Genomic DNA, 52448 nt, shown 5'->3' with positions numbered 1-52448 from the left:
GCCGGCTTTTCTGTTTTAGGGCCTATGAAACCGGAGTGCCCATCGCGTCCCGACATGGGTCGGGAAGGTCGCAAGTTCGAATCTTGCCACCCAAAGACGATACGGTTTTTGATTTTTATCGGTTGCTGTGGCTTCTTTTAAGACATCAATTGATGATACGCCGTTACATCCTTTGCGATGGTGGCGAGGATTTGCTTTGCATCCATCGTAGGATCTTTACGCCCGTGTTCAGCACCTCCCAAATCGTATTCGGCGTGGATAATTTTTGGCATAGTGGGGTGGTTGTAACGGGGATGTTCCAAAAGTAGGCGGAAATTCACATTGCCCTCACCGAAAAGTACATTTATAGGGACTTCGCCTGTTCCTCTTGGGTTTTTGCCCCAGACAAAATCTTTTAGGTCGAAGCTCCTGATTTGATCCGAAACCAAGTGAAACACGTTTTCATACGACTGGTATCCTTCAACAGTCGCATGGCGTAGGTCAAACTGAATACCTACGTGGTCTGGGTTTATGCCGTCTAACAAATGGTAGATTTCCCAGACCGACCCTCCGATACGGTTTCCCGCATGGTTTTGGTACTGACCGCACACGCCGTATCGTGCATGTAGATCAGCTATTGGTTTCATTTGTCCGTTAAGAGATTTGAGCTCCCCCATGATGTGTTTAGAGGTAAACGGCAAATAGCCCATTCGATAATTCAAGATGCCTTCACCTGCCAAGGTTTTTAGGAATTCCTCCCAGTTTCCATGCTTTGCGAGGGTCATGTCGGTAGTAAGCACGGGGATTTCCATACCTAAGTTGGCGCAATCCCTTACAACCGAGGGCAGTTTGGTTTTTATTTCGTCGATATCAAAGAATCCATTTGACCGAACAGGAAGATCTACCCCTGTAAATCCAAGATCTTGAGTAACCTTCGCTACATCCGACAGGGGTAACCATTGAAGTGCTTTTGTAAAAAAATAGAGGGGTGTGGGTCTGTTTTTTTCGAGTAACCGGTTTTGCCGCTCCAACTGACCGGCGGAAAGGAGGTCGGAACCAACCATGCCGAGTGCTGTCAGGGCTGTTATTTTCTTTAGGGTGGATCTACGGTCCATAATGGGTCGGGATTGGTTGCTACTAAAACTACAAAAGATCGTTGGAATTATGAAAAGCTGCTCTTTACTTTTTATCTCAATTTTGGATACTACCGGCCAGCGGTTAAATTAAAATGAAAAAAAGCAGGGATACGGCCAACACCAAGGTCATTTGCTTGGCTTTTTGCTGGATTTCCTCAGCTACTCTGCGTTGCCGAATGACCAAGACGGCTAAACTCATGCCTAGAAGCTGAAGGGCAATACCAATACCCGATAGCCATCCGTAAAATCTCCCCACCTCTATGCCCAAAACCCCAAAAGCCAAAGGCATCAACGCAAGTAGAATGCCGGTAATCCCGAACAAGAAAGAGCGGTTTAAGAGTTTTTTTTCACCTATTGCAGTCCATTTCATGTGTTTATAATTGTATTTTAGAGGTCACATGGAATCTCGCATGTATTACAATCGTTCCTCCGTGTGTCGCTTGCGTCGTGCTCGATTTCATGTGTTTATAATTTATTTTTGAGCCGTCACTATCGTGCACGGATGATGTCTGCCGGAAGGACAGCTCGGTATGGGAGTTAATACTTGTAGAATACTAACAAGCCTCAAACTCGTTTTTGTTTCTTCCTATTTTGGAAAAAAGAATCCAGCTCATTCACCCTCAGCGTGTTCAGTGTCATATCTGGGGTCAGGCCACCCTTTCTTCCCATCATGACCCCATATTTCATATCGGCAAATCCAGCGGTTTCGTGGGCGTCGGGGTTGATGGATAGCTTTACCCCTTGGCTGATGGCATAGTTTACCCATCGCCAATCCAAGTCAAGACGCCAAGGGTTTGCGTTTATTTCGATAACGACACCGTGGATTGCGCAGGCATCGATAATTGCCTTATGGTCAATGGGATAACCCTGTCTTCTAAGAAGTAGCCTCCCAGTGGGATGTCCGAGTATGGTGGTAAAGGGGTTTTGGATGGCTTTTAATAACCTGGCCGTTGCTTTGTTTCTGTCCATGCCCAGACTGGAATGAACCGATGCCACCACGTAGTCAAAGGATTCAAGTACCTTGTTGGAATAATCAAGGCTACCGTCGATCAGGATATCACTTTCTATACCTTTAAATAGTTTGAATGGAGCTAGGCTGGCATTTAGGGAGTCGATTTCTTTTTGCTGCTGCGCAACCCGGTCTTCATCAAGCCCGTTGGCATAAAAGGCAGATTTACTGTGATCTGCCATCCCCAAGTATTCATAACCTTGAGAAATGCAAAAATCAGCCATTTCACGCAAGCTGTGCTTTCCATCGCTATAGGTGGAGTGGTTGTGGAGTGGCCCCTTTAGGTCCCCCAATTCCAGTAGCTTGGGAATTTTGCCTTCTTTTGCCCATTCGAGCTCATACAATCCCTCCCGTAATTCCTCCGGAACCCAGCACATACCGGCTTCACGATAGGCATCCTCTTCGGTTTGAAAGGACCGGCTTAAAAACAGCTCACCTAGTATGTTGCCATCCGTCAAAGGTGCCGATAGGTGGGCTCGTGAAGCCTTCCTCAGGAGCATTTCATTTACGAATTTTTCGGGGCGAACGAGTAGAATATCACAGCGAAGACCGAATTTTTCCAGAATGCCTCCCCACCTGTAGGGGCTGCTCAACGAGATCTGCTGGTTTAGCCCTTCTAGTTTACCCAATTGGTTTAGCGCTTTCCGATTATCTTTGGATTCAATCAGGATCTCAAGCAGGGAGATAATTTCAAGCTTGCGACTGTATTGGCCAACCACAACGGCCTTTCCTTTACCAAAAAGATTGGTTAAACTTACCATCAACCCATCTACCGCTTCCTCTATGTCGGCGTAAAGCCATTTGCCTTTATTGCTGTCAATGTATTCGAGGGATGCGATGATGCTCTCTTGGGTTTTTTCGCCAAAGCCCTTCAGCTTCGCCACCTGACCGGATCGACAAGCCTCCATGAGCTCATGGGTGGAGGTAATTTGGAGTTCCTGCCAGAGTGTTTTGATTTTCTTTGGGCCCAATCCTTTGATCGTTAATACCTCCAGAATGCCTTCTGGCGTTTTTTCGAGCAGTTCGTCCAGAAGTTTATGTGATCCCCGGGCTATGATTTCAAGGATTACCTCAGCGATACTCTTTCCGATCCCGTTGATTGACTGAAGTTCATTGGAGCTTTTGTGAAAAAGATCTGGAGCTTCACGATCCAAGGTATTGACCGCAGACTGATAGCTTCTTATTTTAAATGAATTTTCCTCATGGAGCTCCATGAGTTGAATCGTCAGTTTCAGCGTTTTGGTGATCTGCTTGTTATCCAAGGTATTTTCTTTTCGTAAGGTTTATACACAAATGTCCATAATATTTGTTTTAAAATAAAATCATTCCCCTTATCTTAACCATGTAAAGGCCCAAGCGTTTGGTCTTTCGGGAGTGGTTGGGAGACTGAAAAAAAACACAAGATGAATTATTGGTTAATCAAGACGGAACCTGAAAGTTACTCCCTCGAGGATTTGAAAAGCAAAGGAGAAGATGTGTGGGATGGTGTCAGAAATCATCAGGCAAGGAACTTTATAGAGAAAATGAAGCCGGGCGACCTGGTTTTTGTGTACCACAGTGGGAAGCAGAAGGCCTTGGTCGGCACCGCTAAGGTGGTTAGTGCTCCCTACCCAGATCCAAAAGCTGCCGATGGCGAGAAGTGGCTGGCTGTTGATATCAGGTATAATGGACATCTTCCCAATCCGGTAACCCTGTCCCAAATCAAAACATCTGACCAATTACAGGATTTATTGCTCGTAAGACAATCTCGACTATCGGTAATGTCGTTAAGTAAACAGGAGGCCGATATCCTCGTAACTATGGCGGACGCATGAGGGTGATTTCCAAGATATTTCTATACGCCGTTACGGTAATGAGTTTAGGCTCGGTTATCGGGCAGGTTCAGTTCACTCATCGGATGGAAGTCCCAACCAGCTGGCAGGATGATGATTTCATCGTGATGCCCAAGGCTAATGGCGTAGTGGCTTTCCGGGTTATTTCCGACAGGCCCATGGGGCGGAAAAATATTTTTCAGTATGTTGTATCAGACTATCAGCTGAACTCCTCGGATCCATTTACCTTCGCTATCAAGGATTTTTCAGAACTTATAGGTTTTGACTTGGACGGTGAGTTGCTATATGTACTATTTCAAAAGGGCCCGGCCTACAATAACGAGCGGTACATCTATGAGGTCAATTTGGAATCCCGTCAGGTTGCTGAGGTATCTTTGACTTCAATTCTGAACCTGGATTTGCAGGATTTCCTTGTGTTTAATCGGAAGGCAGTTTTCATGGGAACATTTGAGTACCGTCCGGTAATCCAGATTTTTGATTTGGCCACCACGGACGTGATTACCGTCCCCGGAGTATTTGAAAAAGACGCCAACATCATTCAACTTAGAAAGGATCCGGAGTTGGATATTTTTGATGTGTTGATGAGCCGAAGAGACTACTACAAGAAGAAGATCGTCACAATACTGACTTATGACACAAGTGGAGAGAAATTGAGGGAGGTAAAAATTGATGAACTACAGGATCCTTCGATGGAGATCGTGGAGGGGCTACTCACTTCTTCCTACGACTACAAACAGGCATTGATTGGGCCCTATGGACTTCGTAGAAAGGAGGCCTATCAAGGTCTATATTTCACCAAGATCAATGAATTTGGAGAATATGAAAACCGGTTCTATACCGTGGCGGATTTTCAGAATTTTTACAATTACCTTCCCGAGAAAATGAGAGAAAGGCGGATGAATGCGCTGGAGCGGAACTTGGAACGTGGAAGAAATACGCCGATACGAAACGTCTTGGTGACAAGGGAGGTGACCGATCTTGGTGGTTCTTTTTTGGTTTACAATGACTTGTTTGTTTCATCTTCAACCCGGTATATGCCCAGGGACGGTATGTATGCGAGTAGTTTTTATCGGATGAACCCAATGATGGGCGGGCTGAATACCTTTGGCAACCCCCTATGGATGGATCCGAGATGGAGGTCTTCGCAAGTAATACAGCAGTACAAATTTTTGGCCTCCCAGTTTGTTATTTTGGATAATGATGGGAAGATCATCTGGGATAATATGCTTCCGCTCAATAACGTAAGCCGTTCGCACCCAGTCAAGTTTGGAGAGGTTAGTTTTGACGGCAACAATTTATTTTACATGTACTTGGACGGGCAGCAGTTGATGCTCAGTCAATTCAGAAACGGAGAGTTGGTTCGGGAACATGAGGCATTTGAGATTGAGCTTGTCAACGAAAATGAGCGGATTAGGGACACCCGGGAAAATAGCCTACAGTTGGTATGGTGGTACGAAAACTACTACTTGCTGAGTGGTAAGCAGCGGGTTCGATATCAAAACAGAGAAGGTAAGGAAGAGCTCAAAGAGGTGAGTTTTTTTACCAAGGTCAAAGTCGAGGATTTAATCTGACGCTTCCCGAGTAAGGAAATTATTTTTATATATTTGTAGGCAAATTTTGGTTATGCAGAAAAGACTTGTCCTTGATCAGACCCAAATCAACATCACCATCAGCAGGTTTTGTTATCAATTGATCGAAAATCACGATAATTTTGAAAACACCGTGTTGTTGGGTTTGCAACCTAGAGGCTCGCTGGTTTTGGATAGAATCATAGAACGGATCAAGGAGATCTCTTCTGTTGCCGTTCCGTTCGGGTATTTGGATGCCACTTTTCACAGGGATGATTTCCGACGCCGGGAGTTGCCGCTGCGTGCCAATGAGACTCGCATTGACTTTTTGATAGAAAATAAAAATGTAGTATTGGTAGATGATGTCTTGTATAAGGGTAGATCGGTGAGGGCGGCAATGGATGCCATGATAGCCTTTGGACGTCCAAAGAAGGTTGAGTTGATGGTGTTGATCGACCGTAAATACACCCGTGACTTCCCTATCAAGCCGGACTATTTTGGCAGGCAGGTCAATACGTTGGAAAGCCAGTACGTCAGCGTAGAATGGAAAAGCCAAGGTTTTGAGGAAGATGCCATTTGGATTACCGAAAAAGCTCCGAAGAAATAGCCATGCAAACACTCAGCACCAAGCATTTACTGGGAATCAAAAATATCACCGAATCAGATATACAGCTTATTTTTGAGACAGCGGATAACTTTAAGGACGTATTGAATAGGCCCATTAAAAAGGTGCCTTCCCTTCGGGATATTACCATAGCCAATGTCTTTTTTGAAAACTCCACCCGAACAAAGCTTTCGTTTGAGTTGGCAGAAAAGCGGCTATCGGCAGATGTAGTTAATTTTGCTTCGAGCAGTTCTTCGGTAAAAAAAGGGGAAACCCTCATCGATACCGTCAACAATATTTTGGCCATGAAGGTAGACATGGTGGTCATGCGGCACAGCAGTCCGGGAGCCCCCCATTTTTTGTCCAGAAATATCAAGGCCAACATTATCAATGCCGGTGACGGCACCCATGAACATCCTACCCAAGCATTGTTGGATGCGTTTTCCATTCGTGAAAAGTTGGGGGACGTTGCAGGGAAGAAGGTTGCGATCATTGGCGACATCCTGCACTCCCGAGTGGCACTTTCTAATATTTTCTGTCTGCAAAAACTTGGTGCCGAGGTAAAGGTTTGTGGACCAATTACTTTGCTGCCAAAGTACATCGAAAGCCTTGGCGTACAGGTGGAATTGGATGTCAAAAAGGCTTTGGAGTGGTGTGACGTAGCCAACGTCCTTCGGATTCAACTTGAGCGCCAGCAGATTAAATATTTCCCGTCTCTTAGGGAATACTCCCTTTACTATGGAATCAACAAGAAGCTGCTGAGCCAAATCGATAAAGAAATAGTAATTATGCATCCGGGGCCGATCAACCGAGGCGTGGAGTTGAATTCCGACGTGGCGGATTCCGAGCATTCTATCATCCTCCAGCAGGTTGAAAACGGGGTGGCCATCCGTATGGCTGTCCTCTATTTATTGGCCGGCGTTAAGTAAGTGGTGCTGGTTGCATTGTGGTGCAGTGGATAATGTATCACTAGTGAACTGCGATGCCTTCAATTCCGTTCAATATTTTTACGATATGTCTCCTAAAGCTACTTCTATGATCTATGATTCCATAATTGACACGATAGGCAACACACCGCTGGTGCGATTAAACAAACTGAATGCTGGAATCGAAGGCGAGGTCGTGGTGAAGGTGGAGTATTTCAATCCGGGAAATTCCATGAAGGACCGTATGGCGGTCAAGATGGTAGAGGATGCGGAAAAAGCAGGCATTCTTAAGCCGGGCGGAACCATCATAGAGGGTACCAGTGGCAATACTGGAATGGGGTTGGCCCTCGCTGCCATTGCCAAGGGTTATAAGTGTATTTTTACGATGGCGGATAAGCAATCCAAGGAAAAGATTGACATCCTGAGAGCTGTAGGAGCCGAGGTTGTGGTCTGCCCCACCAATGTCGCTCCGGAGGATCCGAGATCGTATTATTCAGTGGCAAAAAAGCTAAATGCTGATATCCCGAATTCCTTTTACCCCAATCAGTACGATAATCTTTCCAATTGGAAGGCCCATTACGAGACAACGGGTCCAGAAATTTGGAAGGATACAATAGGAAAGATCACTCATTTTGCCGCGGGCGTGGGTACTGGCGGTTCTATGTCCGGTACCGCCAAATTCTTGAAAGAGCAAAACCCTGCGGTAGTTTCTGTAGGGATCGATACCTATGGATCGGTTTTCAAAAAATACAAAGAGACGGGGATTTTTGATGAAGATGAAATTTATCCCTATTTAACGGAGGGGATTGGGGAAGATATCTTGCCCCAAAACGTAGATTTTGCAATGATCGACCTGTTTATCAAAGTCACCGACAAAGACGCTGCCGTTATGACCCGTCGCCTCGCCCGGGAAGAAGGATTGTTTGTCGGATGGTCATGTGGTTCAGCCGTTCACGGGGCCTTGGAGTTTGCCCGAGAACATCTGAAAAAGGGGGATTTGATGGTTGTCCTATTGCCAGACCATGGGACGCGGTACTTGGGAAAGGTGTACAACGATGATTGGATGCGAAATCATGGTTTTTTGGAAGATAAAACCTTCACCACTGCGAGGGATATTTTGAAGGGACGACCTCAAGAATACGAACTGGTGGTTGTTGGTAGAGACGCTACGGTAAAGGAGGCTATTTTCAAAATGAACCAAACAAGTGTGTCTCAGATTCCCGTTCTTGAGGATGGGCAGGTAATAGGGTCGGTTACCGATACCAAGCTTCTAAGCAAAATCATCGAAAGCCCGGAATTGAAAGACGCTTCTGTGCAGGAAGTCATGGAAGGGCCGATGAAGTTTGTCGCCTTGGATAGCACCTTGGATGTGTTGTCCAGTATGGTTGACAAAGAAAAGGCTGTTTTGGTACGAGACGAAAAACATCAGATACATATCATTACCAAGCACGACCTCTTGGCGGCAATTACAGGATAATCAGTTGACCTACGATTTGTTTTTTGAACCATGAACCACCGAAAATTAGATCAATTAATCGAAACGGGGTACGATTTCGATATACGGGAAGCCTTTGAAAACGGATGGAATATGTTTAGGACGTACCCTGCCTATTCCGCTGGTTTTACTTTCTTTGTGATTTTTCTCCAACTGTTTTTTCTAGTTTATCTTTCCGATTATGCTTTGTTGTTTGGGGTTTTCCTGGCTGCACCGCTTACAGCGGGCTATTTTTTGGCGGCGAATAAGATTACGCAGGGAAACCTTCTTATCTACCCGGATTTTTTCAAAGGGTTCCAGTATTATGTGCCCTTGATCGTAGTGAATCTGCTGGGTCAAATACTTGTAGCAGTAGGATTGATTGCATTGGTCATTCCAGGGATTTATCTTTTGGTCTGCTATCTTTTTTCCTCCCTTATGGTGCTGTTTGGAGGATTTGAGTTCTGGCAAGCGCTGGAAAACAGCCGTAAATTGATTCAGGTTAAATGGTTTAAGTTCTTTGTTTTTGGCCTATTTGCCGTGTTGCTAAATATTTTGGGAGCTCTGTTTTTTCTCGTCGGTTTGGCAATAACGATGCCGGTAACGTATTTTGCGATATACTACATCTTCGAGCAGGTAACCCGTGAGGTATTTGTCGAAGGAGTAGAAGAAAGTCAGGTTGGATAACCTTTGGTTCGAACTGACACCTTAATACGCGGCGGATTTAAATAATAGAGGAGTGTATGAGATAGTTACCGTTGTCGGACTCATTCAGGCCGTTTTTGGGGTGCTGATTTTTCTGACCAAGAGGCCAAAACACATTAGCTTTTCTTTTTTGGCAGGTTGGTTTGCGGTTATTGCCGTGTTTTTGGGTTCTTTTCTTTTGCCCTTCCAGGTAGTGGATTATTTTAAACCTGGTATATTTCCGATTCTCTTTCTTTTGGGGCCTTGTTTGTATTTTTACGTTTGTTCTCTGACTGTAGAAGATTTTACGCTGCACTACAGGGACCTAACCCATCTCTTGCCTTTCCTAATGGTCTCCATACATCGATCAACCATCCCTGTACTTCCGATTTTGGAACGGGCGGAAGATCCTGCTTACTTTTATAATAAGCTGTACTATTTTTTGTTTATCCTGTCGTTGTTGATTTATTGGCTTTATAGCGTGTTTCTGATTGTTCGATACCGAACGCGAATTCCGCTACACTTTTCCAATTATACCAGAAACAATTCATTGACGTGGATTGTCTTTGTGCTTTTGTTTTTCCTTTTTTTCTTTATGGCCGATTTTGTGTCTCAATTCGTTCGAATTGCCTGGGATATTGAGATCAAGCGTTTTTCATTGCTGCCGCTAAACCTAACTGTTTTTGTGTTTATCATGATCCTTTTTGGGATCAACCAAACGGTGGTTTACCAACCCAAAAAGAAGATAGGCTATCCCTCCGCTGAAGTGCGGCAGCCTGATGATTCTTTGTTAGGTAGTCAGCGCGAAAAGGATTTGGATGAGGAATTGGCTAGGCTAAATAATGTAATTGTCGACTATTTGGTAATCAAAAAGCCCTACCTAAATCCGGAGTTTAACCTGGATCAGATGGCTTCGGATCTTGACGTATCCCGCCATCGCCTATCACAGGTAATCAATACGGGGCAGAACAAGAATTTTCATCGATTGATCAATGATTACCGGATCAAAGAAGTAAAGGAAAGGCTGATAGACCCGGCCTACTCCCATTTTTCTGTATTGGGGATTGCGTTTGAGTGCGGGTTCAATTCTAAGTCGGCCTTTAATCGGATTTTTAAAGAGGAGACCGGATTAACGCCAAGTGAGTTCAAGCGGGTTACCTAAAGAAATGGAAAAGAGGTGCCAACTTATCCATTGGGACGATTCCCGTTCGTTTTGAGTCCATTTTTGCTCCACGTTTAGGTTCCATTGGATGCTTTTGCTCCGGCGGTAGCCACTATACATCAATAAACAATAACCTTTAATCGTATAATGTATGAGCTTTGTATTATCTCACCGAGATAAATCGGTGTATTGTTTTTTCCCCCATTACGTCTATTCGTGGTTTGCCGTTTTCGTGGGGGTAATCCTTTCTACAGCTTGTAGTGAGAAGGAAAGCTTTGAGCAACCCTCACTGGGCTACCGTACGGTGGCCATTTTGGAGGTCGATGGCTTCCAATTTAAAGACCTCAACCAAAATGGGCAGTTGGATGTTTACGAGGATTGGCGCTTGGATTCAGAGCAGCGAAGCAAGGACTTGCTTTCCAAAATGTCTCTGGAGCAGAAAGCTGGATTCATGATGATCAATTCCTTGAGCATGTTGGGTAGTAGAAAAGCAGCAGCCTCCGACGGTAAATATATGGCCAGTGACTTAGAAGAGGGGCAGGTCACCGAAGATCCATCCGCTCAAGGTAACAGGCAAAATTTTATAGGAGGTATGAATGCGGTTACCAGTACATCCCAGATGGTTCGTCAGTTTAACAACCGACATTTTATACTTCGCGCCAATGAGGGCGCAAGGATTATCGCAGAATGGAACAACAAACTCCAAGAGCTCTGCGAAAACGAGCCGCTGGGCATTCCAGCCATTATCACATCAAATCCACGAAACCACATTACGTCCAATGCCTCTGTTGGGACTGCTTTGGATGCGACGGTATTTACCGCCTGGCCGGGGGAATTGGGCCTTTCCGCTACCAGAGACCTAGGATTGATTAGGGAATTTGCGGACTATTCCAGACAGGAATGGCACGCAGCAGGCATTCGAAAAGGGTATATGTACATGGCTGATTTGGCCACCGAACCTCGCTGGTCGCGGGTAAACGGCACATTTGGAGAAGATCCTGAATGGGTGGCTCAGATTATCACAGAAATAGTGCTGGGCTTCCAAGGAAAGAAACTCAATGATGAATCCATCGCTCTTACCATGAAGCATTTCCCGGGAGGAGGGTCCGGGAGGAATGGGCAAGACTCCCATTTTGAATGGGGTAAGGAGCAGGTTTTTCCCGGCGGACGTTTTTACGACAACATGCTGCCGTTTCGGGCAGCTATTGACGCGGGTACCTCCGCAATAATGCCCTACTATTCGATGCCGGTGGGTACCGAGTTCGAAGAAGTAGGATATGCCTTTAATAAAGGAGTACTAACCGGATTGTTGCGTGGTGAATTGGGGTTCAAAGGCATCGTCAATACCGATACTGGACCCATTACCCGCATGGCATGGGGAGTAGAGGAATTGTCAATCGCAGAGAGGTATAAAAAGGCGATCGAAGCCGGTTCAAATATCATCTCGGGAGTTTCGGATCCTTCTGATTTGATCGCGGTGGTGAAAGACGGACAGTTGGACATGGAATACATTGATCAGTCGGTATTTTTGTTGCTACGGGAGAAATTTGATTTAGGGTTGTTCGAAAACCCCTACGCGGATCCTGACTACGCGGATCAGCTGGTGGGTAGCGAACGTTTTAAGGAGAAATCTACCCTCGCTCTTCGAAAGTCTATCGTGTTACTCCGAAATGAAGAACAGGCATTGCCCTTAAAGGCAAATACAAAGGTTTATTTTGAGACCTTCAAGGCTCCGGGTCGGGGGGAACGGTCAGCTCAGCAAACGGTTTTGATTGAAAACGAAGCGGGTTATGAGTTGGAATTCGTAGCCACTCCGGAGGAGGCGGAGGTAGCGATACTTTGGATGGTACCTTCAAGTTCGCTGTTTAACTCCACAGGGGATCCCATTTCCCTCTCTCTGTCGAAGGCGTCAATCAATGTGGAGCGGGTCAATCAAATTTCCCAGGCTTTACCGACCCTGTTGGTGGTTGATTATACTAATCCCTGGGTCATAAACGAAGTATACGACGATGCGAACAAAGGAAATGTACGTGGAGTCTTGGCCACATTTGGTACCACACCCAAAGCGCTTTTGGATGTATTGACTGGAAAGTTTAATCCGCAGGGTAAATTGCCCTTTTCCACCCCCATTTCTGATGAGGCGGTTGAAAACAACTTAGAGGATGTGCCCGGGTATTTGGAAGGTGCCGGATACGCCTTGTTTCACTATAAGGAAGGACTGAGCTATTAATTTTTGGTTTATGTTGGATATTCCTGAGCCGGCGCAGCAATGTTGCCGGCTTTTTTCGTTTCTAAAATTTTACCATTTCTTATCGATTCTTAGGATTTTTTGAATTCGCTGATAGGATGCTGTATCTTGCGACCCAAAATGTACTATTACTAACTAATTCTTTATTCATGCTTAGAAGCAAGTTATTTGAAAGCAGATGGTTTTTACGCCTGAAGCTAGTTGCATTGGCATCTTTCGTAGGATACGGAGCCCAGGCCCAGTCCGAAGTTGTTCCCTTAGATCGGCTGGATTTTTTCAAGTCGCCGGGCAAAAGCTGGGCCATCGTGGGCAATGTCCATGCTGATTTGGAGGAGGCAGGCATCCTGACCGCTTCAAAAGGATCGGGTGTTTTGGCAAATATTCCAACGAAGCGCCAAAAAGGTGAAGATCTGTTTACAAATGAAACGTTTGGCGATCTGGATTTGGAAGTGGAGTACCTGATGGCAAAGGGTTCAAATTCAGGAATCTACCTGCAAGGGATGTATGAGGTTCAGCTTTTGGATAGCTGGGGACGAGCCGTGGCCCGTTCGGGAGACAATGGAGGGATTTATGAGCGCTGGGATGACTCCAAACCGGACGGACTTAAGGGGTATCAGGGCTATGCACCACGCCAAAATGCGAGCAAGGCACCTGGACTTTGGCAACACCTGAAGATATCCTTTCAAGCCCCTCGATTTGATGGTGAGGGAAATAAAGTGGCCAATGCACGTATGCTACGCGTTGAACTGAATGGGGTACTCATTCACGAAAATGTGGAGCTATTAGGCCCTACTCGTGGTGCCATGTTTGCTGAGGAAGTTGCCAAAGGCCCGCTACGTATTCAGGGAGATCATGGGGCAGTGGCTTTTAGAAACCTAAAAATAACCACCTTTGACAATCCTGTACCCACGCTTTTTGATCTTTCCTATGAGCTGTATGAGGGAACCTTTCGTGAACCTGCCGATTTAAGTTCATTGCAGCCGACCATTTCTGGCATTGCAGCCGTGCTCACTGGAAATGTTCGTAGTAAATCCAAGCAGTTTTTGTTGAGGTATACTGGAAAGGTACGTATAACTACTCCCGGTACCTATCAAGTTGGCCTGCAAACGCCGGGAGGCGGAGGACTCCTGAAAATCAATGGTGATGAGGTAGTCGGTTTAGTACAGAACGGAGGTAGAGGCCAGGTAGAATTGCCCGCGGGTGAACATGCGTTGGAGTTGATTTACGCTAAGTTTCAGGACTGGGTTGAACCTGGCTTGGGATTGACACTTTCAGGGCCTGGACTTCGTGAAGTGCAATATAGCCAGAGTGCCACGGCAGCTCGAGGAGGTGCAGATCCTATTCCAGTGGATCCCCGAGAGCGTCCCGTATTGAGAAGCTTTATGGATATTCCAGGACGGGTTAGGGTTACCCACGCGGTTTCTGTTGGATCTGAGGAGGCTGTACATTATACATATGATATGGCCCACGGTAACTTGGTACAGGTTTGGAGAGGGAATTTTCTGGACGCCACTCCTATGTGGAACAGTCGCGGAGATGGGTCATCCAGGCCAACCGGAGCTTTGGTGCATTTGGGATCCCCATCTTTCTCGGTGGCCAGATTGGCTTCGGAATCAGCTGAGTGGGTTTCCGATTCTACCGGAACAGGGTTTAAACCTAAGGGATATAGGGTTTTGGGTAAGCCAAACCACTTGGCTTTTCAGTATCATGTCCATGGTGCACAGGTGGAAGATGAAGTGGAGATTCTTTCCAATGGGCAAGGTGTGAGTCGAAGGATATCGGTAAAAAATGGATCTCCGGATTTGTTTATACGCGTTGCCTCCGGCGATTCCATTCAAGAGCGGAGAGAGGGGCTTTTTATAGTAGATGATAAAGTTTACTATGTAAAAGTCGCTAGCGGAAAAACCCAGCTGAGGACCATTTCCGGTAAGTCTGAATTACTGATTCCGGCAACAGATGAGGTTTCCTATTCCATATTGTTTTAGTATGTTTAATAAAGTAGTAGAAAAATGAATTACATAAAAAGGTTTATATTGGGACTTTGTCTGATTTGGTGCGGGTCTACCTTCGTCCTAGCTCAGGAATCCCCCATGGAGGAGGATTACTTTAAAATACTTCGGGTGAGCAGCCCTGAGGGAACTCTTCTTGAAGTAGGGGGGCTGGCCATGTTGCCAAACGGAAACTTGGGAGTGTCTACCCGACGAGGAGATGTTTACATAGTCGAAAATCCAACCAGTCCCAGACCCTATTTCCGAAAGTTTGCAAGTGGTCTCCATGAAATACTTGGATTGGTGTACAAGGATGGGGCCCTTTATTGTGCGCAGCGGGGTGAGCTTACCAAGTTGATTGATTCAAACCATGACGGCGTTGCCGACATTTACGAAACAATTCATGCCTGGCCTGTCTCAGGGCATTACCATGAGTACAGCTTTGGTCCGGTCATCGGAAAAGATGGAGATTTTTTTGTTTCCGGGAATGTGGCCTTTGGTAATGAAGAATGGTGGCGGGGCGAAAGCCGGGTTCCCTATCGGGGATGGATTATGAAGATAAAGGAAGACGGTTCTTTGCTTCCTTGGGCTACAGGCATGCGTTCGCCGGCGGGTTTAGGCATCATCGACGGGGAGTTGTTTTATACAGAAAATCAAGGAGATTACATGGCTTCGGGAGGGATTTGGCATATTAGGAGAGGGACGTTCGCCGGACATCCCGCAGGTTTACGATGGACGGATCTTCCTAATTCGCCCCTAAGGCTTACCACCACTGAGTTTAACCAAGTGGTGGATCCGCGTCAGGTTCGAAACGAGCAAGGTAGGATGATAAAGCCAGAGAACGTGGTAGACGAAACATACCTTACGATGTTTGAAGCAAAGAAAAAACTTCCTGACCTAAAGCTTCCCGCAGTGTGGTTTCCTTATGGAATTCACGGTATCTCTACTTCGGAGCCCATCAAGATTCCCGATGGGAACATGGGACCATTTGGCGGGCAGATTCTTGTCGGTGACCAGGGACAAAGTAAGATTATGAGGGTCTTTATGGAAGAGGTAAACGGAGAGCTTCAGGGAATGGCAATCGATTTCCGCAGTGGTTTTCGGTCTGGGGTGCTTCGTATGGCTTGGGCACCAGATGGATCCTTGTTTGTTGGAGAGACCAATCGAGGTTGGGGGTCAGCCGGGGATGCAAACGAAGGGTTGGAACGATTGGTTTGGACCGGAGAGGTTCCCTTTGAAATACGCACTGTAAAAGCTATGCCGGATGGTTTTGAGGTCGAGTTTACGAAGCCCGCAGACCGAAAGTCATTGGAGGACTTGGCTTCCTATTCCGTCTCTAGCTTTATATATAAGTACCATCCCGTATACGGTAGTCCTCCCGTAGATAACCAACAGGCCACTGTAAAGGGGGTAAAGGTTTCTCCCGACAACACCAAAGTTCGAATCGTAGTGGAGGGTTTAAAGCAGTACTATATACATCACCTATACTTGGATGGGGTGAGGGAAGAAAACACCTCCTATTCCCTGGTTCATCCATCTGCTTATTATACCTTAAACAATATACCTTCAGGTGCAGCTTTGGCTAATGGCGAGTTGACAACCTTTGATTCACGGGTGAAAATAGAAGCTTCAAAGCCTGTTGATGCAGCAAAAGCAACTACCCCGGTAAAAGCTTCGGCTGCCGCCCCGGCCAAGGTTTCACAGGAAGAGGAACTTACCTTTGAGGTGATACAGCCCTTATTGGCTAAAAATACCTGCATAGCCTGTCACAATAAGGATACCAAGCAGGTAGGTCCAGCCTATGTCGACGTCGCAAAAAGAAATTACACACCGGAGCAGATTGTGGAGCTGATCCATACCCCACGTCCAGAAAACTGGCCTGAGTATGCGACACCCATGCCTCCAATGCCTCATGTGCCACGTGAGGAAGCGTTAAAAATCGCCAAGTGGATCACTTCATTGAACAAATAAAAATCAAAAGAGCAGGCATTTTTTGGCCTGCTCTTTTGATTTCTGCCATGTGGAAAGTGTGTTTTTTCCTCAATACACGACCAAACAAGAAAGCCGGGACAAATTTGAGCCCGGCTTATATCTTATTTTGAAAGGAATTTTTCCACTATGGTAGGCGTAATTCCCGAGAAGGAGTACCCGCCATCGTGAAAGAGGTTTTGCATAGTTACCATTCTCGTATAATCCGAAAACAGTGTGATGATATACTCGGCGCAGGCTTCGGCCGAGGCATTGCCCAATGGCGACATCATATCCGCAAAATCGAAGAAATCATCAAAGCCATTGATGCCAGATCCTGCCGTGGTTTTGGTAGGTGATTGTGAAATGGTATTTACACGAACTTTCTTTAATTGTCCGTACCGCTGTCCATAGTTTCGCGCGATGCTTTCCAATATAGCTTTTGCTTCCGACATGTCACTGTAGAATGGGTAGGCCCGCTGTGCAGCGATGTAGCTTAGTCCAACCACTGAGCCCCATTCGTTGATGAAGTCTTTCTTTTCGGCTACCTGAAGCATTTTATGGAATGAGATAGCGGATACATCATAGGACTTCTGCACCCATTCGTAATTTAGGTCTCCGTAGGGGCGTCCTTTTCGGACATTGGGCGACATACCAATGGAATGAAGGATGAAATCGACATTTCCACCCAAAAACTCCTTCGCTTCATCGTATAGTTTTTCGATATCTGTCACAGAAGTGGCATCTGCGGGTACGACTATGGTGTCGCATGCTTGGGCGAGCTCGTTGATGGCGCCCATTCTCATAGCTATAGGGGCGTTGGTGAGAACGAAGGTTGCTCCTTGTTCCTTGGCTTTAAGGGCTGTCTGCCAGGCAATGGAATTTTCGTCCAGCGCACCGGTAATGATGCCTTTTTTCCCTCTTAATAAATTTTCAGGCATAATATGTAGTTACTGTTTGGATGAGCGTTGGTAGTAGGAGTGACAAAAATAAGGAAATTTGTCTAGATTCCGCTTATTCTTCTGACTCCTAGGCGAAATTACCCGAGAGATCAGCCTCTAAGTAGCTCCTTGGCACTTTCGAAGGCACTGGGAGAAGGATTAGCACCTGCTATCATTTGGGCAATCTCTACAAGTCGTTCGGCTGGTTCCAGCACCTTTATTTTTGAAATGGTTTTTTCTTGGCTATTGTCTTTGAATACGTGGTAGTGTTTCTCGCCTTTTGCTGCCACTTGGGGGAGATGGCTGATGCAGATCACCTGATGCTTGGTAGCGATCCGCTGCATCATTTTGACCAGCTGTAGCGCAATTTCGCCTGAAATCCCTGTGTCAATCTCGTCAAAAATAAGCGTCGGGAGAGCTACTTTTTCGGCCATAATGTATTTGACCGCAAACATGAATCGTGCAAACTCACCTCCCGACGCCACCTGTGCCAGTGGCTGGGGCTTAACTCCCTTGTTGGCAGAAAAGAATATTTCGATAAGGTCTATGCCGCTTGGATCCGGGGTAGTCTCAGTTCGTTGTATAGCTACCTGCGCATTTTCCATCCCCAACTGTTGCAGCAGTAGTCGAAGATTCTCTGCAAACCCATCCAAACAACCGATTCGCTTTTTGGATAGTTTGGATGCCAATTGGATCATTTCTTTCCGGGAAGCATCCATCTCCTTCTTCAATCGACTCAGTTCATCCTCTAAATTATCAACCTGAAAGACTTTCTCGGCGAGTTCGCCAGCAAGCTGTATCAGCTCCTTTTCGCTACCCAACCCGTGCTTTTTTTGCAATTGGTATATGGCCGTAAGTCTCTCACGGGTTTCTTCGAGCTTGTCAAAGTCAATTTCCAGCGAATCATCTTCTTTGGCAAGGGAATACTGTATGTCCTGGATTTCGACGTAGGCCGATTGAAACCGCTCCTTTAACTCCGCAAACTGCTTTCCAAACCCTGATAGGTCATTCAAGGCTTGTGATACCACGCTAAGGCCCTTTAGGGCTCCCAGCTCTTCATGATCCAAATGGAGGATAGCCTCGTTGATTTTTGCCTTGATTTCTTCAGCATGTTCCAGCAGGGATTGCTGCTCCTCTAGCTCGACAACTTCCCCCTCCCGGAGATTCAAGGCATCCAGTTCATCTAACTGAAACCTGTTGTAATCTGCTTCTTTCCGTAAATCGGCTGCTTCTTTCACCCTTTTTTCGTAGGCGTTTTTGCGGGAAACGTAAGCTTTGTAAACTTTTAAATACGATGAGCGCTCATCGGCTGTTTGTGCATAACTGTCGATGAGTCCAAGTTGGTAGGGAGCAGCCCCGAGCAATAAGGTTTCATGTTGGGAATGGATATCAAGCAATGTTTTTCCCAGCTGCTTGAGGGTTTCTACCCGGACTGGTGTATCGTTGACAAAAGCGCGGCTCTTTCCGTTGGGCGATATCTCTCGGCGGATGATGCAGGTTTCATCGTAGTCCAGCTCTTCGGCATCAAAGAACTCTTTCAAGCCGTAGGAGCCAACAAGAAAAGTACCCTCAATGACACATTTCATTCCCTCGTCGTACAGTACTTTGGTATCCGCGCGGTTGCCCACCAATAGGCCGATGGCTCCCAGCATGATGGATTTTCCCGCTCCTGTTTCACCGGTGATCATATTGAGGCCTCTGGCTGGCGTCATTTCCAGTTGGCGTATCAATGCGTAATTTGAAATGGCAAGGTGCGTAAGCATAGCGCATTTTCGGTTTATTTGGAAAAAGTTACCCTTTCAGTATATCATTATACCTTCTGGCATTGTTCGGATCCACCCTCAACAGTACCTCTACGGCCTCTTGGCGAATTTCCAACGGTGCACTCTTCAGTACTTTACTGATCTCATCGGATTTGGCATCCATAAAACTAATGGTAAGAATACTGTTTGGCTGCACTTGGTTAGCCTCTGCCACTTTCTTTATGGCTTCCAGAATGTTTTTAAATGCTTCTTTTGGATTGGATACAAGCATATCCATGCCCCTGCGGTGATATAGGTAGTAGGCATCCCGAACGGGAACCATCACCTGAGAGGTAAAAAGATCGTTGGACAGCCAGTAGCGGTTTCGCCGGTCGGATTGGCTTTGGTTCCAACCTGGACGTGGGGACTGTTGTGCATTGGCCACGATATTGCTGGCGATTTCGAAATAGGGGTTTCCTCCCCGAGGGGCAAAAGAATCATAGTCTAGCCCCAGGGCAATATAGGCGTAGAAAGCCAACAGGGAGGTAACGTTATTCAGGTAAGAATATCGGTTAAATTCCATGGGTTGGGACTCTTGATATTCAAAAATCCAGTTCCGGTCGGCAAAGTTAAACATGAGGCTTTCATAGTTTGACCCATATACCGGACGAACTGTTTGGATCTGCACCGTGGCCACGAATACTCCCACTTGGGGCATGTCGTTAATGGTAATCAACAAGTTACCTTTGATCCGCTCCTCTGGGCGAAACTCATCGTCTGTCCAACTTCTTCCATTTAAAAATTGCTCAAAGGCAGTTTTCATGTTGTCAAAGATTTCTCGGTCTTGTGTTCGGGCACGCTCACTGTTGATGGTCACGGTAAAATTGAGCTGTTGGCCTGCTAGGTCGCCGGAAGAAAACAAGGTGGTTGATACCAATAGCGCGCCCGCTACGATTATAAATCGGGAGGCACTGAAATGAATAAGCATGTGATAAAAGAATTTCATTTGCCCAAACCACTAATTAGCTACAAAACTATAGATGGCGTCTACCCTAACTATAAGTAGAGGCATCTTTCCGGATCTGTTTTGTGAGTAAAGATAACAATAATACCGGTTTAATGCTAGGCTGGTTTGCGAAGGAGCTGCACGGCCATGTCAAGAATCTGTCCGGCTATCTGGGCCTTAGGGAGAACTTCTGAGGTCTGAGGTGGGGTAGTAGCGGTAATATAGGTGACCTTGTTGGTGTCTTTTTGGAAACCGGCACCCTCATCCCGAAGGGAGTTCATTACAACAAGGTCAAAGTTTTTTCGCTTGAGCTTTTCGGTTGCATTTTCCGTCTCGTTTTCTGTTTCCAGCGCAAACCCAACATGAACTTGGTGGTCTCTCTTTTGAGCACCAAGCGATTCGGCGATATCTACGTTTTTCTTAAGCTCAATTACCAATGAATCACCAATCTTTTTAAGCTTCTGATCGGCTATATGAATAGGACTGTAGTCTGCTACTGCTGCACTGAATATCGCTATATCTACAAACGGATGGATCTTTAGGCAGGCTTCGAACATTTCAACAGCAGACCGCACATTGGTTATGTGTATATTGGGGTGTGCGATAGTGAGCTGGGTCGGGCCTAAGATCAAATCTACCACAGCCCCACGTTTGGCTGCTTCGTGTGCGATAGAGATCCCCATCTTGCCACTTGAGTGGTTACTAATGTACCTTACTGGGTCAATGGCCTCTTGGGTTGGCCCCGCGGTAACGAGTAAGCGCTTTCCCGTTAGCGTGTGAGAATTGGAAAAAAGAATGGACAACGCATTCATGATTTCTTCGGGCTCCTGCATGCGGCCCTGTCCTGATAATCCACTTGCCAGTTCTCCGGAACTAGCATCCAGTACCGTTACCCCATGACTTTTTAAGGTAACCAAGTTTTGGGTTACAGCTGGATGGCGATACATATCCAAGTCCATGGCAGGAGCGACTACCACAGGGCATCTGGCTGAAAGATAAGTGGCTGTGAGTAAGTTGTCACTTTGACCCATGGCCATTTTGGACAGTGTGTTGGCGGATAGTGGGGCGACTAAAAAAACATCTGCCCACAGGCCAAGCTCTACGTGATTATGCCAATCACCGGACTTTTTATCAAAAAAATCGGTAAAAACCGGCCCCTTTGCCAGCGTCGCCAAGGTAAGGGGGGTAATAAAATCAAGAGCAGAAGTAGTCATTATGACCTTTACTTCTGCTCCATTTTTGATTAAAAGTCGTATGAGGGTAGCTACCTTATATGCAGCAATTCCACCTGTGACTCCAATCAGGATTTTTTTACAGCGGACAGACATCCTCTATTCCTCCGTCGCTTTCTCTTCTTCTGGATCTCTGAAAAAAACCTTGCCTTCCATAAATTCTTCCATTGCCAGGGAAGTAGGTTTTGGCATGCGTTCATAGAACTTGGAGATCTCGATTTGCTCTTTGTTTTCAAAAACCTCCTCCAGGTTATCGACCGTCGAAGCAAACTCAGAAAGTTTGTTGTTCAACTCCTCCTTCATATTGGAAGATATCTGCTTAGCTCGTTGCGAAATGATGTGGATTGACTTGTAAAGGTTTCCGGATTTTTCCGCGATTTTGTCCAAGTCTCTGGTAATAATGGATTGATTAGCAGCCATCGTTGTTTGTTATACCTTAAATTAATTTTCAGCACTTTTTAATGCGTCCGCAGCATCCCTGTTACGGGCTTCTTCTTCCTCTATCAGCCTTCTGGCTTCTGCGGTACGTTTTTCGTAGTCTTCTTTGAGTTTATAGTAGGACTCTAACTCGGTTTGGGTTTTACTTAGCAGGTTCGATACTTTTTTTCCGTACCCGCTTTCCGGAAACCTCTTGAGGAAATTCTCCCCAAAGGTGATCGTTTCTTTCAAGCGGTCTTCTTTTTTGGCGAAAACACTTCGCTCTGCATAGGCTAAGGAGACTTCAACTAACTTGAACCCCAGTTCTTCGTTGTACTTGCTGTCCGGGTAAGACTTGGCGAAATTTTGGAAATTGATAATGCAGGCACGATAAAATTCACCAGGGAACAAACCATCGGTCAGGCGGTAGTACATTTTTGATTCCTGAAATGCCTTTTCCTCAAATCTTTTTTGCAAGTCATCGATCATGCCCAACGCCCGCTCGTAGGAGTCGGATTCGGGAAATCTATTCATGAAAAGCTGTATGGCGTTCACCGCATCACGGCTGCTGCGCTGATCAAGGTTATAATCAGGAGAATCCAAATAAAGGGAATAGGCATTCATAAACAACGCTTCTTCCGCTAATGGACTCCGGTTGTAGGTGTCAAAAAAGGTCTTGAAATATCCGGCGGCCTCAATGTACCGCTTCGTCCTGAAGTGGGCATACGCATAATTAAACTCTGCCATTTCAGCTTTGCCACTTCCTCGGATCACTGGGAGGACCCGATCGTACAAAATGATAGCTTTATTGAATTCTTTTTTATCGTAATACCTGTTAGCTGCATCGTAGAGCTCATCCCAGTTGGTGCTCTTTTCCAGCTTGTAGAACTCTCCACAAGAGCTCAGGGCCAGAAGAAGGGAAAAGGTACCTACGAAGATGTGTATGCTGTTTTTCATAATGAATCTGCAAATGTAATCTTTTATCCGCTCGTTTTCAAGCGAAATGGATTTTATGGATAGTCGGGAGGGGATTATTTGTTTACAACGAGCTTTTTGGTGACAATATTTTTGTTATCCACAAAAATCGTGTAGAGGTACACGCCAGGATTTAGGCCAGTAACATTGATTTCAAGGGAGTTTTGCATAGGATCCAGGCGGAAATCATAAATTGGATTTCCAATGAAACTGGTAACTACCACGCGGGCGTTGACAGCAGGGTTTTTGATTTTATAATCCAACTGGGCTACCCGGTTAGTTGGGTTGGGAGAAACTCCGCCAAGTTCAAAGTCCTTGTGGCTGAAATAATCGTCACCGGCAGCCTCTACGGTATACACACTTTCAATCACAAAGGTATCTCTTGTGTTTTCAGCGTTGAAGAAATGGAAGTCGAAGGTTCCACGGGTCTCTATGATACCCAAGTCGAATTCTAGATATAGATCAGTGAAAATTTCCCCTGGTTTTAACTTGATACGGATTCTATGGGGTTCTTTGACCGGGTTGAAACAGCTGTTGTCCAAGCAAACTTTCATCGATTGGGAAGAACCTATGTTTCCCTGTGTAAACTTGAGGAAATATTCCTTTGTCTGGTCAGAATCGTTTTGAAGGATCAGTGATTTTCGTTGTTTTGTGTTTACCTTGCCTATGAACTCAATCTTTTCGCTGAGCACACGAACCTGTCTCGCCTCAGCCAACAGCTGGGAAAACAGCATTAGTGTTAACACAAACAGCAAAGAGGATTTCATGTAGAGTTCAATTATAGGCCCGTCAAATTTTAGATTGCCAATGACATTTGAATATACGTATAAAAATACCGAATGGGTTCCAGATTTGGAATAGTAAGCGGTTAAAAATTGTTAAGTTATTTAAAATTTTTTTGTTTCAGTTTCGTTCACCGATCCAAAAAAAAGGGTGAATAAGTAAAATAATGCCGATTACATCATTATTAGCTAGGGTTGTCCAATAATTTTTGTATTTCATCATTGTCAGGATAGATCAACTGCACATCGGGTTGGTTGAAAAAATTAAACGGGTCTTCCTCCCGTATTTTGGGTGTTCGCCAGTCATTTATAGTTTTCATCGTAGGGCGTTCGTCCTCACGCCACGAAAATCCCTTTAAAGCCTTTTGGTCATCCTTGATCATGTGAGGCGGGGTAAAGGAGGCTTCGGGTTTCAGGGTATGGGAAATCTTTGATACTTGTTTTTCACTAAAATGCATGATGATCCTACCACAAAGGAGTTTGTTTATGCCACGGAGGGTTGAATCGTTTTCCAACGCGAAATACAGCGATTCGCCATTTCCTTCCACGTCGAGCAATCTGATGTCCCCTTCTTCAAAATAGCCTGTCATTTTCCGGCCTTTGATCTGATTATAGTTGCTGACAGTATCCTTCGTGACGGCGAAGGCATTTCCCCTAAGCAGTGCTTTGTCAATGTCCTGATTGGCAAGTAAAATATGGACACTATCGGCGGTTATCTGGCTTTTGTTGTTCCAAAGAATCGGATCGCCAAAAAGGTAGATAGTCGAGTCGGCATACTTGTAAGCCATGGAGTCGGATCTACCGGCCAGCTCCGATTTGATCATACGCATATTTGGAAAGGCCAACAGAAAGCGTTCTTCCGGCATTTCACTGTCCTGCGATATGAGTGTATCGGCAACCATGAATAGGGTATCCATCTCGAAATACTTCCTTACCAAAGCATTTCCATATACTTTGGAGTATTGTATATCTTCCCAATACTTGCCATAATCGCCAAATACTTCTACGTTTCTTTCTTTGTTGTAAATACTGACATTTTCAAATGCCTCGTAGTATTGTTGCAGTTCGTCATAGAGAAGTATTTCACCGAAGACAGTGCTGGTTTCCGTCTCCACGTCCCCGTCGTAAAACTTGAATACCTTGTTTTCGGTATCGTAAAAACTGCCCCTTTTGGCATTTAGCTTGTTTCCTTCCGTGGATTCCACATTGGTGATGCCTTCGGTTTCGGCAATTTTGGTTTCCGTATAGTAAAACAGCACGTTAGAGCGCATGACATAATCGGGGTTTTCCAAAATCACATTTTCATTGAAGGTGATTTTGTCAAGTTGGGTTTGGTAGAGCCCCTTTTCGCTTGTGAGTACGTTGGTACTGTCGACTACTTTGCCTTCGTTGAAGTAATTTGCTTCGCCATTGCTCCGGTCGTAGTCCAAAAAATCCGTGTAAAGAGTTGTTTCTGCATTTTTGAAAACGACCGTATTCCTTAGTTTTGCCAGTTGCGTATTGCCATCGTATTCCGCATACCGGCTAGTGACAACAATGGGATCCTCTTGATCTTCGATTTTTACCCGACCAAACAGCTTGGCAAGGTTTTCCGGACCGTAAAAGTGAGCGGAGTCACAATAGATCAGGGAGTTTTGGTGTTTTAAGACAACACTGTCTTTTAATCGCTCAAATCCCCCACCTCCAAGTAGCCTATCGGCATGGAGTATTTCCAGTCTATTTTCCTTGCTTCCGCTCGTTTGGGCGTTGACAAGGTTCGCTCCCATGCTCCCGAGGAGTATCAATGGCACTAGAAACAAAAGGAGTTTGCCCATCCTAAAATTTTCAACGTAGCTGCAAAATTAGTAGAAAATGGTATTTTTGGCCTATGTTGGAATTATTTAAACGGCATGTTTTCCAAAAAGGTATTTTAGATGTCAAAAAGCATTATTTGTTGGCGATCAGCGCCGGGTTAGATAGTGTTGCCCTCGCGTACCTGCTTAAAGGTAGCGGTATCAGCTTTGGACTTGTACACTGTAACTTCGGGTTGCGAGGCAGTGCCAGCGATGGGGATGAGCACTTTGTGCGCGAGCTTGCAGGGCACTTCGGGACTGAGATTGTTGTCAGGCATTTCGATGTAGAGTCCTACAAGCAGGCTCATGGAGTGTCCACCCAAATGGCCGCAAGGGATCTTAGATATGCTTGGTTTCAAGAGCTAGTAGTTGAGTTGCGACCCGAGGGAATTTTGGTAGCCCATCATGCCGACGATCAGTTGGAGACGGTTTTGTTGAATCTGTTGCGGGGCACGGGTCTCGAGGGTGTGTATGGGATGAGTGATCGGAGGGAGTGGCTCATTCGCCCATTGCTGCCCTTTACCCGCAGTGATCTGCTGTCTTTTGTATTGGCAAATGACATTAAATGGCGGGAAGATTGTTCGAACCAAACTAGTGACTACAAACGGAATTTTCTTCGAAATGAGGTTTTGCCCTTACTTGAAAGCCATTTCTCGGGTTCACATGAGGCGTTGATGGGGAGCTTTGGGCGGATAAAGGATTCCGGTCAGGCTTTTTTTTACCTTTTTGAGGAGTGGAAAACCAAGTCGCTAATCCAAGAAGGTGACTTTACTTTCCTTGATCTGTCCAGTGTTTCCCAATTACCTGGGCGTAGCTCCATCCTTTACTATTGGTTGAGAACCCATGGGTTTAATTATTCGCAAGTGCGGGAACTAGTGGAGGCTATCGATGAAGGTCGGGTAGGCGTTCAGTTTAGAGCCGGAGGGTATGAAATCAACCTAGATCGATCGCAGTTAATACTTGGAGTCGAGATTTCCGATTTCAATGTTTTTTCAATTGATCGGCATGATATTGAATTTGAGCTTGGCGACAAGGCCTACGACCTGTTGACCCTGCCTGCCGAAAACGTGGATCTAGACCGAAAATCCAACAATGCCATGCTTGACAAGGAATCTCTCCATTTTCCCCTTTCTGTTCGTCCATGGCGCGAAGGTGATCGGTTTCGTCCCTTGGGTATGAAGCAGTATAAGAAAGTCAGCGATTTTTTGATAGATTTGAAAGTACCATTGATAATGAAACAACGGGTGCGGGTACTTTGCTCAGGGGAGGACATTGTCTGGGTAATCGGTTTCAGAGTGGATGACCGGTTTAAAGTAGGCGCCTATACCCGTGATATTCTGTATATAAAAGAGAAAGCAAAACATGTATAACCCTTTCAAAAAAAGCTACTCTGAATCAGAGCGCCGGCAGTTTGAGTTTCTTTCCAAAGTCAAGTTTTTTGAGCGTCTGAGGTATTCAGAGCTCGTACGTTTGCTGCCGGCTATCCACAGAAGAAAATACCTCAAAGGGGAGGTGGTTTTCTTTCGGAATGACCCAAGTCAGGCACTGTATATCCTTGAGAAGGGGAGGGTACACTTAAGCATTGACATCAAAGACAGCTTTGAAACCATTCTCCGGATAAATTCCGGAGAGGCATTTGGTGAAAATGCGCTTTTGGAAGGTTCAAAACGGATTTATACAGCGATAGTAGACTCCGAGGAGGCCTCCCTTTGGGTGATTCCAAACTATGCAATACTCGAGATATTTGAAAGCGATCCCAAGATCCAGGCCAAGATGATCACCTCGCTGGCTGAGTTTTACAACAACAATAATATCCGTCTTTTCAACTCCTATCAGAATTCGTACGGTTTTTTCAGCCTAGGTCAGATGTTCGAATAATTCAAACCTTTGCTTCATAAAAACGCTTTTCTTTGATAACTTAGCGGAAATTTTGAAAACCTCAAAAAAATCAAACTAAACCGATAGATCATGACTAAAGTAACCGTAGTTGGAGCAGGAAACGTAGGCGCCACGTGTGCCGATGTATTGGCCTACAAGGAAATCGCCGAAGAAGTCGTTCTGATTGACATCAAAGATGGGATAGCAGAAGGGAAGGCCCTTGATATATGGCAAAAAGCTCCCATCGATGTATATGACAGCAGGACGGTAGGCAGTACCAATGATTATGCAAAGACTGCGGGGTCTGACGTGGTGGTCATCACCTCAGGATTGCCACGAAAGCCCGGTATGACAAGAGACGACCTGATCGAGACCAACGCCGGTATCGTAAAGTCGGTCACCGAAAATGTCGTGAAGCACTCTCCAAATGCGATCATCATTGTCGTGTCCAACCCATTGGACGTCATGACCTACCAGGCCCATATTACCTCTAAATTGCCTAGGACAAAGGTGATAGGAATGGCTGGTATCTTGGACACTGCCCGATATAGGGCTTTTTTGGCAGAGGCACTTAACGTTTCTCCCAAGGAGATTCAAGCCATCCTAATGGGAGGACATGGAGACACCATGGTACCATTGCCAAGGTACACTACTGTGGGGGGTATCCCGGTTACCGAATTGATCGACAGTGAAAAGCTGGATGCCATCATTGAAAGAACTAAGTTTGGCGGAGGAGAGCTTGTGAAATTAATGGGTACCTCTGCATGGTATGCGCCAGGATCTGCTGCCGCCCAAATGGTGGAAGCCATCATCAAAAATCAGCGAAGAGTATTCCCGGTATGTATCAAGTTGGACGGGGAATACGGCATCGATGACTGCTACCTTGGCGTTCCTGTGATCCTTGGCAGAAACGGTGTTGAAAAGGTAATCGAACTGGATCTGAACGACGCAGAAAAGCAGTTGCTGGAAGTTTCCCGCTCGCACGTAAAAGAAGTAATGGATGTATTGGATAAAATCGGATCCAACTAATCCGTTTGGCAATTCGTAAACAACAAAAAATCCCAGCATAATCGCGGGGATTTTTTTGTTGATAGACTAACCAAAATAACTGAGTCCAACATTGCGCAACCTCAAACGATTCCTGTTTCTTTCACTTGCCCTATTGCTGGGTACCGCCGGCTTTTTGTTCTGGAAGAACGGTTTTTTCTACTCGAAGATCGATCCCTATCGGTTAATTCCCGGAAACAGTGTGTTTGTTTTTGAGACGCGCGAAGTTGTTAGGGAGTGGAATCAGTTCGTTTCCCAACCCTTTTGGAAAGGGCTTTCCGATATACCGGTATTGAAAAGTCTGGAGAGTCAATTGCTGCGCATGGATAGCCTTGCTGGGAAGGCGGGAGTGCTGGAGCGTACGTGGAGAGGCAAGCAGTTTTTGGTGTCTCTGCACCCAACGGGCAAAGAGGAGTTCGATTTCCTATTTGCAGTTGGATTTGAAGATAAAGGGGTTCCTGAACTGGTAAGATTACTTGAAAGCCATATTGCTCCCGAAAACCAACCAAAATCCCGTAATTATAGTGGAGTGACGCTTTGGGAATATCAGCCGGAGTTGTCGCAGAGAACCCTGACCTATGGGTTTTATAAAAATGTGCTGGTGGCGAGTTTTACATCTTTCTTGACGGAGGACGCCATCCGGACGGCTAAATCAGGGGATCACCAGGATTTCAAAGGTACCTACCCAAGATTGTTTCAGGGGAAACTCTCTGATGGAGACGTGGGACAGTTGCGAATCGCATCCAACGGCTTGGGACGTTTGATTCGTGGGGTATCTTCAATGTTGGGGGATGAATTGGCCGGTGATTTGGAGTCCATCGAATTCGGAGCAGTTTTGCGTCCGTCCTATTCGGAAAACACATTTTCTTTGATAGGATCCACCGTCAGTTTCGGTTCGGCAATAGTTGGCGACCCGTTGAATTCTGCTCCGTTGGCCAGCGAGGCATTTAATCAAATCAGCAATCGTACGGCGGTCATGAGAGTGTTGAATACACAACACATTCTGAAGGGAACGATGCCTGCTACACGGTCACACAAGGTCAAAAGTACGGTATATGCAGATGTACATCGTGAATTTGAGCACAGGGATTTTTTTGACGGGGTGTCAGAACAGGCGATTTACATGGCTTTGGAATCCCCCAATACAGAAGCGTTGGATCGCGTCCTGGTGCTTCCCGTTAAAAAATCCGGTCAATCTTTTCAACTAATTAAGGACTTTGTACAGGTCCTTTTGAAACAGGAAAATGTCCAACAGGAAATGGATTTCCATTTGGGAAAGGAAATCATCGGGATTGGGGTAGAGGCGTTTCCTCTGCATATATATAATGGGGTGTTTGATGGGTTTACCCGTACCTATGTCACGGAAGCAAATGGATATTTGGTATTCGCAAATTCGTTGCGGGTTTTGAAAAACTACCTTGACGACCTTTACAACGATAACACATGGGGGAAATCCGTTTCCAAAATGAGCTTTGCAAATCGTTTTAACGGTAACATACCCTTTGTCCAATGGGTCGACTTTCCGAAATTTTACAATCAGTTGGTACGGTCTACAACCCCGAATTGGTCTTCCGTATTTCAAAAACATGGAGCTAGTTTCGGTACGCTTTCTCTTTTTTCCTTTGAGGTTGGGACATCGAAATCCCTGGAAAATCTCCAGATCTCGTTTCAGTTTGGGGCTGGGGCAAACGCACCATCTGGAGCCTCGGCATTGACACTTTCGTCTTCGACTCGCTTTAATTTCCCGCTGTCCTTCGGTCCCACCGCACTTCGGAATTTTACAGACAGAAGTACCGAGTACCTTGTGCAAGATGAAAGAAACACCATTTATCTTGTGGGGCTCGAGGGTAATTTGGTATTTTCCCATGAGCTGGATTTCCCTGTTATCAGCGAGGTGTTTCAGATAGACTTTTATAAAAACGAAAAGCTTCAACTAATCTTTGCCTGCGAGGATGGGTTGTATGGTTTTGACCGATTGGGCAATCTGTTGCCGGGTTACCCCATTGCCCTTCCTCAGGGGCGTCGTCTTGCCTACATGAATTTAGTGGACTATGAATCAAATATGGAGTATCGATATTTTGTGGCCGATGAACTTGGTGATCTATACCTATTGGACAAAGAAGGCAGGTTACTTGAGGGATGGGCCCCAAAGCATACTTCGGGTCCACTCGCAGATCGGCCGGCCCATCATCGCGTGTTGGGCGTAGGCGATGTGATGGTTTCGCTCCATAAAAACGGTAGCATGGAATTGCTGACAAGACGCGGCGAGTCTAGGACAGGACATCCCCTAAAGCTGGGAGATGGCGTGTCTACCCAATACGGAATGACTGACAGGGGCGGATCCGCTTCCCAGTTGGTGACAGTAAATACCTCCGGAGAGGTGGTTTCGGTAAATTTTAACGGGGAGTTGACCTATCGAAGTCAACTATTGAGACCCGATCGTGAGACAAGCTTTCACGTGGTGAACAATCAACAGCGTGATGGCTTTCTGATTGTTTTGCATGAGTTTAATAAGATCACGGTATTGAACGCCAATGAGTCTCCGCTGTTCGAGTACCCGTTATTATCCGATGACCTTCATTTTCAATGGTTTTCCTTTGGCTACGAAAAGGACGTATTCGCGGTTGTAGACCGTGTGCAGGAATTTTGCTATTTATTTGACCTTAAAGGGGACTTGCTCATCGCCAAGCCCATAGAATCCACCGGCCCCATTTCAGTAACCTATTCAGCCCTTAGGAACGAGTATATAATTGCGTTGATTTACGCCAACCAACTAAGGACGTATAAGCTTCCGCTGTAAAAAGCTAGGCCGGCCTAGCTATATTAATTAAATTTGCCGGCTGATTGCAGTTTCCAGAGAAATCCGTAGAAGTTTTTAAATCGGTAAAATCAACTTAATCGAAAGGTATGAAGAGTACTGGATTGACATTGTTGTCGTTATGCTGTTTTCTCCTTTTTTGGTCTGTCCCTGCACAATCGCAGGTATTCGATTCATCGGTTCCTTTTGTCGTAGATTCTACCGATTTCAATAACCTTAGCACGCCCTATCATACTACTCTCACTTTCTTTTATAATCTTCAAGAAGAAACCTTTGACCCGGAAGTTTCTGGCCGGGCATTGAATATGAGCCGCCTCACGAACAAAGACGCATCAAACCTGGCGGTGAAATTGAAGCAGGTATTTGATGGAAGGGGAGTGTATGTCCGAATTGGGGAGGTTCCGGTGGACGCGAATTTTATCGATACGCTTCGGAACGGCCAAATGCGGTATTTTTTTGACGAGCAACGCTTGCCGGGTGTATTTTTGGAGAAGGTTGGACAAGCCTGGTTGTTTTCAAGTTTTACGGTTGGGCAGATTGAGGAGCTGCATCTGGAAACCTATCCTTTGGGCACCGATAGACTTTTGAATTTACTGCCTAAAATCGGGAATGAAGTGTATTTCGGTCTTCATTTATGGCAATTGGTGGGCATGTTTTTATTGCTGTTGCTCATTTTTATCAGCCACCAAGTCTTCACGATTGTGGTGGATCGGGGTGTTTACTACATTCTGATGAAAGCAGGCTACGGAAAGATGGCCAAAAAGTACCTGTTACCAGTAGCACGGGTCGTAAGTATCTATTTGATTGTGTTGCTTTTGGCCGTTTTCCTCCGGGTACTTCAATTGCCTATTTTGGTGATTTCATGGGTGACCGTGCTGCTAAATGCCGTCAAACCTCTATTGGTTACCATCATATTTTATAAGCTCGTCAATCTGCTCTCGTCATATCTGGAAAGTATGGCGGCAAAGACGGTATCCACACTGGATGATCAGTTGGTGCCGTTGGTTCGAAAAACCCTGAAGACCTTTGTTATTGTAGTTGGGACGCTATTTATCCTTAAAGATGGGCTTCAGCTTGATATTGTGCCATTCCTTACGGGGCTATCTATAGGTGGTTTGGCGTTTGCTCTTGCGGCACAGGATACGATCAAGAATTTTTTTGGATCGGTCATGATTTTTATTGATAAGCCTTTTCAAGTGGGAGATTGGATTACCAGTGGGGATGTGGATGGAACGGTGGAGGAAGTAGGGTTCCGGTCAACGCGGGTTCGGACTTTCCGTAATTCTTTAGTGTATATTCCAAACGGAAAGATTGCCGACGCGACGATTGATAACCATGGGCTGAGGAAATACAGGCGTTTTTCTACGCATATCACAATTACCTATGATACACCGCCTGAGCTGATCGAAGTATTTGTGGAAGGATTAAGGGAAATGGTAAGGCGGCATCCCCATACGAGAAAGGATTTTTTCCATATCTACCTTAACAATTTATCTGCTTATAGCCTAGATATCATGTTTTATGTGTTTTTCGAAGTACCTAGCTGGGGAGAGGAACTCAAGGCGAGGGAGGATATGCTGATGGCTACCATTCGTCTTGCTAATCAACTTGGGGTTCGGTTTGCTTTTCCTACACAAACGTTGCATATGGAGACTTTTCCGGAAAAAAAGGGCCTAAATCCAACCTATTCTGATGATAGGGAGGCTTACCAGAAAAAATTAGCTCAATTTATTAGCAAGGAATCCGGAACCACAGGCAGAATTTGACGTATAGTGGGTAGTTTTATAGGGCTAAAACTACGTTGATATTAATCATTTTCCCTATTCGGTGTGCAGGTTCAGCCACCAGCGGATTTGATAAGAATTAAACTGCTGATAGCAAACCCCAGCCTTAAGATTTATGCCATGCCATAAAACGGTTTTAAGATCTTAGCTAGAAGGGGGATGAGGACATAAAAAAAAAGCACCCTGAATACAGGATGCTTTAGAAGAGGTCGAGAGCGGATTCGAACCGCTGTACAAGGTTTTGCAGACCTCTGCCTAGCCACTCGGCCACTCGACCCTGATGTAAGGGAAGGCAAATGTAGGGAGAAAGAAATTGGTTGTCAACTGTGGTGCAGATAAATTTGTGCCTCCCCGGGGAAAAGCCTGTTTGGGAATGGCTTTGAATAGTGAGGTTTTCCTAACTGGAATGAAACTATAAATTAAGGATGTAGGGTAGCTGTTTAAATAATTATTTATATCGATTCTAAATAAATAAATACATTCTCAGTCTATATACAAGATGTTGAAAAACAGTATTTTAACGAAAATAACTTGAGAAACTCCAAAAATGGGCTGTTCAACTACTTAAGTTTGAAAAATAGAAGTTGGGTAGTACATTTGTGGGGAATTTTGGAGTCCTTGAAAAAAATCGGAAAAACAAAATAAAATTATGTCTATCAAACGCTCATTCCTGGGGGTGCCTATTTATTTAGGGTCTTTATTGCTGGCTTTGTTCTTGTTTGCGGGAACCTACAGCCATGCTGCTCACCCCGATGTTCCAGATAGTGAAGACGCCATCAAGGCGGGAGAGGCTATTTTCAACGCCAATTGTAAAACCTGCCACAAACTTGACCAACGCTACACTGGTCCTGCTCTTCGAGGTGTTACCGAACGAAGAACGTTGGATTGGGCAAAAAATTTCATCGTAAATTCTCAGGCACTTATTCAAAGTGGAGATGCACAGGCTGTGGCCCTTTTTAGGGAGTATAACAATATTGTGATGCCAGCCCACGATTTTTTGAGCGATATGGAGGTAATGAACCTCTTGTCCTATATAGAATACGGTGGGAAAGAGGATGCTTCGGCGCAAGCAGCCGCGGGAGCCGATGGGGCTGCTGGGGCAAGTGGAGGTATTCCGAGCGAGTACTTGAGCATAATCGTTGGTGTCCTGATTTTGGTCTTGGTATTAATCCTTGTGGTATTGGCCTTGATCGTTTCTGTTCTTACCAAGTACTTAAATACCAGTGAGAAAGTTTCTGAGGAAGATAAGGCGTTTATCAACCAAAAAGGTGATATCAAAAAGGTGTTGACTAGTGATGGGGTTATCGTGATCGTAACTACGATTGTAATGGCCTTGGTAGTGAAGACCGCCATCGACGGCTTGTATGGCATCGGTATTCAGCAAGGGTACGCGCCGACTCAGCCGATCGCCTATTCCCATGAACTGCATGCAGGAAAATATGAGATTCCCTGTCAATATTGTCATACAGGAGTAGAGATAGGGAAATCAGCGAATATTCCATCAGCGAATATTTGTATGAACTGTCATATGCATATTCAGAACGTGGATGGTAAAGAGGGTGTTTCCCCAGAGATTGCCAAACTTTATGATGCATATGACAACAATCGGCCTATCGAATGGGTGCGTATCCACAACCTACCTGATCTAGCTTATTTCAACCACGCACAGCACGTAAAAGTCGGCGGTATAGAGTGCCAGACCTGTCATGGCCCGATAGAGGAAATGGAGGTAGTTTATCAGCATAGTGCGCTTACAATGGGATGGTGCATTGATTGTCATAGGAATACCGAAGTAAATGCCCAGGGTAATCAGTATTACGATAAGTTAGTACAACTACATGCCGACTCCAAAGATGCTCTCAAGGTGAAAGATATCGGGGGATTGGAATGTGCTAAGTGTCACTATTAAGTTTAATCTTTACGAAAATCTTTTCTGATAGAAAATGAAAGATAATAAGAAGACATACTGGAAAGGGTTGGAACAACTAACCAACGACCCGGAGTTTGTAAAGAACGCAGATAGGGAGTTTCCTGAAAACCTACCTTTGCACAAGACCAATGACGATGGCACACCATCCCGCAGGGATTTTCTAAAATTGATGGGCTTTAGTTTGGCAGCGGCATCTCTTGCTGCTTGCGAGGCTCCGGTAAGAAAGGCTATTCCTTATGTGAACAAGCCAGTAGACCTCGATCCTTCTGTTCCCAACTACTACGCCACTTCGTTTGTTTCGGGAGGTGACTATGCTTCGGTTGTGGTTAAGACCCGAGAAGGCCGCCCTATTAAAATAGACGGTAACGATCTTTCCCCCATCACCCGCGGAGGCACTAATGCGATCGTGGAAGCCTCAGTTCTCTCACTCTATGATAAGCAGCGTTATGCTGCACCGCAAATAGGAGGTCAGGCTTCTGACTGGGCTACTTTGGACGGTGAATTGGGAGGAAAACTACGTGGGGCAGGATCGATAAAGATTGTCACCAACACTATTTTGTCTCCTTCTACTGAAAAGGCAATCGCTGCGTTTGCAGAGGCCATGGGGGATGTGGAAGTCATCACCTATGACCCTATCTCCAACTATGGCATCACCAAAGCCAGTGAATCTTATTATGGAGTCAGCGCGCTTCCTTCCTACCATTTCGATAAGGCAAAGGTTATCGTCAGTTTTGCGGCTGACTTTTTGGGTACGTGGATTTCGCCAATTGAATTCTCCAAACAATACAGCAAAGGGAGAAAGATATCCAAGGGAAATGCCAACATGTCCCGCCATTTTCAATTTGAATCCAACCTGTCATTAACCGGCGCGAATGCCGACTACAGAACCCCCATCCGTGCCTCTCAGAGTGGCTTGGCTGTGTTGGCTTTGTACAATATGATTGCCAGAAAAGCAGGGATAGCAACTGTTTCCTCTGCTGCCGTAGAGGTAGCCCATTTGGAGAAGGCGGCCAATGAACTATGGGCGAACAGAGGTTCTAGCTTAGTGGTTTCAGGATCAAATGATCCTAATGTCCAAGTGGTTGTGTTTGCGATCAATGAGTTGCTTGAAAACAACGGATCTACCGTTGATTTTTCAAAAGCGGCTCATTTCCGAAAGGGAGATGATTCCAAAATGAACAAGTTTGTGGCCGATTTGGCTGCAGGCCGCGTTGGAGGGGTTATCTTTTACAACTGTAACCCGGTTTATGATTTTGCGCAGGGTGTAGCCCTGGCAGATGCGATAGGGAAAGCTAAAGTGTCAGTATCAACTTCTGAGGCGAGAAATGAGACGTCTTCGTTGGTGCAGTACGTAGCCCCAGATCACCACTATTTGGAAAGCTGGAATGACTTCAACCCCAAAACGGGTTCTTATAGCTTATCACAACCGACTATTTCCCCTCTTTTCAATACCCGTCAGGCTCAGGATAGTTTCCTGAAGTGGGCCGGAGTTGGTACTACCTATTACGACTTCATACGCTCGAATTGGGAAGCGACGCTTTTTGCTGGGCAAGACGAGATTTCCGATTTTCAGCAGTTTTGGGATACCTGCCTTCATAACGGTGTATTTGAGGTTGGCGACGGAGAATCCTCTCCTGTTGAAGTGGTTGGCAGCATAGAGACTGCAGCAGCCGCAGTAGCAAAAAGCTACCGTGCCGATAATAGTGGCGTTGAGCTGGTGACCTATGCCAAGGTTGGTATAGGTAGCGGGACATTTGCCAATAACCCCTGGCTTCAGGAGATGCCTGATCCTATTTCAAAAGCAACATGGGATAATTACCTTACTGTTTCGCAGCGATGGGCGAACGATAATGGTCTCAAGATGTTCGAGGGGGCGACCAAGACAGCAAAACTAACTGTAAATGGCCAGTCAATCACGGTTCCGGTACTTGTTCAACCCGGTCAGGCAGATGGAACGGTTGGTCTGGCGCTCGGTTACGGACGAGCCGTTGCAGGCAGGGTTGCGGAAGGTGTAGGTGTTAATGCCTATGCATTGCTCAGTGCCCCTCAGGGATTTGTTAATTACGATGTCACCGAGGGTGTTAGTATGGAATTGACAAGTGAAACGTACCGTATCGCCCAGACACAAACCCATCAAACATACATGGGCCGTGAGTTTGTGGTACAGGAGTCTACTTTACCGGAATACAAGGAGAACCCAAGTGCAGGCCGATATCATCCTGAGATTTACAAAGAAGGTGAATTTTTGAAACCTTCCAAGATTTCTCTTTGGTCCGGTCACAAATACAGCCAACATCATTGGGGTCTTGCAATAGACATGAATTCCTGTACGGGATGTTCTGCATGTACAGTTGCCTGTCAGGTAGAGAACAACGTAGCAGTTGTGGGTAAGCAGGAAGTGCTGAATAGGAGGGAAATGGCCTGGATACGAATAGACAGGTATTATAGTTCTCCTGAAGGAGCCACTGGAAATAAAGAACTTGAGCAGGCAGCTGACAATCCAGAGGTGGTGTTTCAACCGATGATGTGCCAGCATTGCAATAATGCTCCCTGTGAAACGGTTTGTCCGGTAGTGGCTACGACTCACAGTTCTGAGGGATTGAACCAGATGACCTACAACAGGTGTATCGGTACCCGTTATTGCGCGAATAACTGTCCGTATAAAGTACGACGTTTCAATTGGTTCAAGTACCATGACAATAAGGATTTTGCTGGTGTGAATACACCTCAAAATGACGATCTTGGAAAAATGGTATTGAATCCTGACGTTACCGTTCGGGCAAGGGGCGTGATGGAGAAGTGCTCCATGTGTGTACAGCGAATCCAAGCTGGTAAGCTAACCGCAAAAAAAGAGCGTCGAAAGATCCAGGATGGTGAAATCAATGTGGCCTGCGCGATAGCATGTCCTTCGGAAGCGTTGGTATTTGGTGATATGAACGACCCTGAATCACGCATCTATAAGATGTTGCAGATTAAAGAAAATACCGATTCCGCCGTGAAGGAGGTGAATGAGGAACGTGCTTACCACGTGTTGGAGGAGATCAATGTGAGTCCGAACGTTTGGTACTTCACCAAAATCAGAAACAAGGATAAAAACGAAGCTTAATTTTATATAATTACAGAGATATGCAGGTTACTTCATCCGTACGAGAGCCGCTGGTTACCGGTGGTAAAACTTACAAGGACGTTACCAATGACGTTTCCCGGCAAGTGGAGGGCAAGCCCTCGGTTAGTTGGCTTTTGGGGCTGGCTGTGTCTGTCGGTACCCTTTTGCTTGGTTCTCTTGCCCTAGCTGCGACCCTTTGGGAAGGTATTGGTATGTGGGGTCTGAACAAAACAGTTGGTTGGGCCTGGGATATCACCAACTTCGTGTGGTGGGTAGGTATTGGTCACGCCGGTACCCTCATTTCAGCGGTATTGTTATTGTTCCGCCAAAAATGGAGGACATCCATTAACCGGGCGGCAGAAGCGATGACCATCTTTGCGGTTATTTGTGCTGCCTTGTTCCCGCTTATACACATGGGTAGGCCTTGGATTGGAGCCATTTGGGCCCTGCCGTTGCCTAACACCTATGGATCTCTATGGGTTAATTTTAACTCCCCGCTTCTCTGGGACGTTTTTGCGATCTCCACTTACTTTTCTGTATCCTTAGTGTTCTGGTACATCGGTTTGATTCCGGATTTTGCCACTATTAGGGACCGTGCTACGGGAATCAGAAAGGCGATCTACGGTGCGCTCAGTTTTGGATGGGATGGTGCTGCAAAGACATGGATGAGATATGAATCGGTTTCTCTCATTTTGGCCGGCCTGGCCACTCCACTGGTTCTTTCTGTACATACCATCGTATCTTTTGACTTTGCGACTTCGGTAATCCCAGGGTGGCACACAACGATTTTCCCTCCCTATTTCGTAGCCGGGGCGATTTTCTCTGGGTTTGCCATGGTGTTGACGCTGATGTTGGTTACGAGGAAAGTATTCAATCTAGAGGACTATATCACCATCACCCACATCGAATTGATGAATATCGTAATCATCATCACCGGCTCAATAGTTGGGATTGCCTACATCACCGAATTCTTCATTGCATGGTATTCGGGAGTTGCCGCGGAACAATATGCTTTCGTCAACAGGATGTTTGGCCCTTATTGGTGGGCGTATTGGTCTATGATGACCTGCAACGTGATTTCACCTCAATTATTTTGGTTCAAGAAAATCCGTACTTCTATCGCGGCTACCTTTATTCTATCCATTGTGGTTAACATAGGAATGTGGTTTGAGCGATTTGTAATCATTGTTACCTCCTTGCACCGGGATTTTCTACCATCATCCTGGGTTATGTTTTATCCGACCATCACGGATGTTGGGGTTTATATGTTTACGTTTGGTTTGTTCTTTACCTGTTTCTTACTGTTTGCGAAATTCTTCCCTGTAATCAACATGGCAGAGGTTAAGTCGGTATTGAAATCTTCGTCAGAAAAAGTAAAATAAATGATCATGGAAAAAGATAAAAACTTTGTACTTGGAGTCTTTGACGATGAGGATGTATTGCTTCATGCTGTAAAGCAAGTAAGAGGTAGTGGTGTGAAAATCCATGAGGTGTATTCTCCTTATCCTGTACACGGATTGGATGAAGAGTTGGGCTACAAAAGAAGCCGCCTTCCCATTGCCGCCTTTTTGTTTGGAATGCTTGGCACTACGCTAGCTCTTACGATGCAGTTTTACATGATGAAATTCGATTGGCCCATGATTATAGGTGGAAAGAATTACGCATCCTTGCCTACTTTTATCCCTGTCACTTTCGAAATGACCGTATTATTGGCAGCGTTTGGCATGGTAGGGGTTTTCATGGTTACCAGTAATCTCAAGCCTTGGGGAAAACCTAGGATCTACGACCTCAGAAGCACAGACGATAAGCATATAATGGCGATCGACTTGGCGAGCAACGGTGCGTTGGCGCAGGATGCGATAGTTGACGTGCTCAAAAATGCGGGTGCAACCGAGGTGAATAACAAAAGTTTTGACTAAGTAATCTGGGACAAATGAAAATAACGACATCTATATATCTAACAGTTGCAGTGGGAATAGGCCTGAGCTTAGCCTCTTGCAGTGCTTCAGGTGATTATCCCGGTACAGAGTATGCGCCACAGATGTATCACTCTGTTGCTTACGAGCCACTCACCCAAATTACAAACGAAGAAGAGGGCAAATGGCTTTCCAATCGGGAAGATGGAAAGGGAGAGTTTTTTAATAGCAACATCAACAATCCTCACGGGATGAATATGAGGGAACCGGTGGCAAATACCGTTCCTAGAAATAAAAATGGCATTTTGCCTTACAGGTTGCGTATTGCCGACCTCGAGGGGTCAGCTTTGGTAGAGAATCCTGTTGAGCTTTCGGACGAAGTATTGGCCGAGGGAGGACAGCTATATATCCAGTACTGTTCTGCCTGTCATGGCGCTCAGGGTGAAGGAGACGGCAAAGTGGGTGAGGTAATCGGAGGTGTGGCCAATCTTAAGGGGGGTGCTTACAAAGAGTTGCCAGAGGGGCACATCTTTCACGTGATCACCCATGGCAAGGGTAGAATGGGTGCCCATGGATCCCAGATGTCCATCGAAAGAAGATGGAAAATCGTGCACTATGTTAAACAAGAAATTCAGAAATAAGAATGGCACAGGTTTCAAATTACAATCTTGATCAGAAATTTGATTTTACCGATGCGATCCGAAAGTCGGTAATCACATTAGGGTTGATCGGTGCCGGGTTGCTCGTTGTCGGCATAATCGCTGCTATGTTTGGTGGGCATGCGCATGGAGATGACGCAGGCGGGCACGCCTATCACTGGACTCAGCGTCTTTGGGCTAACCTTTGGATCAATAATGTATACTTCACCGGTATCGGGATCATCGGCGTATTCTTTTTTGCGATTCAATATGCAGCCCAGGCGGGTTGGTCTGCTCCGCTTATCCGCGTAATGATTTCCTTTGGCCATTGGCTTCCAATAGCTGCGGGTCTTATGATCGTCACGTTTTTTATAGCTAGCCATGACCTGTTCCATTGGACGCACAGCTATATTTATGATAAGTCCGACGTAGCGAATTACGACAAGATCATAGATGGAAAGGGAGCCTTCTTTTATTGGCCTATGGAAAAAGGTTCTTTTCCCATATTTTACATTCTGAGAATGGTTTTGTTCTTCGGGTTTTGGGTTTTCTTTTTTAATAAATTGAAGTCACTTTCCGATCAGGAGGACTTAAATGGTGGAACGACCTATTGGTTTCAGCTTAGGAAGTGGTCTGCTATTTTCTTGGTTTTCTTTGCCGTTTCTTCCTCTATCAGCGCATGGGATTGGATAATGTCTATTGATACACACTGGTTTTCAACGCTGTTTGGCTGGTATGTGTTTGCCTCCTGGTTTGTAGCTGGATTGGCTGCCCTTACGCTTTTTACGGTGTTTTTGAAGGATTTGGGATACCTTCCTATGGTCAATCAAAATCATATTCATGACTTGGGAAAATTTGTTTTTGCCTTTTCAATTTTCTGGACATACCTATGGTTTTCGCAGTTCCTTTTGATCTATTATGCGAATATCCCTGAAGAGTCGGTATACTTTGTAGAAAGGTTGACAAGTGATGTGTATGGTGGGTTTATATTTGTAAATATCATCATAAACTTTGTGCTTCCCTTTCTGGTTTTAATGACAAGGGATGCAAAAAGACACTCGGTGTTTCTTAAGCTTGTATGTACGTTGATACTGTTCGGTCACTGGTTGGATTTCTTTCTTATGGTTCAGCCCGGTACACTAGGTCATAACGGCGGTCTTGGTTTTATGGAAATTGGAATGTTGCTGGTTTACGCGTCCGCCTTTATTCTAGTGGTGTTTACCAATCTGGCCAAAACAAGGTTGGTAGCGAAGAATCATCCTATGTTGGAAGAAAGCCTTCATCATCACATTTAATAATTATCCGAAAAAAATAATATTATGTACGGATTTCTCATTACGATTGGTGTTGTTCTTTTGCTGTCCGTTATCTGGATGGTGTTTAGAGTTCAAACCTTGATCTCAGTAGCCAAGGGCACTGAAGGAAAGTTTACCGGGAATACGAATAAGGTAAATGCGTTTCTAATGATGTTTTTCCTTATTGGTACTGGTATACTTATGTTCTGGTATTCCATAAAGGAGTTTGATAACTATCAGCTTCCATTGGCTTCTGAACATGGTGCTGTGACCGATCGGTTGTTTTGGATTACTATGGCGGTCACTGGGTTCATTTTTATCCTGACCCACATATTGTTGTTTTGGTTCAGCTATAAATATCAATACAATGAGAAAAAGCGGGCTACTTATTACCCTGACAATAACAAGCTTGAAATTGTTTGGACCTTGGTTCCTGCGCTCGTATTGACGGTGTTGGTTATTTCCGGTTGGAGAGCGTGGACTGATATAACATCCCCCGCACCTGAAGGAGCACACGAGGTTGAGTTGATGGGGTATCAGTTTGCATGGGAGATTAGGTACGCAGGTAAGGACGGTATCATGGGTGATTTTGATTACCGTTTGATCAATGCTACCAATTCTCGTGGTATTGACTTTTCTGACCAGAATTCCAGAGACGACTTTCCTTCTCAAACTGTTGTGATCCCCAAGGGCGAGCCGGTTTTGTTCAAGATACGAGCGAGGGATGTTTTGCACTCTGTTTTCGCTCCGCACATGAGGCTGAAGATGGATGCTGTTCCAGGGATGCCGACCAGGTTTTGGTTTGTACCTACAAAAACTACGGCGGAAATGCGGGCTGAACTCGGTGACGAGAGCTTCGAGTATGAGATAGCCTGTACAGAGGTATGCGGAAGTGGCCATTTTTCAATGCGCAGGGTGATAACCGTGGTTGAGCCTGATGAGTATAGAAAGTGGTTTAACGAACAGAGGACTTTCGTAGAAGCAAATCCCAGTTTAGTCCTTGACCTGCCCAAAGGACAGGACAATCTTGCGGAGACATCATCATTTGATAGCAAATAACATTAATAGGTAAGAATATGGCGGTAGCTAACGTAGCAGCACATGGTGTTTCAACACACGACGATCACCATGATCATGAGCACAAAGATAACTTCGTAACGAAGTATATTTTCTCCACTGACCATAAGATGATCGGTAAGCAGTTTTTGATTACCGGCATATTTTGGGCGTTGATTGGGGGTTTCCTTTCCATCCTTTTCAGGCTTCAGCTTGGTTTCCCTGAAATGAATTTGGAATTTCTAAGGCCGATCCTAGGTGGATGGATTACTGAGACAGGGCAGCTGGATCCAAACTTCTACTTGGCACTGGTGACGATGCACGGGACCATCATGGTGTTCTTTGTATTGACTGCAGGGTTGAGCGGGACGTTTTCCAACTTCTTGATCCCTCTGCAAATAGGTGCGAGAGACATGGCTTCTGGATTTATGAATATGCTGTCTTACTGGTTCTTTTTTGTATCTGGTCTCATCATGTTCATCTCTCTCTTTATCGAGACAGGGCCGGCTTCTGGTGGATGGGTGGTTTACCCGCCGCTTTCTGCTCTTGAGCAAGCGATGCCTGGATCAGGGCTTGGAATGACGCTTTGGCTCGTAGCTATGACGTTTTTCATCGCCTCTCAGTTATTGGGCGGGATAAATTATATTACCACCGTAATCAACCTTCGCACAAAAGGTATGTCCTTTTCGAGGTTGCCACTTACTGTATGGGCTTTCTTCTTGACCGCCGTTATAGGTCTTTTGTCTTTTCCCGTACTATTTTCGGCGGCTTTGCTTTTGGTATTTGATAGGAGTTTTGGAACGAGTTTTTATCTGTCAGATATCTACATAGGAGGCGAGGCTTTGCCAAACACAGGAGGTAGTGCCGTACTTTATCAACATCTCTTTTGGTTCCTAGGGCACCCTGAGGTGTATATTGTACTTTTGCCTGCTCTTGGTATATCCTCCGAAGTAATTGCTACCAACTCCAGAAAGCCTATTTTTGGTTACAAAGCGATGATCATTTCAATGCTTGGAATTGCCATCCTTTCCTTTGTGGTTTGGGCGCACCATATGTTCGTGTCGGGAATGAATCCTTTCTTGGGTTCTATATTCATGTTTCTGACACTTATTATAGCGGTTCCTTCCGCGGTGAAGGTGTTTAATTATCTTACTACGTTATGGAAGGGTAATTTGAGATTTACAACAGCAATGATGTTTTCGATTGGTTTGGTCTCCTTCTTTATTTCAGGGGGCTTAACGGGTATATTTCTAGGTAATTCGGCCATTGATATTCAGTTGCACGACACCTATTTTGTGGTTGCCCACTTTCACTTGGTGATGGGGTCTGCTTCTTTCTTTGGCTTGATGGCTGGTGTTTATCATTGGTTTCCCAAATTCTTTGGCAGAATGATGGATGAAAAATTGGGTTCTCTCCATTTCTGGTTAACCTTTGTCGGTGTTTACATGGTGTTTTTCCCCATGCATTACATTGGTATTGCTGGGTTCCCAAGAAGGTACTATAGCTGGTCAACCTTCTCCTTCTCTGATATGTACACAGACCTGAACATGTTCGTTTCTGTTGCCGCTATCATCACGTTTGCTGCACAGTTTATATTCCTGTTCAATTTCTTCTACAGTATGTACAGGGGGCGCAAGGCATCATTGAACCCTTGGCAGTCCAATACGCTGGAGTGGACTACTCCTTTACATCCCGGACATGGAAATTGGCCTGGTGAAATTCCTGCAGTTTATCGTTGGCCTTATGATTACTCTAAGCCTGGTGCAAAGGATGATTTTATCCCACAAACCGTTCCTTTGTCTGCAACTCCGGAATCTAATCTCCCCCATGAAGAGCGATTGGTGAAGTTGGAGAAAGAAATTATAGCTGAAGAACAGGAGGTCTTGGTGGGGCAAGAATCCAAGAGTAGCCACTAAGAGATAAAGGGTTGAGCCAAGGTTGCTTAACGTGTTGGTGTTTCTGTAGGTCTTTAAGTGGTTGGATTCAATCAAAAAGCTTGGGAGTTAGAGCAGGTGGTTGTCGCTTGTTCTAACTCCTAAATAATTATTAATGAGGTCTAGTTGGTAATAGAGGGATCTCCGTTATATCTCTAGATCTTTTTGAAATATTTCTTCGTGAATTTCCCTTTCAGGCAGTATGCTTTTGGGACTCGATTAATTTGGTCACCTTTATCGTTTTCTAGGTAGTAGGAGGCATTATCCGGACATCGTTGGTTAAAATGAACAGTGTAAATATTTCGGAAAACACAATTTTGAATATTTTGGCAGTTAGAGTGCGAGCCTATCTTGATTTGCTTAAATTTAGGTTGTCGGCACTTGTTACATTCTCTGCGGTATTCGGATTTGTATTAGGACATTCTTCGCCAGGATTCTCATGGTCGGGTCTGATTGGTTTGATTGTTGGTGGCTTCCTGATAAGCGGAGCCTCTGGCGCGGCAAACGAGATATTGGAACGTGACCTTGATCGGTTAATGAAACGGACTCAATCAAGGCCCTTGCCGATGAATGTGGTTTCGGTGTTGGAAGCTCAATGGTTCACTATTTTGGTTGCGTTGGTTGGTGTTTTTACCCTCTGGGTGTTTACTAATCCGTTAACAACTTATTTGGGCATATTGAGCATGGTGCTGTATGTTTTTGTGTATACACCGCTTAAACGTGTGGGACCTATAGCTGTCCTTGTCGGTGCTATACCGGGTGCTATGCCTCCTTTGCTGGGTTGGACAGCCGCGACTGGCGCGGTTACCTATGAAGCGTTGATTATTTTTGGTATCCAGTTTATTTGGCAATTTCCTCACTTCTGGGCGATTGCTTGGGTAAGTGACGACGATTATAAGCGAGCGGGTTTTAAGCTTCTGCCCTCCGGTGGGAAGAAGGACCTAAATACAGCGATTCAGATCATGGTTTATACCTTGTTTCTGTTGCCGCTTGGATTGCTGCCTACTTATTTTGGGTTGACTGGTCTTCATTCAGGCATTGTAGCAACTGTGTGTGGCGTATTGTTCCTTGCCCAGACTTTTTCCTTGATGCGTGATTGTTCCCATAGATCTGCATTGAAGATTATGTTTGGCTCATTTCTCTATCTGCCAGTTGTGCAGATTGCGTATCTCTTGGATAAGGTGAACTGATGGAAGATAAGCTCGTATATATCGAAGAGGCAGAGCAGCCGCTTTCGATGCATCCCAAAAAGTTTGCATTGTGGTTGTTTATCGTTACGGTGGTAATGATTTTCGCTTCTATGACCTCAGCTTACATCGTCAGACAGGCAGAGGGCAATTGGTTGGAGTTCGACCTTCCGAGTGTGTTTTGGTACACGTCAGCGGTGGTTGTTCTAAGCAGTTTCACGCTTCACTGGGGATATTTATCTGCAAAACGTGATAATCTAGATCAGTTGAAAGTAGCATTGGCCGCTACGGTTGTACTTGGTTTGGTATTCTTGGTTGGACAGTGGTACAGTTGGGTGGCTCTTGTCGATAGGGACGTCTACTTTGTGGGTAATCCCGCGGGTTCCTTTCTGTATGTTTTCACCGGATTGCATGCATTACATTTAATCAGTGGTGTGATTTTTCTAATTATTGTATTAATTTCGTCCTTCAAATACGAGGTGCATTCTAAGCAAATGGCGCGAATGGAAATGTGCGTTACCTATTGGCATTTTCTGGGAGGGTTGTGGTTGTATTTGTTCATGTTTCTTATGTTGAATCATTAATTTGTCTTTAAATTATACATTATGTCATCGACTGCGATAGAAATCAACTCTAAGAGGGGTGTATGGGGGGGTGGAAACGAACCATTAAAAGCAAGCTACGGTAAGCTTATGATGTGGTTTTTTCTTCTTTCAGACATTTTTACTTTCGGGGCCTTTTTGATCACGTACGGAGCGATACGGATGAGTTATCCCGCATATGTTGGAAGCTCGGCGGATTTTGTCAGTTCCAATGAATACTGGCCCATTCCTGAAATGATCTTTGATGCGATACCGTTTGTACACGGTGGGCACTTTCCATTGGTCTTTGTCGGTTTGATGACCTTTATTTTGATCATGAGTTCGGTAACTATGGTCTTGGCAGTTGAGGCAGGTCATCGCAATGACCGTAACGATGTTACTAAATGGCTTCTTTGGACGCTACTTGGCGGGATTACTTTTTTGAGCTGTCAGGCTTGGGAATGGTCTCACTTTATACATGGAACGGACAACGGAACAGCGCTGACCTACGTAAACTCACTAGGAAGAGTGGTTTCTGAAACGGTATATGGAGCAAATCTGATCGTGAATGAATATGGCCCTGCGCCGTTTGCACAATTGTTTTTCTTTATTACCGGGTTCCACGGCTTTCACGTCACTATTGGTGTCTTTCTTCTCTTTCTGGCGTTTTATCAAGCAGCCGTAGGTATCTACGAGCGAAGAGGGCACTATGAAATGGTGGAGAAGATCGGCCTTTATTGGCACTTTGTTGATCTTGTTTGGGTGTTTGTCTTTACGTTTTTCTATTTGATCTAACCTTATTTAAAAGTTTATATTATGGCTTCAGGAGAAAATAAAAGGGCGCTGGAAGTAATCCCCAGGGATAAAGCGAAAATTAAGAAAATCTGGATGACTGCCTTGTTGTTACTTATCATCACAGCGGTTGAGTTTTTGTTCGCTTTTACCATGCCAAGAGGTATTTTGTTGTACGTTATATTCATCGTGTTGACGATTGTCAAGGCTTACTATATTATGATGGAGTTTATGCACCTGGGAGAGGAAGCAAAGCCGCTTTTTTACTCCATTATAGTCCCTTTGATCTTCCTTATTTGGTTGGTAATCGCGTTGATGAAAGAGGGTGCTGATATTCTCCACATGCGTTGGTAGGATGAAAAATCTTCAAGAATATTTGACAGGTTGAAGGAATCTTCAACCTTTTTTTTTGTTTACTAGATGGTATGAAAGGATTGAGGTTTCTTCAGGTAATGGTATTGGCATGTATTATCATGATTCCAATTCTCATTATCTTATTTCTAAGGGGTTTTTCTACGAATACCTATTCTATTCCTGTTTTATATGAGAATGGCGTGGAAGATCCCTACAATGAGTGTTCCTATGATAACGAGGGGCAGCACACTATCCCGGCGTTTCGTTTATGGGATCAGGATTCAGTTCTACGGGGTAGAAATGAAATGAGCGGTAAGATAACGATAGTCGATTTCTTCTTCACAAGTTGTCCGAGTATCTGCCCTGTAATGTCCAAAGAGATGGAGCGTGTTCAGGATGCCTTTCGGGATGAGTCCTTGGTGCAGATTTATTCAATTTCGCTTGACCCTGACTACGACACACCGGAGGTTCTTTCCCGTTATGCAGGTCTTTACGGTGCCAAGCCTGATAGGTGGTTTTTTCTGACAGGAGATCGCAGCGAGATTTATGAGTTGGCTCGTTGCGGGTTTGTTTTGCCAGCGATCGACGGAGGCAAAAATCCAGATGATTTTGTGCACTCCGATAAATTCATTCTGGTAGATGAAGAGGGGCGAATACGAGGATACTATAGTGGAACGAATCGTGAGGGCGTAGATCAGTTAATATTGGAAACTAAAGTGTTGTTACATGGAAAGCGGTAAATTCTCAGTTGATTCATCTGGTGAGACCACGGTACTACGTTGGATCACTGTTATTTCGGTGGCTGTGCCGGTAGTGGTCGCGGTGCTGCTGTTTATGCCTTCAAAGGTTGATGTGGGTGCGGACTGGGTTTATTTTCTTCCCCATTTGAACGCTGTGATCAATAGTGCAGCTACCGTTGCCCTGTTACTTGGCGTTGTATTTGTCAAACAGGGTAACTTAGCCTTTCACAAGGCGGCTATGACGGTAGCTTTTGCATTGGGAGCCATTTTCTTGGTTTCCTATGTGGTTTACCACGGTACAGCAGAGAGTACGTCCTTTGGGGGAGATGGGTGGATTCGTCCGGTGTATTACTTTCTGCTAATAACCCACATCGTATTCGCGGCGGTTGCCCTATTCCCGATCCTTTTAGCCTATTACTATGGCTATGTCGATAACTTGGAGAAGCATCGTAAGATCGTTAAATTTGCATTCCCAATATGGCTGTACGTTACTGTCACAGGAGTGATTGTGTACCTGATGATCAGCCCCTATTACCCACTTTAAACCCGATTTCGGTAATATTCGTTATGTAATTTGGATAAGCTTAGGGTTCAAGGGTGGCAATATACGATTTTGGGATAGTACGGGGGGGCTTTTGGTTTACTCCTTGGGCTTGACCCGAATGGGTAGGTAGTAATTTCGGCTTGCTCTTTGTAGTAAAATAACAAATCGATCATCAACGATAAACATATGCGCACGCTTTCTAAATCCTTCTTCCTTTTTGTTATCGTCTGTTTTTCCTTTATGCCGGATCTCATTGCGCAGTGTGCGATGTGTAGGGCGACGATAGAGAATAACGTAAGCAACGGTGATACCACTGTTGGGGCTGGGTTGAACATGGGCATTCTGTATCTTTTTGCCGCTCCCTATCTGTTAGCGATGGTTATTGGTTTTTTCTGGTATAGAAATGCTAAATTGAGGAAGCGGATAAGCGTATGATTCCTGGAAAACTTTAAAAAGCAAAGCATCTTAAGGCTTTGCTTTTCTTTTGAGTATTATGTTTAAACGAGTCAGAGCTTTTATTGTATTGTCCATCTTATTACTTGGAGTTGTCCTTGCAATAAATTTTTTGTGGAAAAATAATTCAGGAGACCGGGAGTACACCCGTATGTTGGAGGAAAAGCTGGCTAAGGTTGTTTCTGACTTCGACGAAGACTATATCCAACTTTTGATGAACAATAAGCCAGATATTCCGGTAAGTTTTCTTACACTGAATATCGAGGCCAATCACCCCTATTTTTTGTTTTCTAAGGATGGAGAGCTGGTGTATTGGTCCGATATTACGATGATACCGGCTTTCGGCGAATTTGTTACCAACAAAAAGTTTCAGCTATTTGAAAACAAAAAAGGCGTCTATTTTGGTAAATTGAGAACACTCAACCGAAATGGGACCGATTACTGGTTCCTTCAGGTCTTTCGACTTATCGATCATGTAGAAGTAGTAAACGAGTACCTTTCCACGGGAATTAATAGATGGATGTTTGGAAACGATCGGTTTGCGCTCTCCCAAGAACGTAGGGAAGGTTATCAGCCGCTCAGTATTGGTGAAGATTACCTGTTTTCCGTGTTTTTTAGGGTAGGATACGAGCCGGCTGGGCGGAAGGGGAACACCACGCTATTAATTTTCTTTTTTTCGTTACTAGGGCTCGTGGCCATCAAGGGAGGAAGTTTTATCCATGCTCTTTGGGTTAAGGGATTCCATGGATTGGCGATGATCTATACTTCGTTGATTTTGGGGAGTATTCGGCTGCTCATGCTTTTTTTTAGGTTTCCCCAAGATTATTTTGAGTCGGCACTTTTCAGCGCCACGCAGTATGCGTCATCTTGGTTGAACCCAAGCCTGGGAGATCTTTTGCTAAATTTCCTTAGCATCACTCTTATTCTTTTGATGTTGTTTCTCCATTGGAGTAATAAAAGGGTTTTAGTGGGGGTGACAAAATTTCGGGATAGATTGTCTGAAACCTTTTTTTATGTTTCCGTTTTGCTGATAAGCAAGGCTATACTGGCACTTTTCTTTGGGGTTTACTTGGACATTGCCCAAAATTCCCAGTGGAATCTGAATATCCACTCCCTCACGAGTTTTGACATCCTTCAGGGTGTCAGTCTCCTTATTCTATTCATCAGTGGTATGCTATACTTCCTTTTTACGTCTATCCTACTGATGATGGCACGTTATCGAGGTAGTGTTAGTAGGAAACGCGCGTTGAACATTTTGCTTTATATCTCTACTCCGGTGGCTGTAGGTCTGTTTTTTTATGAAAGACAATTTTTGGTTGCCTATTTAGCCCACTTTATACTGGTAGGGGCACTAATTGGGATGCAGCTTTATAGGAATATTTTCCGGATGGAGTTGGATACCTTTCTGACCTTCTTTTTTGGATGCTTGGTAGGCGCGGTCGTTATTGGCGTGGCGTCCTTTTATCAAGGTAATCTGGACTCCCTTCAAAGTAAACGAAAGTTTGCGGACTATGTGATGCTGGAGGAGGACGTAATGGGTAGTTACCTATTGGGGGAGGTGATGGAAAATATAAGGGACGATCTCTTTATAAGGAATAGAATGGCAGACCCGCTGCTTTCCAAAGACCCGATTGAGCAGAAGATTAAGAAAATATACCTTACAAATTATTTGGATAATTTTGTTCCGGTGGTTCGTGTTTTTAGCCGCTCCGGAGAAAGCCTGACCCAAAGAGAGTCCAGCCTTCAGCTCGATGAATATAGGCTTTTGTACATGAACAGCGATTTTTCTACATCGGTCAGAAACCTGTATTATATAAGGGGAGGAAGGTTTGGCAGTCCAAATAAATTTGTGGCATTCATCAGCATGTACCGTGAGGCGGCATTTCTGGGTACGATCATGTTGGAGCTTACCCAACAACGAGTCATGGCCAATAGTGTTTTTCCAAAACTGCTTGTTGATAGAAGGTACGTAGCGGTTGCAGAGGATCAGTGGATGGACTATGCGATTTTCGATGAGGGGGTGTTGCAGTTTAGCTCAGGAGTTTTCAATTATCGGTCTGCAGACCTTGGCAGCTTACTGGCTGATCCTAGGGTTTATGGAGCAGGAGTCTCGCATAACGGATACCACCATTTAGCGATTCAAGGAGAAGGTCAGGTAGTTGTGGTCTCCTCTCCCGAGTACCCCGCCAAGTATATGTATGCAGATGTTGCCATGTTTTTTGTTGTGTTTTTGGTGTTTACCTTACTGGCGATCTTACTTTACACCCTGGTGTTGGGGCGAGATTGGCTTAAGTTCAACTATGCCACCAAATTACAGTTCTACCTGAATTTTGCGTTCTTCTTTCCCATGGTAGTGATCAGTATGATCGCTGTTGGTTTTTTGAGTAGTTCATACACAGAAGACCTCCACAGGCAATATTTCGACAAGGCACAGCTGATTAGGGATAACCTTTCCAAAGTCATTAATGCCCAGTCCATAGGATTTCTCGATAGAGAAGAGCTTATCAGTGAAATATATACGTTAGCAGGATCAACGAATACGGATCTGAATCTATATTTACCCGATGGCCGTTTGCTGGCTAGCACCCAGCCTAGGATTTTTGAAAAGAAAATATTGTCGGGGTATATCAGTCCCCGTGCCTATGAAGCCATCGTCGAATCACAAAACAGCCGGGTGCTCCTAAATGAAAGAGTGGGGAATCTTGGTTATAAAACCGTGTATCTAGGCCTTAGAGATCCGGATTTACAGCGAATACGAGGCATCATCGCTATTCCCTTCTTTGAGTCGGAGGATGAACTAAATGTTCTGATTGCGGATGTTGTCAGCAATATCCTGGTAATTTTTATGGTGATGTTTGTCGTCTTTTTGACAGTATCCTATTTTATATCA

At 45.0% G+C, this 52448-nt stretch carries 42 protein-coding genes and 1 tRNA gene (1 of these 43 only partly in view); 31 read left to right on the top strand and 12 right to left on the bottom strand.

From position 1 onward, the window contains the following. Nucleotides 1-137 precede the first annotated feature (137 nt). From ADIS_RS20680 to ADIS_RS20670, 3 genes are all read right to left on the bottom strand, one after another. Nucleotides 138-1094, bottom strand: coding sequence for a sugar phosphate isomerase/epimerase family protein (locus tag ADIS_RS20680; protein ID WP_010856677.1), 957 nt, complete (start codon nt 1092-1094; stop codon nt 138-140). Between the two features lie 103 nt (nt 1095-1197). Continuing rightward, nucleotides 1198-1485, bottom strand: a complete 288-nt coding sequence (locus ADIS_RS20675) for a hypothetical protein (RefSeq protein ID WP_035807168.1) — start codon at nt 1483-1485, stop codon at nt 1198-1200. Between the two features lie 194 nt (nt 1486-1679). Further along, nucleotides 1680-3386, bottom strand: a complete 1707-nt coding sequence (locus ADIS_RS20670; protein WP_010856675.1) for a DNA polymerase/3'-5' exonuclease PolX — start codon at nt 3384-3386, stop codon at nt 1680-1682. Nucleotides 3387-3527: 141 nt separating this feature from the next. On the opposite strand from ADIS_RS20670, the gene ADIS_RS20665 reads away from it, so the two are divergent. The 10 genes from ADIS_RS20665 (at nt 3528) to ADIS_RS20620 (ending at nt 16581) form a co-directional block, all read left to right on the top strand. After that, nucleotides 3528-3938: an EVE domain-containing protein gene (locus ADIS_RS20665; protein WP_010856674.1), complete on the top strand. Its 411-nt coding sequence runs from the start codon at nt 3528-3530 to the stop codon at nt 3936-3938. Further along, nucleotides 3935-5527: a hypothetical protein gene (locus tag ADIS_RS20660; protein WP_035807167.1), complete on the top strand. Its 1593-nt coding sequence runs from the start codon at nt 3935-3937 to the stop codon at nt 5525-5527. Before ADIS_RS20665 ends, ADIS_RS20660 begins: the two co-directional genes overlap by 4 nt. Before the next feature lie 52 nt (nt 5528-5579). Then, entirely contained in the window at nt 5580-6131 is a 552-nt protein-coding gene (pyrR, locus tag ADIS_RS20655) for a bifunctional pyr operon transcriptional regulator/uracil phosphoribosyltransferase PyrR (RefSeq protein WP_010856672.1), read from the top strand. Between the two features lie 2 nt (nt 6132-6133). Next, nucleotides 6134-7057 carry an aspartate carbamoyltransferase catalytic subunit gene (locus ADIS_RS20650; RefSeq protein WP_010856671.1) on the top strand — a complete coding sequence of 308 codons (924 nt, stop codon included), beginning with the start codon at nt 6134-6136 and terminating at the stop codon, nt 7055-7057. A 106-nt stretch (nt 7058-7163) separates the two neighbouring features. Next, on the top strand, nt 7164-8531 hold the full coding sequence (locus ADIS_RS20645) for a pyridoxal-phosphate dependent enzyme (protein ID WP_010856670.1): 1368 nt from the start codon (nt 7164-7166) through the stop codon (nt 8529-8531). Between the two features lie 30 nt (nt 8532-8561). Further along, nucleotides 8562-9215: a DUF2189 domain-containing protein gene (locus ADIS_RS20640; protein ID WP_010856669.1), complete on the top strand. Its 654-nt coding sequence runs from the start codon at nt 8562-8564 to the stop codon at nt 9213-9215. 52 nt (nt 9216-9267) lie between these two features. Then, complete coding sequence (locus tag ADIS_RS20635; RefSeq protein WP_010856668.1) at nt 9268-10374, top strand: helix-turn-helix domain-containing protein; 1107 nt, start codon at nt 9268-9270, stop codon at nt 10372-10374. A gap of 151 nt (nt 10375-10525) precedes the next feature. Next, nucleotides 10526-12604 carry a glycoside hydrolase family 3 protein gene (locus ADIS_RS20630; RefSeq protein WP_155907653.1) on the top strand — a complete coding sequence of 693 codons (2079 nt, stop codon included), beginning with the start codon at nt 10526-10528 and terminating at the stop codon, nt 12602-12604. Nucleotides 12605-12771: 167 nt separating this feature from the next. Further along, entirely contained in the window at nt 12772-14607 is a 1836-nt protein-coding gene (locus ADIS_RS20625) for a 3-keto-disaccharide hydrolase (RefSeq protein WP_010856666.1), read from the top strand. Between the two features lie 24 nt (nt 14608-14631). Continuing rightward, nucleotides 14632-16581 carry a large, multifunctional protein gene (locus tag ADIS_RS20620; RefSeq protein ID WP_010856665.1) on the top strand — a complete coding sequence of 650 codons (1950 nt, stop codon included), beginning with the start codon at nt 14632-14634 and terminating at the stop codon, nt 16579-16581. Between the two features lie 122 nt (nt 16582-16703). Here the strand turns inward: ADIS_RS20620 and ADIS_RS20615 are convergent, their stop codons facing one another. The 8 genes from ADIS_RS20615 to ADIS_RS20580 form a co-directional block, all read right to left on the bottom strand. Next, nucleotides 16704-17519, bottom strand: coding sequence for an enoyl-ACP reductase FabI (locus ADIS_RS20615; protein ID WP_010856664.1), 816 nt, complete (start codon nt 17517-17519; stop codon nt 16704-16706). Nucleotides 17520-17629: 110 nt separating this feature from the next. Continuing rightward, entirely contained in the window at nt 17630-19282 is a 1653-nt protein-coding gene (recN, locus tag ADIS_RS20610) for a DNA repair protein RecN (RefSeq protein ID WP_010856663.1), read from the bottom strand. 28 nt (nt 19283-19310) lie between these two features. After that, nucleotides 19311-20267, bottom strand: coding sequence for a type IX secretion system protein PorD (porD, locus tag ADIS_RS20605; protein WP_238325469.1), 957 nt, complete (start codon nt 20265-20267; stop codon nt 19311-19313). A gap of 116 nt (nt 20268-20383) precedes the next feature. Beyond that, entirely contained in the window at nt 20384-21595 is a 1212-nt protein-coding gene (gene coaBC / locus ADIS_RS20600; protein ID WP_010856661.1) for a bifunctional phosphopantothenoylcysteine decarboxylase/phosphopantothenate--cysteine ligase CoaBC, read from the bottom strand. A gap of 3 nt (nt 21596-21598) precedes the next feature. Further along, on the bottom strand, nt 21599-21919 hold the full coding sequence (locus ADIS_RS20595; RefSeq protein WP_010856660.1) for a DNA-directed RNA polymerase subunit omega: 321 nt from the start codon (nt 21917-21919) through the stop codon (nt 21599-21601). A 21-nt stretch (nt 21920-21940) separates the two neighbouring features. Continuing rightward, a complete protein-coding gene (locus ADIS_RS20590; protein WP_010856659.1) occupies nt 21941-22873 on the bottom strand; it encodes an outer membrane protein assembly factor BamD in 933 nt (310 codons plus the stop codon). Between the two features lie 74 nt (nt 22874-22947). Next, nucleotides 22948-23658, bottom strand: a complete 711-nt coding sequence (locus ADIS_RS20585) for a T9SS type A sorting domain-containing protein (protein WP_010856658.1) — start codon at nt 23656-23658, stop codon at nt 22948-22950. Between the two features lie 200 nt (nt 23659-23858). Then, the gene (locus tag ADIS_RS20580; RefSeq protein ID WP_238325468.1) at nt 23859-25439 is read right to left on the bottom strand and encodes an OstA-like protein; all 1581 of its coding nucleotides are present in this window, start codon (nt 25437-25439) and stop codon (nt 23859-23861) included. Between the two features lie 101 nt (nt 25440-25540). Here ADIS_RS20580 and tilS point away from each other — a divergent pair, with 101 nt between their 5' ends. The 5 genes from tilS to ADIS_RS20555 all read left to right on the top strand — a co-directional run bounded on the left by tilS (nt 25541) and on the right by ADIS_RS20555 (nt 33014). Continuing rightward, nucleotides 25541-26875, top strand: coding sequence for a tRNA lysidine(34) synthetase TilS (gene tilS, locus ADIS_RS20575; RefSeq protein ID WP_010856656.1), 1335 nt, complete (start codon nt 25541-25543; stop codon nt 26873-26875). Beyond that, on the top strand, nt 26868-27383 hold the full coding sequence (locus tag ADIS_RS20570) for a Crp/Fnr family transcriptional regulator (RefSeq protein ID WP_010856655.1): 516 nt from the start codon (nt 26868-26870) through the stop codon (nt 27381-27383). Before tilS ends, ADIS_RS20570 begins: the two co-directional genes overlap by 8 nt. Before the next feature lie 90 nt (nt 27384-27473). Further along, nucleotides 27474-28412, top strand: coding sequence for a malate dehydrogenase (gene mdh, locus ADIS_RS20565; protein ID WP_010856654.1), 939 nt, complete (start codon nt 27474-27476; stop codon nt 28410-28412). A 91-nt stretch (nt 28413-28503) separates the two neighbouring features. Further along, nucleotides 28504-31230 (top strand): hypothetical protein, encoded by a 2727-nt coding sequence (locus ADIS_RS20560; RefSeq protein ID WP_010856653.1) that lies wholly within the window; start codon nt 28504-28506, stop codon nt 31228-31230. A 107-nt stretch (nt 31231-31337) separates the two neighbouring features. Further along, complete coding sequence (locus tag ADIS_RS20555) at nt 31338-33014, top strand: mechanosensitive ion channel family protein (RefSeq protein WP_010856652.1); 1677 nt, start codon at nt 31338-31340, stop codon at nt 33012-33014. A 224-nt stretch (nt 33015-33238) separates the two neighbouring features. Here ADIS_RS20555 and ADIS_RS20550 read toward each other — a convergent pair. Then, nucleotides 33239-33309: transfer RNA gene (locus tag ADIS_RS20550), tRNA-Cys, on the bottom strand. Nucleotides 33310-33681: 372 nt separating this feature from the next. Between ADIS_RS20550 and ADIS_RS20545 the strand changes: the two genes are divergently transcribed. From ADIS_RS20545 to ADIS_RS20470, 16 genes are all read left to right on the top strand, one after another. Continuing rightward, complete coding sequence (locus ADIS_RS20545; RefSeq protein ID WP_010856650.1) at nt 33682-34941, top strand: c-type cytochrome; 1260 nt, start codon at nt 33682-33684, stop codon at nt 34939-34941. Between the two features lie 34 nt (nt 34942-34975). Next, nucleotides 34976-38068 (top strand): TAT-variant-translocated molybdopterin oxidoreductase, encoded by a 3093-nt coding sequence (locus ADIS_RS20540; protein WP_010856649.1) that lies wholly within the window; start codon nt 34976-34978, stop codon nt 38066-38068. Nucleotides 38069-38088: 20 nt separating this feature from the next. Further along, the gene (nrfD, locus tag ADIS_RS20535; protein ID WP_010856648.1) at nt 38089-39450 is read left to right on the top strand and encodes an NrfD/PsrC family molybdoenzyme membrane anchor subunit; all 1362 of its coding nucleotides are present in this window, start codon (nt 38089-38091) and stop codon (nt 39448-39450) included. Between the two features lie 6 nt (nt 39451-39456). Further along, nucleotides 39457-39987 carry a DUF3341 domain-containing protein gene (locus ADIS_RS20530; protein ID WP_010856647.1) on the top strand — a complete coding sequence of 177 codons (531 nt, stop codon included), beginning with the start codon at nt 39457-39459 and terminating at the stop codon, nt 39985-39987. 14 nt (nt 39988-40001) lie between these two features. Further along, complete coding sequence (locus ADIS_RS20525; RefSeq protein ID WP_035807165.1) at nt 40002-40625, top strand: c-type cytochrome; 624 nt, start codon at nt 40002-40004, stop codon at nt 40623-40625. Between the two features lie 2 nt (nt 40626-40627). Further along, nucleotides 40628-41917 carry a hypothetical protein gene (locus tag ADIS_RS20520; protein WP_010856645.1) on the top strand — a complete coding sequence of 430 codons (1290 nt, stop codon included), beginning with the start codon at nt 40628-40630 and terminating at the stop codon, nt 41915-41917. Between the two features lie 24 nt (nt 41918-41941). Further along, nucleotides 41942-42976, top strand: coding sequence for a cytochrome c oxidase subunit II (locus ADIS_RS20515; protein WP_010856644.1), 1035 nt, complete (start codon nt 41942-41944; stop codon nt 42974-42976). A gap of 17 nt (nt 42977-42993) precedes the next feature. Beyond that, nucleotides 42994-44889, top strand: a complete 1896-nt coding sequence (locus ADIS_RS20510; RefSeq protein WP_010856643.1) for a cytochrome c oxidase subunit I — start codon at nt 42994-42996, stop codon at nt 44887-44889. Nucleotides 44890-45191: 302 nt separating this feature from the next. Continuing rightward, on the top strand, nt 45192-46097 hold the full coding sequence (cyoE, locus tag ADIS_RS20505; protein ID WP_035807164.1) for a heme o synthase: 906 nt from the start codon (nt 45192-45194) through the stop codon (nt 46095-46097). Continuing rightward, a complete protein-coding gene (locus ADIS_RS20500) occupies nt 46097-46678 on the top strand; it encodes a cytochrome c oxidase subunit 3 (protein WP_010856641.1) in 582 nt (193 codons plus the stop codon). Before cyoE ends, ADIS_RS20500 begins: the two co-directional genes overlap by 1 nt. Before the next feature lie 21 nt (nt 46679-46699). Next, nucleotides 46700-47470, top strand: a complete 771-nt coding sequence (locus ADIS_RS20495; RefSeq protein ID WP_035807163.1) for a cytochrome c oxidase subunit 3 — start codon at nt 46700-46702, stop codon at nt 47468-47470. A 21-nt stretch (nt 47471-47491) separates the two neighbouring features. Beyond that, entirely contained in the window at nt 47492-47821 is a 330-nt protein-coding gene (locus ADIS_RS20490) for a cytochrome C oxidase subunit IV family protein (RefSeq protein ID WP_010856639.1), read from the top strand. A gap of 71 nt (nt 47822-47892) precedes the next feature. Then, a complete protein-coding gene (locus tag ADIS_RS20485; protein WP_035807162.1) occupies nt 47893-48561 on the top strand; it encodes an SCO family protein in 669 nt (222 codons plus the stop codon). Beyond that, the gene (locus ADIS_RS20480; protein WP_010856637.1) at nt 48548-49105 is read left to right on the top strand and encodes a DUF420 domain-containing protein; all 558 of its coding nucleotides are present in this window, start codon (nt 48548-48550) and stop codon (nt 49103-49105) included. Before ADIS_RS20485 ends, ADIS_RS20480 begins: the two co-directional genes overlap by 14 nt. A gap of 186 nt (nt 49106-49291) precedes the next feature. Further along, a complete protein-coding gene (locus ADIS_RS20475) occupies nt 49292-49540 on the top strand; it encodes a hypothetical protein (protein ID WP_010856636.1) in 249 nt (82 codons plus the stop codon). A 130-nt stretch (nt 49541-49670) separates the two neighbouring features. Then, on the top strand, nt 49671-52448 hold the 5' portion of the coding sequence (locus ADIS_RS20470) for a sensor histidine kinase (protein WP_010856635.1). It continues 852 nt past the right edge of the window; only the first 2778 of its 3630 coding nucleotides appear in the window; the start codon lies at nt 49671-49673; its stop codon lies off the right edge, out of view.

It is taken from the genome of Lunatimonas lonarensis (assembly GCF_000390185.1).
GTDB lineage: Bacteria > Bacteroidota > Bacteroidia > Cytophagales > Cyclobacteriaceae > Lunatimonas > Lunatimonas lonarensis.
The sequence above is the reverse complement of the archived record's forward strand: the minus strand, read 5'-3'. Positions and strand labels throughout refer to the sequence as shown.

What these genes read in the sequence shown, in the direction of transcription:
- ADIS_RS20570 (WP_010856655.1), top strand. Translation starts at nt 26,868, where the DNA reads ATGTATAACCCTTTCAAAAAAAGCTACTCTGAATCAGAGCGCCGGCAG.
- ADIS_RS20630 (WP_155907653.1), top strand. Translation starts at nt 10,526, where the DNA reads ATGAGCTTTGTATTATCTCACCGAGATAAATCGGTGTATTGTTTTTTC.
- ADIS_RS20620 (WP_010856665.1), top strand. Translation starts at nt 14,632, where the DNA reads ATGAATTACATAAAAAGGTTTATATTGGGACTTTGTCTGATTTGGTGC.
- ADIS_RS20545 (WP_010856650.1), top strand. Translation starts at nt 33,682, where the DNA reads ATGTCTATCAAACGCTCATTCCTGGGGGTGCCTATTTATTTAGGGTCT.
- coaBC (WP_010856661.1), bottom strand. Translation starts at nt 21,595, where the DNA reads ATGTCTGTCCGCTGTAAAAAAATCCTGATTGGAGTCACAGGTGGAATT.
- ADIS_RS20615 (WP_010856664.1), bottom strand. Translation starts at nt 17,519, where the DNA reads ATGCCTGAAAATTTATTAAGAGGGAAAAAAGGCATCATTACCGGTGCG.
- ADIS_RS20580 (WP_238325468.1), bottom strand. Translation starts at nt 25,439, where the DNA reads ATGGGAGCGAACCTTGTCAACGCCCAAACGAGCGGAAGCAAGGAAAAT.
- pyrR (WP_010856672.1), top strand. Translation starts at nt 5,580, where the DNA reads ATGCAGAAAAGACTTGTCCTTGATCAGACCCAAATCAACATCACCATC.
- ADIS_RS20480 (WP_010856637.1), top strand. Translation starts at nt 48,548, where the DNA reads ATGGAAAGCGGTAAATTCTCAGTTGATTCATCTGGTGAGACCACGGTA.
- ADIS_RS20555 (WP_010856652.1), top strand. Translation starts at nt 31,338, where the DNA reads ATGAAGAGTACTGGATTGACATTGTTGTCGTTATGCTGTTTTCTCCTT.
- ADIS_RS20675 (WP_035807168.1), bottom strand. Translation starts at nt 1,485, where the DNA reads ATGAAATGGACTGCAATAGGTGAAAAAAAACTCTTAAACCGCTCTTTC.
- porD (WP_238325469.1), bottom strand. Translation starts at nt 20,267, where the DNA reads ATGAAATTCTTTTATCACATGCTTATTCATTTCAGTGCCTCCCGATTT.
- recN (WP_010856663.1), bottom strand. Translation starts at nt 19,282, where the DNA reads ATGCTTACGCACCTTGCCATTTCAAATTACGCATTGATACGCCAACTG.
- ADIS_RS20665 (WP_010856674.1), top strand. Translation starts at nt 3,528, where the DNA reads ATGAATTATTGGTTAATCAAGACGGAACCTGAAAGTTACTCCCTCGAG.
- ADIS_RS20485 (WP_035807162.1), top strand. Translation starts at nt 47,893, where the DNA reads ATGAAAGGATTGAGGTTTCTTCAGGTAATGGTATTGGCATGTATTATC.
- ADIS_RS20640 (WP_010856669.1), top strand. Translation starts at nt 8,562, where the DNA reads ATGAACCACCGAAAATTAGATCAATTAATCGAAACGGGGTACGATTTC.
- ADIS_RS20650 (WP_010856671.1), top strand. Translation starts at nt 6,134, where the DNA reads ATGCAAACACTCAGCACCAAGCATTTACTGGGAATCAAAAATATCACC.
- ADIS_RS20500 (WP_010856641.1), top strand. Translation starts at nt 46,097, where the DNA reads ATGGAAGATAAGCTCGTATATATCGAAGAGGCAGAGCAGCCGCTTTCG.
- ADIS_RS20475 (WP_010856636.1), top strand. Translation starts at nt 49,292, where the DNA reads ATGCGCACGCTTTCTAAATCCTTCTTCCTTTTTGTTATCGTCTGTTTT.
- ADIS_RS20540 (WP_010856649.1), top strand. Translation starts at nt 34,976, where the DNA reads ATGAAAGATAATAAGAAGACATACTGGAAAGGGTTGGAACAACTAACC.
- tilS (WP_010856656.1), top strand. Translation starts at nt 25,541, where the DNA reads ATGTTGGAATTATTTAAACGGCATGTTTTCCAAAAAGGTATTTTAGAT.
- ADIS_RS20680 (WP_010856677.1), bottom strand. Translation starts at nt 1,094, where the DNA reads ATGGACCGTAGATCCACCCTAAAGAAAATAACAGCCCTGACAGCACTC.
- ADIS_RS20510 (WP_010856643.1), top strand. Translation starts at nt 42,994, where the DNA reads ATGGCGGTAGCTAACGTAGCAGCACATGGTGTTTCAACACACGACGAT.
- ADIS_RS20515 (WP_010856644.1), top strand. Translation starts at nt 41,942, where the DNA reads ATGTACGGATTTCTCATTACGATTGGTGTTGTTCTTTTGCTGTCCGTT.
- ADIS_RS20525 (WP_035807165.1), top strand. Translation starts at nt 40,002, where the DNA reads ATGAAAATAACGACATCTATATATCTAACAGTTGCAGTGGGAATAGGC.
- nrfD (WP_010856648.1), top strand. Translation starts at nt 38,089, where the DNA reads ATGCAGGTTACTTCATCCGTACGAGAGCCGCTGGTTACCGGTGGTAAA.
- ADIS_RS20625 (WP_010856666.1), top strand. Translation starts at nt 12,772, where the DNA reads ATGCTTAGAAGCAAGTTATTTGAAAGCAGATGGTTTTTACGCCTGAAG.
- ADIS_RS20590 (WP_010856659.1), bottom strand. Translation starts at nt 22,873, where the DNA reads ATGAAAAACAGCATACACATCTTCGTAGGTACCTTTTCCCTTCTTCTG.
- ADIS_RS20645 (WP_010856670.1), top strand. Translation starts at nt 7,164, where the DNA reads ATGATCTATGATTCCATAATTGACACGATAGGCAACACACCGCTGGTG.
- ADIS_RS20530 (WP_010856647.1), top strand. Translation starts at nt 39,457, where the DNA reads ATGGAAAAAGATAAAAACTTTGTACTTGGAGTCTTTGACGATGAGGAT.
- ADIS_RS20520 (WP_010856645.1), top strand. Translation starts at nt 40,628, where the DNA reads ATGGCACAGGTTTCAAATTACAATCTTGATCAGAAATTTGATTTTACC.
- ADIS_RS20595 (WP_010856660.1), bottom strand. Translation starts at nt 21,919, where the DNA reads ATGGCTGCTAATCAATCCATTATTACCAGAGACTTGGACAAAATCGCG.
- ADIS_RS20660 (WP_035807167.1), top strand. Translation starts at nt 3,935, where the DNA reads ATGAGGGTGATTTCCAAGATATTTCTATACGCCGTTACGGTAATGAGT.
- mdh (WP_010856654.1), top strand. Translation starts at nt 27,474, where the DNA reads ATGACTAAAGTAACCGTAGTTGGAGCAGGAAACGTAGGCGCCACGTGT.
- ADIS_RS20585 (WP_010856658.1), bottom strand. Translation starts at nt 23,658, where the DNA reads ATGAAATCCTCTTTGCTGTTTGTGTTAACACTAATGCTGTTTTCCCAG.
- ADIS_RS20490 (WP_010856639.1), top strand. Translation starts at nt 47,492, where the DNA reads ATGGCTTCAGGAGAAAATAAAAGGGCGCTGGAAGTAATCCCCAGGGAT.
- ADIS_RS20495 (WP_035807163.1), top strand. Translation starts at nt 46,700, where the DNA reads ATGTCATCGACTGCGATAGAAATCAACTCTAAGAGGGGTGTATGGGGG.
- cyoE (WP_035807164.1), top strand. Translation starts at nt 45,192, where the DNA reads ATGAACAGTGTAAATATTTCGGAAAACACAATTTTGAATATTTTGGCA.